The sequence below is a fragment of the Chryseolinea soli genome, from assembly GCF_003589925.1.
Taxonomy (GTDB): domain Bacteria; phylum Bacteroidota; class Bacteroidia; order Cytophagales; family Cyclobacteriaceae; genus Chryseolinea; species Chryseolinea soli.
The window spans coordinates 5,705,575-5,763,245 of record NZ_CP032382.1; the positions used below are offsets into that span (position 1 = coordinate 5,705,575).

Annotated in this window: 47 protein-coding genes (2 of these 47 only partly in view); 20 read left to right on the plus strand and 27 right to left on the minus strand. The window is 49.2% G+C overall.

Annotated elements, in window-relative coordinates:
* On the minus strand, positions 1 to 492 hold the 5' end (the start) of the coding sequence (locus D4L85_RS23990) for a M23 family metallopeptidase (RefSeq protein WP_160143959.1). Its footprint begins 639 nt before the window's first position; only the first 492 of its 1,131 coding nucleotides appear in the window; it begins with the start codon at positions 490 to 492; its stop codon lies beyond the left edge, outside the window.
* 259 nt (positions 493 to 751) lie between these two features.
* Here D4L85_RS23990 and D4L85_RS23995 point away from each other — a divergent pair, with 259 nt between their 5' ends.
* Both D4L85_RS23995 and D4L85_RS24000 read left to right on the plus strand, forming a co-directional pair.
* Positions 752 to 2,851: a T9SS type A sorting domain-containing protein gene (locus D4L85_RS23995; protein ID WP_119756698.1), complete on the plus strand. Its 2,100-nt coding sequence runs from the start codon at positions 752 to 754 to the stop codon at positions 2,849 to 2,851.
* A gap of 94 nt (positions 2,852 to 2,945) precedes the next feature.
* A complete protein-coding gene (locus D4L85_RS24000; RefSeq protein ID WP_119756699.1) occupies positions 2,946 to 5,009 on the plus strand; it encodes a YCF48-related protein in 2,064 nt (687 codons plus the stop codon).
* A 2-nt stretch (positions 5,010 to 5,011) separates the two neighbouring features.
* Here D4L85_RS24000 and D4L85_RS24005 read toward each other — a convergent pair whose 3' ends face one another.
* From D4L85_RS24005 to D4L85_RS24030, 6 genes are all read right to left on the minus strand, one after another.
* Positions 5,012 to 6,754: an alpha-L-fucosidase gene (locus tag D4L85_RS24005; protein ID WP_228450603.1), complete on the minus strand. Its 1,743-nt coding sequence runs from the start codon at positions 6,752 to 6,754 to the stop codon at positions 5,012 to 5,014.
* Positions 6,755 to 7,040: 286 nt separating this feature from the next.
* On the minus strand, positions 7,041 to 7,883 hold the full coding sequence (locus tag D4L85_RS24010; RefSeq protein ID WP_119754285.1) for an IS3 family transposase: 843 nt from the start codon (positions 7,881 to 7,883) through the stop codon (positions 7,041 to 7,043).
* Positions 7,884 to 7,891: 8 nt separating this feature from the next.
* Entirely contained in the window at positions 7,892 to 8,281 is a 390-nt protein-coding gene (locus D4L85_RS24015) for a hypothetical protein (RefSeq protein ID WP_119754284.1), read from the minus strand.
* A gap of 344 nt (positions 8,282 to 8,625) precedes the next feature.
* Positions 8,626 to 10,278 carry a carboxylesterase/lipase family protein gene (locus D4L85_RS24020; RefSeq protein ID WP_119756700.1) on the minus strand — a complete coding sequence of 551 codons (1,653 nt, stop codon included), beginning with the start codon at positions 10,276 to 10,278 and terminating at the stop codon, positions 8,626 to 8,628.
* Positions 10,279 to 10,308: 30 nt separating this feature from the next.
* Positions 10,309 to 11,949, minus strand: a complete 1,641-nt coding sequence (locus tag D4L85_RS24025) for a carboxylesterase/lipase family protein (RefSeq protein ID WP_119758917.1) — start codon at positions 11,947 to 11,949, stop codon at positions 10,309 to 10,311.
* Positions 11,950 to 12,224: 275 nt separating this feature from the next.
* Complete coding sequence (locus D4L85_RS24030) at positions 12,225 to 13,331, minus strand: DUF4421 family protein (RefSeq protein ID WP_160143961.1); 1,107 nt, start codon at positions 13,329 to 13,331, stop codon at positions 12,225 to 12,227.
* Between the two features lie 256 nt (positions 13,332 to 13,587).
* Between D4L85_RS24030 and D4L85_RS24035 the strand changes: the two genes are divergently transcribed.
* Together D4L85_RS24035 and D4L85_RS24040 are read left to right on the plus strand one after the other, a co-directional pair.
* The gene (locus D4L85_RS24035) at positions 13,588 to 13,920 is read left to right on the plus strand and encodes a DUF6958 family protein (RefSeq protein WP_160143962.1); all 333 of its coding nucleotides are present in this window, start codon (positions 13,588 to 13,590) and stop codon (positions 13,918 to 13,920) included.
* Between the two features lie 77 nt (positions 13,921 to 13,997).
* Complete coding sequence (locus D4L85_RS24040) at positions 13,998 to 15,023, plus strand: zinc-dependent alcohol dehydrogenase family protein (RefSeq protein WP_119756703.1); 1,026 nt, start codon at positions 13,998 to 14,000, stop codon at positions 15,021 to 15,023.
* 137 nt (positions 15,024 to 15,160) lie between these two features.
* Here D4L85_RS24040 and D4L85_RS24045 read toward each other — a convergent pair whose 3' ends face one another.
* From D4L85_RS24045 to D4L85_RS35075, 3 genes are all read right to left on the minus strand, one after another.
* Positions 15,161 to 16,792: a GH35 family beta-galactosidase gene (locus D4L85_RS24045; RefSeq protein WP_228450605.1), complete on the minus strand. Its 1,632-nt coding sequence runs from the start codon at positions 16,790 to 16,792 to the stop codon at positions 15,161 to 15,163.
* A 91-nt stretch (positions 16,793 to 16,883) separates the two neighbouring features.
* A complete protein-coding gene (locus tag D4L85_RS24050) occupies positions 16,884 to 17,312 on the minus strand; it encodes a hypothetical protein (RefSeq protein WP_119756704.1) in 429 nt (142 codons plus the stop codon).
* 225 nt (positions 17,313 to 17,537) lie between these two features.
* Positions 17,538 to 19,073: a fumarylacetoacetate hydrolase family protein gene (locus tag D4L85_RS35075; RefSeq protein WP_335621949.1), complete on the minus strand. Its 1,536-nt coding sequence runs from the start codon at positions 19,071 to 19,073 to the stop codon at positions 17,538 to 17,540.
* Positions 19,074 to 19,683: 610 nt separating this feature from the next.
* Between D4L85_RS35075 and D4L85_RS24060 the strand changes: the two genes are divergently transcribed.
* The 6 genes from D4L85_RS24060 to D4L85_RS24085 all read left to right on the plus strand — a co-directional run bounded on the left by D4L85_RS24060 (position 19,684) and on the right by D4L85_RS24085 (position 32,879).
* Entirely contained in the window at positions 19,684 to 20,442 is a 759-nt protein-coding gene (locus D4L85_RS24060; RefSeq protein WP_160143963.1) for a hypothetical protein, read from the plus strand.
* Between the two features lie 410 nt (positions 20,443 to 20,852).
* Positions 20,853 to 24,500, plus strand: coding sequence for an RHS repeat domain-containing protein (locus D4L85_RS24065; RefSeq protein WP_119756706.1), 3,648 nt, complete (start codon positions 20,853 to 20,855; stop codon positions 24,498 to 24,500).
* A gap of 47 nt (positions 24,501 to 24,547) precedes the next feature.
* Positions 24,548 to 31,063 (plus strand): DUF6443 domain-containing protein, encoded by a 6,516-nt coding sequence (locus tag D4L85_RS24070; protein ID WP_119756707.1) that lies wholly within the window; start codon positions 24,548 to 24,550, stop codon positions 31,061 to 31,063.
* A 61-nt stretch (positions 31,064 to 31,124) separates the two neighbouring features.
* Complete coding sequence (locus D4L85_RS24075; protein WP_160143964.1) at positions 31,125 to 31,589, plus strand: hypothetical protein; 465 nt, start codon at positions 31,125 to 31,127, stop codon at positions 31,587 to 31,589.
* A gap of 203 nt (positions 31,590 to 31,792) precedes the next feature.
* Entirely contained in the window at positions 31,793 to 32,329 is a 537-nt protein-coding gene (locus D4L85_RS24080; RefSeq protein WP_119756709.1) for a hypothetical protein, read from the plus strand.
* Positions 32,330 to 32,375: 46 nt separating this feature from the next.
* Positions 32,376 to 32,879, plus strand: coding sequence for a hypothetical protein (locus D4L85_RS24085; RefSeq protein WP_160143965.1), 504 nt, complete (start codon positions 32,376 to 32,378; stop codon positions 32,877 to 32,879).
* A 168-nt stretch (positions 32,880 to 33,047) separates the two neighbouring features.
* On the opposite strand, the gene D4L85_RS24090 is transcribed toward D4L85_RS24085, so the two are convergent.
* The 3 genes from D4L85_RS24090 to D4L85_RS24100 form a co-directional block, all read right to left on the minus strand.
* A complete protein-coding gene (locus D4L85_RS24090) occupies positions 33,048 to 33,554 on the minus strand; it encodes a hypothetical protein (protein WP_160143966.1) in 507 nt (168 codons plus the stop codon).
* A 144-nt stretch (positions 33,555 to 33,698) separates the two neighbouring features.
* Entirely contained in the window at positions 33,699 to 33,992 is a 294-nt protein-coding gene (locus D4L85_RS24095) for a chaperone modulator CbpM (protein ID WP_119756712.1), read from the minus strand.
* 6 nt (positions 33,993 to 33,998) lie between these two features.
* Positions 33,999 to 34,883 (minus strand): DnaJ C-terminal domain-containing protein, encoded by an 885-nt coding sequence (locus tag D4L85_RS24100; protein ID WP_119756713.1) that lies wholly within the window; start codon positions 34,881 to 34,883, stop codon positions 33,999 to 34,001.
* Between the two features lie 192 nt (positions 34,884 to 35,075).
* On the opposite strand from D4L85_RS24100, the gene D4L85_RS24105 reads away from it, so the two are divergent.
* A complete protein-coding gene (locus D4L85_RS24105) occupies positions 35,076 to 36,140 on the plus strand; it encodes a nucleoside hydrolase (RefSeq protein ID WP_119756714.1) in 1,065 nt (354 codons plus the stop codon).
* Between the two features lie 197 nt (positions 36,141 to 36,337).
* On the opposite strand, the gene D4L85_RS24110 is transcribed toward D4L85_RS24105, so the two are convergent.
* Positions 36,338 to 37,150 (minus strand): class I SAM-dependent methyltransferase, encoded by an 813-nt coding sequence (locus tag D4L85_RS24110; RefSeq protein ID WP_119756715.1) that lies wholly within the window; start codon positions 37,148 to 37,150, stop codon positions 36,338 to 36,340.
* 57 nt (positions 37,151 to 37,207) lie between these two features.
* Positions 37,208 to 38,695, minus strand: a complete 1,488-nt coding sequence (locus D4L85_RS24115) for a pyridoxal phosphate-dependent decarboxylase family protein (RefSeq protein ID WP_119756716.1) — start codon at positions 38,693 to 38,695, stop codon at positions 37,208 to 37,210.
* Positions 38,696 to 38,873: 178 nt separating this feature from the next.
* Here D4L85_RS24115 and D4L85_RS24120 point away from each other — a divergent pair, with 178 nt between their 5' ends.
* Complete coding sequence (locus D4L85_RS24120; RefSeq protein ID WP_119756717.1) at positions 38,874 to 39,767, plus strand: helix-turn-helix transcriptional regulator; 894 nt, start codon at positions 38,874 to 38,876, stop codon at positions 39,765 to 39,767.
* An 18-nt stretch (positions 39,768 to 39,785) separates the two neighbouring features.
* Here the strand turns inward: D4L85_RS24120 and D4L85_RS24125 are convergent, their stop codons facing one another.
* Complete coding sequence (locus D4L85_RS24125) at positions 39,786 to 40,178, minus strand: rhodanese-like domain-containing protein (protein ID WP_119756718.1); 393 nt, start codon at positions 40,176 to 40,178, stop codon at positions 39,786 to 39,788.
* Positions 40,179 to 40,334: 156 nt separating this feature from the next.
* Between D4L85_RS24125 and D4L85_RS24130 the strand changes: the two genes are divergently transcribed.
* Positions 40,335 to 40,808: a GNAT family N-acetyltransferase gene (locus D4L85_RS24130; protein ID WP_119756719.1), complete on the plus strand. Its 474-nt coding sequence runs from the start codon at positions 40,335 to 40,337 to the stop codon at positions 40,806 to 40,808.
* A 35-nt stretch (positions 40,809 to 40,843) separates the two neighbouring features.
* Positions 40,844 to 41,743 (plus strand): LysR family transcriptional regulator, encoded by a 900-nt coding sequence (locus D4L85_RS24135; protein WP_119756720.1) that lies wholly within the window; start codon positions 40,844 to 40,846, stop codon positions 41,741 to 41,743.
* A 58-nt stretch (positions 41,744 to 41,801) separates the two neighbouring features.
* Here D4L85_RS24135 and D4L85_RS24140 read toward each other — a convergent pair whose 3' ends face one another.
* The 6 genes from D4L85_RS24140 to D4L85_RS24165 all read right to left on the minus strand — a co-directional run bounded on the left by D4L85_RS24140 (position 41,802) and on the right by D4L85_RS24165 (position 45,140).
* On the minus strand, positions 41,802 to 42,653 hold the full coding sequence (locus D4L85_RS24140; RefSeq protein WP_119756721.1) for a DUF2911 domain-containing protein: 852 nt from the start codon (positions 42,651 to 42,653) through the stop codon (positions 41,802 to 41,804).
* Between the two features lie 137 nt (positions 42,654 to 42,790).
* Positions 42,791 to 43,171 carry a SnoaL-like domain-containing protein gene (locus D4L85_RS24145; protein WP_119756722.1) on the minus strand — a complete coding sequence of 127 codons (381 nt, stop codon included), beginning with the start codon at positions 43,169 to 43,171 and terminating at the stop codon, positions 42,791 to 42,793.
* A 12-nt stretch (positions 43,172 to 43,183) separates the two neighbouring features.
* Entirely contained in the window at positions 43,184 to 43,513 is a 330-nt protein-coding gene (locus D4L85_RS24150) for an ArsR/SmtB family transcription factor (RefSeq protein ID WP_119756723.1), read from the minus strand.
* Positions 43,494 to 43,943: an SRPBCC family protein gene (locus D4L85_RS24155; protein WP_119756724.1), complete on the minus strand. Its 450-nt coding sequence runs from the start codon at positions 43,941 to 43,943 to the stop codon at positions 43,494 to 43,496. The genes D4L85_RS24150 and D4L85_RS24155 overlap by 20 nt, the downstream gene beginning before the upstream one ends.
* Positions 43,944 to 44,079: 136 nt before the next feature.
* Positions 44,080 to 44,550, minus strand: a complete 471-nt coding sequence (locus tag D4L85_RS24160; protein ID WP_119756725.1) for an SRPBCC domain-containing protein — start codon at positions 44,548 to 44,550, stop codon at positions 44,080 to 44,082.
* Between the two features lie 98 nt (positions 44,551 to 44,648).
* A complete protein-coding gene (locus D4L85_RS24165; protein ID WP_119756726.1) occupies positions 44,649 to 45,140 on the minus strand; it encodes an SRPBCC family protein in 492 nt (163 codons plus the stop codon).
* 177 nt (positions 45,141 to 45,317) lie between these two features.
* Here D4L85_RS24165 and D4L85_RS24170 point away from each other — a divergent pair, with 177 nt between their 5' ends.
* Positions 45,318 to 46,298, plus strand: a complete 981-nt coding sequence (locus tag D4L85_RS24170) for a GlxA family transcriptional regulator (RefSeq protein WP_119756727.1) — start codon at positions 45,318 to 45,320, stop codon at positions 46,296 to 46,298.
* A 77-nt stretch (positions 46,299 to 46,375) separates the two neighbouring features.
* Here D4L85_RS24170 and D4L85_RS24175 read toward each other — a convergent pair whose 3' ends face one another.
* Positions 46,376 to 47,197: an alpha/beta fold hydrolase gene (locus tag D4L85_RS24175; RefSeq protein WP_119756728.1), complete on the minus strand. Its 822-nt coding sequence runs from the start codon at positions 47,195 to 47,197 to the stop codon at positions 46,376 to 46,378.
* A gap of 424 nt (positions 47,198 to 47,621) precedes the next feature.
* Here D4L85_RS24175 and D4L85_RS24180 point away from each other — a divergent pair, with 424 nt between their 5' ends.
* Positions 47,622 to 48,050, plus strand: a complete 429-nt coding sequence (locus D4L85_RS24180) for a DUF2147 domain-containing protein (protein ID WP_160143967.1) — start codon at positions 47,622 to 47,624, stop codon at positions 48,048 to 48,050.
* A gap of 56 nt (positions 48,051 to 48,106) precedes the next feature.
* Here D4L85_RS24180 and D4L85_RS24185 read toward each other — a convergent pair whose 3' ends face one another.
* The gene (locus D4L85_RS24185; RefSeq protein WP_228450607.1) at positions 48,107 to 48,493 is read right to left on the minus strand and encodes a hypothetical protein; all 387 of its coding nucleotides are present in this window, start codon (positions 48,491 to 48,493) and stop codon (positions 48,107 to 48,109) included.
* Positions 48,494 to 48,993: 500 nt separating this feature from the next.
* On the opposite strand from D4L85_RS24185, the gene D4L85_RS24190 reads away from it, so the two are divergent.
* The 3 genes from D4L85_RS24190 to D4L85_RS24200 all read left to right on the plus strand — a co-directional run bounded on the left by D4L85_RS24190 (position 48,994) and on the right by D4L85_RS24200 (position 51,018).
* Positions 48,994 to 49,539, plus strand: a complete 546-nt coding sequence (locus D4L85_RS24190; RefSeq protein ID WP_119756730.1) for a dioxygenase family protein — start codon at positions 48,994 to 48,996, stop codon at positions 49,537 to 49,539.
* A 28-nt stretch (positions 49,540 to 49,567) separates the two neighbouring features.
* On the plus strand, positions 49,568 to 50,107 hold the full coding sequence (locus D4L85_RS24195; protein ID WP_119756731.1) for a DUF2911 domain-containing protein: 540 nt from the start codon (positions 49,568 to 49,570) through the stop codon (positions 50,105 to 50,107).
* Positions 50,108 to 50,286: 179 nt separating this feature from the next.
* Positions 50,287 to 51,018, plus strand: a complete 732-nt coding sequence (locus D4L85_RS24200) for a DUF4386 domain-containing protein (RefSeq protein ID WP_119756732.1) — start codon at positions 50,287 to 50,289, stop codon at positions 51,016 to 51,018.
* A gap of 37 nt (positions 51,019 to 51,055) precedes the next feature.
* Here the strand turns inward: D4L85_RS24200 and D4L85_RS24205 are convergent, their stop codons facing one another.
* Positions 51,056 to 54,493: a T9SS type B sorting domain-containing protein gene (locus D4L85_RS24205; protein WP_160143968.1), complete on the minus strand. Its 3,438-nt coding sequence runs from the start codon at positions 54,491 to 54,493 to the stop codon at positions 51,056 to 51,058.
* A 249-nt stretch (positions 54,494 to 54,742) separates the two neighbouring features.
* Positions 54,743 to 55,966: a hypothetical protein gene (locus tag D4L85_RS24210; protein WP_119756734.1), complete on the minus strand. Its 1,224-nt coding sequence runs from the start codon at positions 55,964 to 55,966 to the stop codon at positions 54,743 to 54,745.
* A gap of 730 nt (positions 55,967 to 56,696) precedes the next feature.
* On the opposite strand from D4L85_RS24210, the gene D4L85_RS24220 reads away from it, so the two are divergent.
* A complete protein-coding gene (locus D4L85_RS24220) occupies positions 56,697 to 57,287 on the plus strand; it encodes an Ig-like domain-containing domain (protein WP_119756736.1) in 591 nt (196 codons plus the stop codon).
* A gap of 84 nt (positions 57,288 to 57,371) precedes the next feature.
* On the opposite strand, the gene D4L85_RS24225 is transcribed toward D4L85_RS24220, so the two are convergent.
* Positions 57,372 to 57,671, minus strand: the 3' portion of a protein-coding gene (locus tag D4L85_RS24225) for a sugar phosphate isomerase/epimerase family protein (protein ID WP_119756737.1). It continues 642 nt past the right edge of the window; 300 of the gene's 942 nt are visible here — the last part of the coding sequence; the start codon falls outside the window, past its right edge; the stop codon is at positions 57,372 to 57,374.

The following is a 57,671-nucleotide window of genomic DNA, read 5'->3' on the forward strand; positions in this document are numbered from 1 at the left end:
CCGCAACGGCATGCCTAGCACTACCGGTGAGGTTTTCGAGCGTTGAATTTTGCCACCCTGGAGCGTGTAGGTTCCTTTCGGTTGGCCGTCCACAGCCACAACGTCAAGTTGGTGGAGAAGGTGGACGCCGCCATCGGTCTGGGGCAGGACAATCTCCAGGTAAATAACACCGGAGGCGTCGGGGTTCAATACGCCTTTTTTCTCTTTGCCGTCTGCGTCTTCGTTGTGAAAACGGTGTTTCAAATCCTCTTCGTTAAAGGAAGCCACAACGGAGTGGTCACTGGAATTGATCACTTTCAAGGCCTTCAGGGCCAACGAATCACGAACCTGGCTCACGATCCGAAGTTCATAGTAGGCCACCCGTTTTCCGTCGATCACGGTGGGCTCGGGTGTCCAGAGCACGTTCAGATCGGCCACCGGATGTTGTTGGGCAAGCGTTTTGTATGCGCCGACGACACAGAAGGCCAGTAGCAAAGATTTAAGGAGTGTCATAAAGCGCAGCTTAGAGATCATGTCAGGAGACGCAATGGACGTTTGCGAAGATAAGCACAAATCCTATTCTCATTCCAACCTAATCCTCAAAAACCGTGTCTCTAAAATGTCGACCACCCCAACCCAGGGTTGGACGAAAGACTTCTTCCAAATGGTGACCGGCTGTGGATTTTTGAGCGATCGTGTCGTGACAGCCCGCCGACCCGAAAAAAGATTTTGGATTCTTCTTACATTTGATGACTCGAAACGTTTATAGGCTATGATTAAAAATATACTTCGATTGTCGAACAGCCATTACCGCGAGCGACGCCTGGCCTCAATGATTTTCATCTGCCTTTTAGCTTGTTCGGTATCGGGGGCGCTAGCCGGCGATGTCAACGCAAAATCAGGTGAGTTTCTGAAGAGAAAGAAAACTGCGGCCGCGAGCCTGGCACTAGATTGTGTATGGCAATTTGAAGGATATATATACGACATAGAATTCGTATCGAACGATGTCGGTTTTATTGCCGGGGACTTGGGTCAGTTGTACAAGACCACCGATGGAGGGGCGACATGGGTGCCCCTGCTGGCGTCGTCGACAGGCGCCTTTACTGATGTTGAGTTTCTAAATGACCAACTCGGCTTAGTATCCGGAGAACGTAGAGTGCTTAAGACAATCGACGGAGGCAAAACGTGGCACCCCATTTTGGAGGCGCCTCCTTTGACCTTCGTAACCTATAGCTCTGTTTACTTCATTGATGAAGACACCTACTATGTTATCGACGGCACGTTAAAAAGAACAACGGACGGGGGCAAAACCTGGGAAACGCTCATCGATCAGGGCACGATCAAAGTGAAAAGCGTTCAGTTTTTCGGGAACATCAGCTACGCCGCATGGTTTAACATCAATAGCAGTGAAACTTCGGGTATTTTTAAATCGACGGACAACTGGGCAACCTATACCAGCTTCGACATTGTGAATCGCCCTTTCAACCCGGTCTTTTCCGTAAAATTTACAGATGAAAACACGGGGTATGCCGGAAGTCAATACGATCTTATCAAAACAGAGGATGGCGGTGCGACATGGAATAAGATCCAGGAATCGGCGGGCACGAAGAGAATTTCTTTGGCCCCTAATGTCTTCTATTTATATTCAATGGATTGGCCGTTCTATATCCAAAGAATTGAAAATGCCGGAAGTACTGCGAAAAAACTAGATGTCCCGGATACCTATGACCCGCGGGGAGTAAGCGCATTGTATTTCTTTGACGATCAAAACGGCATTATGGCCATGACCATACGGAATCCATATCCGGACTTCGGCACCGTGCTCTACCGAACCTCCAATGGAGGAGCCGACTGGGACCTGATTTCTGTAGAGCCCGCCATCGGAGTGACGACCAATTCGTGTTTAGGATCCACCCAGGATTTCTTTGCTACAAATATTCACTTAGGTGAGTATGAATGGCAGGTCACCGGGGGAACCATCCAAGGATCAGCCACAGAAAATCATGTATCGGTCAAATGGGAGGATGCCGGCAACGCCGCCGTGCACGTGAAGGTCACCAATCCCAATTGCAGCGTGGATCTGGATCTTCCCGTTACGGTGAATACCGACGTGCCTCAAGTTACCGTAACTGGTTCCTCCGCGCTGTGCAACGGTGCAACAACAGACATTTCCATAAGCTCCGACCTCCCGGCCACCTTTCAGTGGGTGGCAACCCTGGCTTCGGGGGAAGTTGAGGGACAGCACGACGGCACGGGCAACACGATAAACCAAACCCTGGAAACAGTAACTTCCGGGACGGTCCGTTACGCCATCACCACGGCGCAATGCAACAGCGATAGCGTGGCTTTCAGTGTGGCCGTGCATCCTACACCGGTCGTCGAGATTTCCCAAGATGACGATGACCTGATCGCGACTTGCTCGAATTGCACCCCTGCGTTTATCCAGTGGTCGTTTGAAGGTGAACCTATTCCCGCGGCGGAGGGCGGCAACGCCCCAAGATTGCCGGCCAAAAGAAATGGAGTATACGCTGTCACGGTGAAAGATGATATCGAATGTGAAGGCTCCGCTCAGGGCTCATTCATCATTACGGCAGTAGCCGAAACGTTGTCGAGCGGGAAGATCTCGGTGTACCCGGTGCCCGCGAGTGCATCTTCCGTCAACATCCATGTCGAAAACAGCTACCGGGGTGTTGTCGAATATTCCATTCTGTCAACGGAGGGTGTGACGTTGAGAAAAGGCACGGCAACAAAAGATGCATCCGATTTTACGACCGATGTCAAAATCGATACGCTGCCCGAGGGCTTCTATATCCTGAAAATAACCATGGGCGAGCAACACGACGTCGCGCGCATCATTCGGTTGAAACAATAAAACCTTTTAGTTTTTTTTCATTCGAAGCACTATGCCGGCTCGAAAAAAGACCCTGGATTCTTTTTACTTTAATGACTCAAAATGTTTATAGGCAATGATTAAAAATGTACTCCGATTGTCGAACAGCCATTACCCCGTAGTTTTCATCTGTCTTTTAACTTGTTGGATATCGGGCGCGTTAGGCGGTGATCTTAGCGCAAAATCCGGCACGCTCCTGAAAGGAACGAAAAGTGCTTCCACTGGATTGGCAGTTGAATGTTTGTGGCAATTTGACGGGTTTATCAGCGACATAGAATTCATATCGAGCGATGTCGGTTTCCTTTCCGCGGGGCACCGATTGTACAAGACTACCGACGGGGGAGCAAGTTGGGTACCTATTCTGGCATCCGATACAGAGGGTTTTGGGGATATTGAATTTCTAAACGACCAACTCGGCTTGCTAGGGGCATCAAACAGCGTGCTGAAGACAACCGACGGTGGTAAAACATGGAATCTAATTTTGGGGGAACCGGCTTCCGTTTCCCTTCTTGATGAAAATATCTACTACGCTACAGACGGAAGATTAAGAAGAACAACCGATGGAGGGAAAACCTGGACCACGCTTATTGACGACCGTACCCAAAGAATATATTCGATACAGTCTGTCGGAAGTTCAAGTTTCGCATGGTGGTTTAGCAACAACACGAGCGACGCTTCGGGTTTATTCAAATCGACCGACAACTGGGCTACCTATACCAACACCCTTATTAAAGATGATCTGTTTCAAACCCCGGTTATTGGAAGTATGGCGTTTACCGATGAGAATACGGGGTATGCAGCTGGTAAGTTTGGCCTCCTGAAATCGGTAGACGGAGGTGCCACCTGGAAAAAGATAGAGGAGGCGCGGGGCACGACAAAGATTTGCCTGGCTTCTAATGTATTCTACCTGCATTCATGGGACTGGCCTAGCGACATCAAGAGAGTTGAAAGTGGGGGAAGTGTCGTGAAAAAATTGGCTATCCCGGATGCCAACTATCCAATGGGAGTGCAAGCCATGCATTTCTTTGACGATCAAAACGGCATTATGGCCATGGCCATACGGAATCCATATCCGGACTTCGGCACGGTGCTCTATCGAACCACCAATGGAGGAACCGACTGGACGCTTATTCCCGTCGCGCCCGCCATCGGCGTGTCTACCAACGCGTGTTTGGGATCGGTCCAGGATTTCTTTGCCACCGAGATTCGCGCGGGTGAATATGAATGGCAGGTTACCGGCGGCACGATACAAGGGGCAAGTACTGAAAATCATGTAAAGGTCAAATGGTTGGACGCCGCCAACGCTGCCATACACTTGAAAGTCACCAATCCAAATTGCACCGTAAATTTGGACCTTCCGGTCTCGGTGAATGCCGATACGCCACAAGTTACGGTGACCGGTTCCTCTGCGCTGTGCAATGGTGAAACAACGGCCATTTCCATAAGCTCAAGCCTTCCGGCCACATTTCAGTGGGTGGCAACGCTGGCTTCGGGGGAAGTCGAAGGACAACAAGACGGCATCGGCAACACGATAAACCAAACCCTGGAAACACCAAGTGCGGGAACGGTCCGGTACAGCATCACCACGGCACAATGCAATTCCGATAGCGTGCATTTCGATGTGGCCGTGCATCCCATGCCCCTCGTCGAGATCTCCCAGGATGACGATGACCTGATTGCCAATTGCTCGAATTGTACCCCCGCCTTTATCCAGTGGTCGTTTGAAGACGAACCCATTTCCGCGGCAGACGGCGGCAACGCCCCAAGACTGCCGGCCACAAGAAATGGAGTTTACTCCGTCACGGTGAAAGATGATATTGACTGTGAAGGCTCCGCCCAGGGATCATTTATCATTACGGCAATAGAGGAAACGTTGTCGAGCGGGAGGATTTCGGTGTACCCGATCCCCGTGACGGCATCTTCCTTCAAGATCCATGTCGAAAACAACTACCGGGGTGCGGTCGAATATTCCATTATGTCAACAGAAGGTATGGCGTTGATAAAAGGTGCGGCAACAAAAGATGCGGCCGATTTTACAACCGATGTCAAAATCGATACGTTGCCCGAGGGCTTCTATATCCTGAAAATAACCCTGGGCGAGCAACATGACGTCGCTCGCATCATCCGGTTAAAACAATAAACTTAGTCTTTTTTCATTCTCAGCACCAGGCCGTCCAGTCCAAGATCCTTATGTGGATTGGATTGGTCTGCCAGGGTGACCTCAACCTGCGTGATCGCTTTCGTGGTCAGCGTAAAATGCAGCAAAGGTGTGGTGATATGGGCAGCGGAATCTTGCGCTGCGAATCCCTTCAAGACAGCTTCTGTTGCTTCTCCGTTGACCGTGATCTTAACCGTTGCTTCCTGCCCGGTAGGCAGCCGTTGAAGCGCCAACGTATATTGTCCATCCGGAGCCTGGGAAATGAACCATTCCAGCTTGATACGTGTCGCCTTGGTTGAATTATAATCGTGCCCGCTGTAGCTGTGATAACTTACGGCATCGTCGGAGGTCAGTGCATACGATCCGTCGGCGGCGGCTGCCAAGGTCTTTGACGGCGTGTATTGCAAATCACCTTCGTACTCCAACGCGATAACATCGGCGAGCGCTTTTGATTTCAAACTACCCGCATCGATTTTCCATTCGCCATGCTCTTGACCGACGGGAAGACTTTTTGATTTGTCCGAGAGCCGGTAAGCTTTTGTTACCTTGGACTGCAGCCCTTTTAAAACCAACTTACCGTCTACGGGGCCATTCAATGGAAACAAATATTCCTTACCTGGTTTGCTGGTCAATACTCCCCACGTTTGTTCCGGCAGGAGCGAAGCGGTGGTGCCATAGACGGCCTCTCCATTCTGTTTAAACCACGAACCCATTGTTAAGAGCACCTCCCGTTCGAAGGGAACGATCCCACCGTCGCCCATGGGGCCGATGTTGAGCAAATAGTTGCCGCCGGCGCTCACGACCTTGATGAGGGATGTGAGTTTCTCCTTTGCTTTTTCTTTTGCATCGCCGCGCACTTGCCATGAGCGATAGCCCCAGGTTTCATCGAACATGGATGCCGGGGTCTGCCACAGTGTACCCATGCGAAAATCGGGTGAGGCATTGTCGCCCATCACGGCAAAATCGCCCTGGTCGTTCCAGAGGCGGCCGCTCAGCAGGCAATCGGGTTGATGTTTCCGGACCATGGCGGCCAGTTCCTGGCTTTGTTGAAGGGTCGGCTTGCCCATGTCGAACCAGATCTCCGAGAGGGGGCCGTATTGGGTCACGAGCTCCTCGACCTGGTTTAGGTTGAGCTGGTGGTGTTTGGGCGGAATGGAGTCGCTGTTGTGTTCGGAGATCGGCATGGCGCCGGGGAAATCCCAATCGATGAGCGAGAAATAAACGCCGAACTTCAAACCTTGTTTCCTACAGGCCTCGGCAAGCTCCTTGATCACATCGTGTTTGTAGGGTGTGGCGTCCACAATATTGAAATCCGAAAACTTGGTGTGAAACATGGCAAAGCCATCGTGGTGTTTAGAGGTGATCACAATCGATTTCATGCCGGCCTGTTTGGCAAGCGAAGCAACGGAATCCGGATTCCACTTCTCGGGATTGAAGGTCTTGGCCAGGGCATGGAATTCTTCCTTGGTGATCTTTCCGTGCGCGCGGATCTGTTCACTGTAGCCCTTCGTTACCCGCTCGTTTTTCCAGACGCCCCCCGGCAGGGAGAACAAACCAAAATGAATGAACATGGAAAACTTCTGATGTTGCCATTCGGCGACGGCTTGAGCAGAGGGCTTTGGCATGGGTTGCGCCGGGGTAGCCTCCGGAACAGGTTTTTCTTTTTGACAGGCTGTGAAGAACACCAGCGCGAGGGCCAGGTGGAGAAGGGAATTGATCTTTTTCATGCAAATGGGAATGATCCATTGGCAATATATAACGAAGCGGAGACAAATCATTGCAGGACCAATACGTTTCGGTAAGGTCACGAACTGGCGTCATAGCGACTGCCCGAATCGTCACTTCGAGGAGGGTACAGCGATGTTGCGCCATCAACGTGCGTGCTTACTGTCTCGTCCTAAAATAAGTTTACAGATTTAACATCATTACTATTGTCGTGTTTTGATGTTGGAATGTGGATAACTCCACAAGAATACCTTTCAAAGTAATGTACTTTTGAGAGTTATCCATATTTCAACATCTTGAATGGATAATTTCAGGAGTCTGGTAGCCACAGCTCATATGAGGGCGTTCTTCATTATATAGCCTAACTACCAAATCCATTGTCATCTTGGCCTGATTCAAATTGTGAACGGAGTATTCGTTAAGGTACTCTTCTTTTAATATACCATTCACACGCTCAGCCAAAGCATTTTCATAGGGGTCTCCATTCTCTGTCATACTAATTTGAATCAGGCTATCCCGAAGCAACTGCGTGTATTGGCGACAGCAGTATTGCAGACCCCTGTCAGAGTGATGGATTAGGCTGATGGGCTTCGTCTGGATTGTACGTAGAGCCATTTTTAATGCTTGGACAGTTCCAGTAGCTTCCAGTGTCTTGGCTACATGATAGCCAATAATTTTTCGCGAATAGGCATCCGTAATCAAACTGATATAAACGTATCCACTATTAATTTTCCAATAAGTTATATCACTTACCCAAAGTTGGTTTACGCGATCTGGAATGCATTGCTTAATTAAATTAGGGTATTTATGGAAGTGGTGCTGGGAGTTTGTCGTAAATACCTTTCTCTTTTTCCGGACAACCAATAAGTTGTTGATTTCTAGCAACTTAAAAAATGCATCACGGCCCATTTTGATTTGGTGCTCGTGCAAAAAAGACTGTATCATTCGATAAATTTTTCTTCCTCCCATGCGAGGATGTCGGTCCCTAATTTTATATACCTGGCTCAATACAACTTTGAGCGTAGTCTGCTGAGAGTTTTGATGTTTGAAATGTTGATAATAAGCCTGAGAAGTTATACCAAGTAATCGACATAGCCGGATCAGGGCGATGTGTTTGTAACGCAACTTCATTTGATGGATTACTTGGTATCGGACTTTTTTTGGATGTCAATTTTGAGATCCTTCTCCGCTATCTGAATCATCCGTCTGTAAGCTTCTTCTTTTAGTCGGCTATCCTCCAGCTGCTTTTCCAGTTCTTTAATCCTGGCTGTTAGCGCCTGATCTGAGTCTTTTTTGCCCTTCTTCTTACTACCCATAGGTCGCAAATTTAAGGGTTTCCTTGGAACACGTTTTTTCTCGAGACCAAGCTGACGCATCCACCTCAATAACCGACCCTGATTTCTACTGCCCTTATCTATGAACTGACGCCAAAATTCATCTTTGCATCCACCTCTTGAATGATACAATTCGATTAGCCGCTTCTTTTCTTCGTCGCTTAAACGGGTCCACTTTCTCTTTTTAGTTCTCATTGCAGGTTTACTGGTTTAGTGTAAACCTATTTCAGGACAAGACATACAGCTAGCGCACCTGTGGCGCAATGAATGCAGCGGACTCATACCCCAGGCTAAAGCCTGGGGTTAATAAAGTGCATCTTCAAACTTGTGTTAATATAATCTACCGTCGCCGGATAACCCCAGGCTTTAGCCTGGGGTTAAGCGCCAAAGCTCGAAACGTGCCACAGGAACAATTGGATCTGACTTCACACGATCTGGCACGAAACGCACGCACTGCCATCGCGCTTCACACAGAGGACACGTCCTCATCTCTTTAGTGAAGAGCCGGATGCAGCGGGTTTAGTAGAACGCCAGACACTTCAAGCCAACGCCTTCCGCGCTTCCCGGTCGGGATCGTTCTTCACCGCGCAAGTATCATCCAGGATCATCGTCTCGCCGTTGGCTGCCGTGTAGGCCGGCCAGCGCGGCAACGATCCGCCATTGGGATTTCCGGTACGCATAAAGTTTACCAGCGCATCCGACATTTTGGTGGAAAGTTTGCGTGGCCGTGCGCCGCCGCCGGTATGGGTGAGCATGACGTCGGTGTTGTAGAACCAAAAACAAATGTCCGAACAATGGAAAGCGCGCATACGGTTGTCGAACAACGGTGGCTGCCAGCCAAACCAGGCAACATACACGCCAGCCGATTGTTTGGATTTTGCATCGGCGAGGGCGATGGCATTCTGGCGGTTGCTGGCAATCATGGACCATATTTCAATCGGACGCTTGTCCGGAAAGGCTTTGGTGTAAGCATCCACAATGCTTCCGGTCTTATCGCCAAAACGGTCTTTGAGTTTATCCTTCACCCCGTTGATATCTATTTTTTCAAGCGTGGAGTCTGTTCTGCTTGGCGATTGCTCGTTGAAGGTGGAACAGATGAGCATGGGAACATCTGCTGCTGTGGGAGCGGGCTCAAGGTTGTAGGGATGTTGGGGAAGATAGGTGCCGTCTACCACGGGAGCAAAGCCGCCACCCCCGCCGAACATGGGCAGTTTCATGTCTTCTCTGTACTTCGTGAATGCGCGGGATGCAAACTCCAGGTACTGTTTCCAGGGCATTTGCTGGAGCTTATCCATATCGTTGTACGTGAGACCTGCTTCCTTCAGGATGTAGGACGCCAGCTTTTCGGCATTGGCCTTTTCCACGGCCTTTAAAGAAGATCCGCTCAACGCCACGGCCTTGTGAAACAATCCTTTTGCGGCCGGCATGGCCGTGAGCACACACACCTTTGCTCCGCCACCCGATTGTCCCATGATGGTCACATTGCCGGGGTCGCCACCAAAGTTGGCGATGTTGTCGCGCACCCACTCCAGGGCAGCCACACAATCCAGCATGCCGACGTTTCCGGATGCACCGAACTTCTCGCCCGCCGCACCAAAGTGGGCATATCCGAAAGGCCCCAGCCGGTGGTTGATGGAAACAAACACGATGTCGTTCTTTCGCGCAAGGTTTTCGCCGTGGTATCCGTCTTGTTCAATAGCGTTCCCGTTGGCGTAGCCACCGCCATGCAGCCAAACCATCACGGGACGTTTCTTTCCGTCGTTGATGACCGGCGTCCATACGTTCAGCTTCAGACAGTCTTCGCTGACGTCGTCGTAGTTCCAGTGATCTACAAAAGAGGCATAGACATTCGCATATCTTTTCTCCATATTCTGGGGGGCTGTGTTGCCCCACCACACCGCAGGCAGCACGTCGGTCCACGGTTTGGGTTTCTGTGGCGGCATGAACCGGTTTGCCCCGGAAGTATCGGCCCCATATGGTATTCCCAGGAATGTGTTGATGCCGCGCAACATGAACCCTTTGACTTTACCGTAGGCGGTGTTGGCTACGGCAATATTGTCTCCGATGAACAATACCTGGCCGTCTTTGTCGGTATCGTTCTTGCCGGAAGAAGCGATGGCCTGCGGGGCGAAGCCGAGTGCTGCTGCGCTTAACCCGGCGTTCTGAATAAATTTTCTGCGATTGGTCTTCATGGCTTGAGTGGGTTTAGAGAAAGCATGTCATCAAAATCGGGGAGGTGTTCCGGCGCTCACGGCCAGGATGTCTTTGTCGGGCTGGTTGCGAACCGCGGGCGCGTTATCAAACAGCATCGTCGCGCCAACGGCTTCGGTATACTTCGGCCATGTGGGCAGACCTTTGTGATTCGGGTCGCCGGTCCGCGCGAAGTTTATCCAAGCCTGGCTCATTTTGTCGGCGAGCGCATACGCTTCTTTGCCGCCACCGGTCATTTCCTCGCAGCGCGCAATGTTGTTCATCACAAAGGGGATCTCCATACAATGAAAAGCTTTATAGTCGCCATTGAACACGGGCGACTGCCACGTGAACAAATACATGAATACTGGGGCCGAACCGTTGGCCGATTTGGCATTGGCTTCGGCGACCATGCCGGGGCGGAAGAAACCGTCGATATCCACCAGGTCACTGGCGCGGGTGTCGTTTGGATACGTTTTCTTTACGGCGGCGAGATACGCTTCCGTTTTGTCTCCCCATTGTTTTTGTAAATGCGCTTTGGCTTGTTCGGGAGTTGCCTTTCTGAGGTCCGGGTTGCGGATCGATGTGATGAATTCATTTTTTGTGGAGCCGATGATCAAGGGAATGTTCGCGGAAAGGGCAAGGGCCTTGGGATCGCTCATATGGTAAGGCAGAAAATCGCTGTCGAGTGTTGGGCCCCAGCCGAAGCGTAATCCAGCGCCAACGGGTTTGCCTTCGGCGGCGAGTTGTTCGCGCACTTTTTGGAGCGCTTTGTTTCCGGCCGCCACCAGTTTGTCGTACGGAACTTTCGCGATCGAGTCAACACGCGAAGGAATGATGCCCAGCTCGTTCAACACGGCGGCGCCGATCCGCTTCGAGATCACATTGTCCTGGAAGTCGGCCCACACGCCGCTTTCGACGATCGCTTTGTGAAACAGTCCTTTCGCTTTTGGTGAACTCATGAGGGTGGTAACTTTTCCACCGCCACCCGATTGTCCAAAGATCGTGACGTTGTTGGGGTCGCCGCCAAAATTTGAAATATTCTCTTTCACCCACTCCAGGGCGGCCACCAGGTCGAGAAAGCTTGCGTTGGAGGATCCTTTGTATTTGTCTCCGTATTCAGAGAGGTCGAGGAAGCCCAGGATGTTCAGCCGGTGATTGACCGACACGAGGATGACATCGCCCTTCCGGCTGATGGATTCGCCGTCGTAGGAGGGAAGCTCCTGCGATGATCCCGCCGTGTAGCCGCCGCCGTGGATCCAGAACATGACGGGCCGTTTCTTTCCGTCGTTGATCCCTGGCGTCCAAACATTTAAACGGAGGCAGTCCTCGTTGGTATATCCCCAATCGTGATGAAAAAGGAATTCGCTTTCGTCGTTGACCTGCGTGGTGGGATTTAGCAGCGGAGACACGGGGCCATAGGTCATCGAGCTTCGAACACCTTCCCAGGGTGTGGGCTTTTGTGGAGCCTGAAATCTTTTGGCTTGCGCATAGGGAATTCCTTTATAAGCATAGATGCCGTTGTGAATATACCCGCGCACTTTCCCCGAGTTGGTTTGTGCCACGGCAATATCTTGTCCGTTCTGAATGGGAAGCGTTGTGCTTTTTTGTCCGCTGGCATGCAAAGCTGCGAGGACGCTCCAGAGTACGATGGCGGTAATGATTCTTTTCATAGGCTGCATTCAATGTGTTTCGTGTACACAATAATATCTAAAATCAGCTTATTTCTTTCGCGGGGCGATCTGGTTTTCCACAGGCGGCAAGACGCTTCCCCGGGAGAACGATGCCTGCGCGCTTTTGGCAATATGATCCGCTGCGTTGTCAAAAGAACGCCGGTCAATACATCAAATCCCCTTTCCATGCTATGTGTTCGGTAACTTGGAGCATCTGTCGAAGATTTTCAAAGATCCATCTAAGGTTTCATCCTGTTTATTTCAGTGCTGCAGGGCTACATACCCGGAGGCATGGTCTTCCGATAGAACTTTCGCATCGCGCGAGGCGCGGTAAACCGGTAGCCGAGATCAAAGCCAATGTAGCGATTAACGGTAGACAGTGTGATGAATTGAAGCGCGGCGCGGTTCCAGTCGTATTCGAAGCGAACACCACCATACATGCGCCGGGATTGATAACCGATACTGGCCCGGCCTTCCGGCCGGAAGACAAACGCTTGACGGGCGCTTACCTTTTGCTGTGGGTTCTCCAGGAATTTGTAGAGGTAGAGATTGACCGAAGGGAAAAATACGAATGAAACAAAAAAGCGTCGGCGAAGAACGAGATTGCCGCCCACGCCAGGTCCTGCTTCCACCCTCACGCTTCGCAGCGTGGCGATGTTGGCAAAGGCGGGATCATAGTAAGGCTGTTGGGTGCGCGTGATGAGCGCAGAGTCGCCCGACAACTGGTGGTAGAAGGCGCCGGCCTTGAGCAACAACCCGATCCGGCTCCGGACCTGGCGCTGGGAGAACGTGATGGGCGCGGCGTAGGAATACTGTTTCCAATTGAAATTATAAATTCCTTCGAACTGGAATTCCTTGCTCAACACGTCGGGCCGGAGACGATACGAACCGTCGGTGCCGCGGTTGATTGCGCCGATGTCGGTGAAGCCTTTGATGCGGATGTATTTGAATTGGAACGAGTATGCGCTCCCCAGGAATTTCAACGTGGCCGTGCGATAAGCGCTGGGCGTGTACGCGTCATTTTTTTGAAGGCCCGACTTGAGCAGGAAAGCAAAGCCTGCGGCCACGTAGCGATAGCTCGCCGAAAACCCCAGGATGTCGCCCATGCTCGTGCGGAAGTTCGACGACGCAGACGCCTCCGATGCACGCGGGCTTAGGTTGAGCCGCACGCCGGGAGAAAGCACATGCACACCCACCGACAACGCGTTGGGATAGGTTTTTATGTAGGCCGTGTCGAGCGGTGCGCGCTTGATGCGCAGGTGCGGGAAGAACTTCCGGTAGAATTTGTCGGGATGCAACAACACATTTTCCTGTGCGGCTGCGACGGTCGGGACCACAAGGAGCAGAGCAAACAATACCTGGCGGCCGCGGGAAGATTTCATAGGGGAGATGCGTGTACGGAAATAACATGAAAAGAGCGCCATTGTTAGACGGACGGAAGGAAAGTTGGACGGACGGTCAACCCTTCGCGACGCGATTTACAGGCAAAATGCATCTGTCGAAATTTTCCAACGATCCGTCTAATGTTCAATCCTGGCGTGTTCAGGGTAATTTTATCCTGTCGATATTGCCGGCGGAAAGCTTTTTCAATTTAAGCTTACCGGTTGAACAGTCATCAAAAGCATGGGGAGTTTGCTGATGGAAAAGAATAACGAGTTGATTGAAACCGAACATCCGCGTAAAAGCAAAGGTGTAAAAATCGAAAGAGAGGCCTATGCTGTTGCGGCAGATCTAATACTGAAGCAGATCAGGCAAGAAGAAGACGCCACCCTGGCAACGCTCATTGCCGAGGCCGAAAAAACGATCACGACCTATCCCAATGTGGCGTGGCTGGTGTTTCATGTGAAGCTTGACCTCGAAGCCAAAGGATTTATCCGGCTGATGCCTTCACGGCTAAAGAAAAATGTATTTGTATTACGGTTAACATCGAAGGCCCGGCAAAAAGGGAAATCTTTCGACTACTATCAATAACCCAACCTCCCAAAAATGTAATTCAGTTTTGCGCTTTTACCGTGCGCTTGCTATCTTCCTAAAATAGCACCGAAGGCATGAAAGCGTGGCTCCTTTCCAAGATCACAAACCTCGCCGGCGAAACGGCCCCGCTCCACTGGAGCGACGTGCCGGTGCCTCACCCTGCGGAGCGGGAGGTGGTCATCAAAGTTTCATGTTGTGGCGTTTGTCATACCGAGCTCGATGAAATAGAAGGCCGCACACCGCCGCCGGCCTTTCCGGTCATACCGGGCCACCAGGTCATTGGCGTGGTGCATGAAACCGGAGCGCGTGCCAACCGTTTTCGCAAAGGCGACCGGGTGGGCGTGGCCTGGATCTATTCGGCGTGTGGGCAGTGTGAATATTGTTTGGCGGGAACGGAAAATCTCTGTCCCGATTTCAGGGCCACCGGGAGAGATCATCATGGCGGCTACGCAGAATATTTAGCGATCGACGAAAAATTTGCTTATTCCATACCGGCTGTGTTCTCCGATGCAGAGGCTGCGCCGCTTTTGTGTGCCGGCGCGATCGGCTACCGCTCACTGAAACTTGCCGGGCTTTCCGATGGCGATACCCTCGGGCTTACGGGATTTGGCGCGTCGGGTCACCTGGTGCTAAAACTCGCGCGACACTTGTATCCGAAGAGTGCCATCGATGTCTTTGCCCGGAGCGCTGAAGAGCAGGAATTTGCGAGAGGGCTTGGTGCCCGTTGGGCGGGTGCTGCGGGCGACACGCCGCCATACCAGGCCAACGCCATCATCGACACCACGCCGGTTTGGGCGACGATCACGCAAGCCTTGTTGCAATTAAAGCCGGGAGGGCGGTTGGTCATCAATGCTATTCGCAAGGAGTCTGGGGATCAAGATGCATTGCTCGCACTCCGGTATCAGGATCATTTGTGGATGGAGAAAGAAATAAAATCGGTGGCGAACATCACGCGTGCCGATGTGGAGGAGTTCTTGGCGATTGCTGCGTCTATTCCGATAAGACCTGAAATAGAAATTTATCCGTTTGAAAAAGCAAACGAAGCGTTAACCGATTTGAAGCATAAGCATGTTCGGGGGGCGAAGGTGTTGGTGCTGTAGGTTTAGTGAGTGTAAATGCATTTCACCGCCTCACCATTGCTAAAGCGCCCGTCTTCGCTAAAGCTACGACGGGCAAGCAGGCAAAGTTGACGCAGAGGAAATACAGATGTTGTAAGGGAGTGCTTGAGGTGTACAGTTTATTTGTATTGGTATAGTTTTAACTTTTGGATTCCAAAATTGCCCACCTCGAATCGCAGGTGTCTGCCCTGGTGACTTTGGTCGCCGTTCATAACTCGTGCGGGTGTCCACCGCTCATGGTCGAACGTTCCTTCTTCGATGGTTAGAATGCCGGCTTCGCCTTGATCGGGGTGAGTAGATGAAAAACTAATGACGACGCCTGTTCCGGCAACGATGAATTCGCCGGGAGCCGTTTCGATCACCAGGCAGCCGGTTTGAGGCCATGCATCTTCTTTTGCTTTGGGCGACCATCCCAGTGTGTAGTCATGTTTGATGGTGAAAGTGTAAGCGCCAAAGACGAGGGTGTCGGCTGCGGAATTCTTGTCGAGCAATGCACCATCCATTGTATTCTTGCCGGCTTGAGCACTGATCAATGAAGTAAGCTGCGACAATACGCGATAGCTTTTTCCCAAGGGCTCGTCCTGGGGTGCAGTGGTTGACTCGATCGAGAAAGGGGAGAAGCCGAGGGCGTGATAATGGCCGATAGCATAAAACGCTTTTGCGGCCACGGAAGGCTCGAAGCGTATTTCAGGAATAAACAAAGGATTGTCTTCTCTTGTATAACGATCATTCCACAATTTAAAATCGGGATTGTAAAAATCCGGCGAGAGAAAGTCGATGGCGGGGGCGCCGGCTTTCCAAATGTCGATGATGTGTGGCAGAGGGCCACCGCTGGGGTAGTCGCCCGGGAGTGCATTCGGCCTGTTCAACGCGGCGTTGACAAACATGGGCAATGGGTAAATTTTCTTGCCGGCTTCCGTAACCTGATTCGTGAAAACGGCAAAATGCCAGGCGATAAACATTTCATCGGTGGCCAATCTTTTTCCAAAGAGCTGCTCCCAGGTTCCCTGCGTTTTAAGCCCTTCTTTTTCCCATGCACCCAGGACACTTTTAGACAAGGTGTTCTTGTGTTGCTTTAAATATCGAACGAGTTGCTGCGGCACGGGCTGTTGAAAAGCCTTTGTCGCTTCCGGATGATAGTCGCGGGCGCTGGGGAGCATACCGATTTCGTTCTCCACCTGGATCATGATCACGGTCTGATACGCTTCATCTTTTGCTTTGATATGTTTGAGCAACGCACTGAAAGCGTTTATATCCGCCTGAAGATTGTTGTTGCTGAAGGGTGTGAGTATTTCCTGGGGCTTGCCATTTTTGTCGCGGGCGCGTGGGAACGTCTGGTAATCTTTTTTCACCCACGCAGGCACATAACAGGACATGCTGTTTTTCCAACTTCCAAACCACAGCAAGATCAGTTTCAGGTCATGTTCCCGGGCGCTGTCGATGAGGCTGTCGAGTAGGGTGAAGGTGTAGTGGCCTTTCTCCGGTTCGATCAACTCCCAGTACACCGGCGTCAGCACCGTGTTGCAATTCATGTCTTTCAACTTTTTCCAGACGGGCCGCATATAACCCAAATCCGAGGCGCTCGAATTTCCGAGCTCACCTCCCAACACCAGGAAGGGTTTGTCTTCGACGATCAGTTGTGTGGCCTTGCCTTGCTTTCGGAGCGATGGTATCGAATTGAATTTCTTTTGCGCCACGGCCGGGCTGGCTGCCATGATAAACGCGAGGAAGATGAAGGGTTGAAGTCTCATAGGTTAAGGGATGCGGAATGGCCCGTTCTCAATAACGGTTTGACGCGCTATGGGTTAAGAGGCTAATGTAATAAATGTCCGCGGGAAAATGCTATCGGTTTCGCTCCATTCTCAACGCCAACGGCGAATCCTGGATATGGAAATAATAATAACCGTTTGTGCTCCTCACGTTGATGATCATCAGGTCGTCGTCGAGCGATCCCACAAAGACCATCCGTTCTTTGGCTTTGATGTGCCACATTTTGTTGTTCATGGATTCGAGCTCTTTGAACTCGGTTGGTGCGCTGGCGGGCAGACGAACCAGGAAGAGACCGTTGGGCTGAAAAATAAATTGGGAGCCAATGAGACCCCGTTTTGTTTTTTCAACCGTTGTCATTTCTTCCGGCGTTTGTTCGATCGGCTCCGTGAAAGCGACCTCCCGGCAGGTCCAGGTGCCGATGATTTGTTCGCGGTTAAACGTTTGCCCGCTCGCCAGCGAACGGCAAGCCAGGCACAACAGGAGGATCAGAATTCTTTTCATGCGGCGAGGGACCTTTGAGCGGCATAGGTGAGGATAACGAATGAATTTGTCAAAAATTATTCGATGAACTGCCGTGGCAGGAAAGGGTTGCTCAGCGTGCTCCGGAACGTGCACGTCAAATCGCCGCCAGGCATTGAGCATACGGACGTAACGCCGTGTTCAAATCAGTGCCTCTGTAATGCCCCTCCAAGATCGACCATGGTCGCATGTATAGGTAATCCCGGGTTAGGGATTACAATTATACCGAATGGCCGCTTCCAGGATTTGTTTTGCAATCTCGAGCTCCTTTTTTGTTCTCGGTGAATAGATCATGATGTAGCCCGGTGCAAGCTCGCGACCGGGGGCAAAGACCTGGCCGGCCAGTCCGTGTAGTTCACCCCATCCGCTTTCGATGACCACTTTGGCGTCGGAGGGACTTAGGATCATGTGCATGGATCCGTCGGACGGATGAACGTGGGCAATCTCGGCGTGGGTGATAGGCATCAGCGTGTGATTGCCCGTGAGACTATCTTTAACAAACAAGGCATCGTTATGTTTTTCGAAGAAGCTGCGCTTATAGGTCAGCCGCTCCGGTTGATGGATGGCAGCGCTTTCTATCCATTTGCGCTCCTCGTTTCTGGTCACGGTGTCATTGTGCTGATCGGTCTGCCGATGAGGGATGGCAAACGGCGCAATGGTCGGTCTCGGGCCTTTTCGCTTGGGGAGTCGTTTCAATGTGCTGACATCGCCGGCCTTTCCAATATGCCTTTCCAAATTTGCGACGTCGAATGGGTTCTTCATGTTTTTGCCAAGTCTTTTAACGGTTTGATATCCGTCAAATGTATGCGGAAGACCTCCTACGCCAAGCGCTACCCAGGCCTGATAATCTTTGTAGGCGTCGTCGCCCAAATAGTATTGAATGGGCGAAACCAAAGTTTGCTTTTGCGATCCGAGGTTCTCAATTCCCAACTCGACGACATCGCCCGGTTTGAGATACAATGGCGGCTTTTGACCCAAACCCACTCCGGACGGCGTCCCGGTAGCGATGACATCTCCCGGCAGCAAGGTCATAAACTTGCTCACTTCACTCAGTAACCGCTCGACGTTGAAGATCATGTCGGCGGTGTTGGCCTGTTGCATTTTCTTGCCATTAACCGATAGCCAAAGCGAAAGATGATTCGGATCACCGGACTGTGCCGGCGTAACCAGATAGGGCCCGAGAGGAGCAAACGTATCGGCGCTTTTCCCCTTGTCCCACTGACCACCGGGACGCTCAAGCTGCCACTCCCTTTCGCTATAATCGTTGATGATGGTGAAGCCCGCGATGTAGCGCATCGCACTGTCTGCCGGAACATAAGAAGCTCTCTTCCCCACAACAATGGCCAGCTCAACCTCATAGTCCATCTTCACCGAATTTCGCGGTATGATCACATTGTCGTATGGCCCCGTCATGGCCGTCGACGCCTTCATGAAAATGACCGGCTCGGCCGGAGCCGTTCCGCCGCCTTCGCGAACGTGTTCACGATAATTGAGACCAATCGCCACGATTTTAGAAGGACGCGCGACGCAAGAAGCGATCCGCGATCGGTCGGGCACTTTAGCGCACTGTGATCGATTGGCATTGAACCACTTTTCCAGGCGGGCTATCCCATTCGTAGCAAAAAAATTCTCCGTATAGTCTTCCCCAAATGCCGACACATCAAAATGAATCCCATCGGCCGTTACTATCCCCGGTTTCTCGCTACCGACATCTCCGAATCTGAAAAGCTTGATGGTTGCCATTTGCTGTGCCGTTAACGGGAGACACGACAAGGCTATCGCAAAAGCGAAAAGCAAACTCGTTTTATGATGAAGGGACATAGGGCGTGTTTTTTTACTAATGTCGCTGTTGGGAGCCTTAACAACTAGTACTCGCACCATCATTTTCTTGGCTTCACCCATACGCTCCTGGCACTGTAGATTGGTATGGGTTATTCAGACTGGGAGGCTTTGCATCGGGCCTAGGACGAGTACCGAGAGTTCTTAAGATCATCGAATACCCGGCAGATACCTGGGATATGTCCGGGACATCTCGGAGATGTGTCTGAGATGTCTTTTTGAATAGCCGGTTGCGACAATAAGCTAATCTTCACATGTAATGCATTAAAATGCCGGAAAGATCTCTTGTCATACGAGGATTATTGTTTTCCGGTGTGTTTCAATACATGCCAATGCCTCGCCAATTGTACCTATGATCGATTCGTTGTCCGTTGGATTTTGTACAAACGATCGGTCATCATACATCCTTATGTCAGGGAGGTTTTTCAGTGTTTTATAATCCCTTGCTTTGTCTTCCTTTGCCGCAGAGCTTATGGGGTGTCTGCCCTGAACATGGCGACTTAAAATGGATGGTATGGCAAGACAAAGTGGGATCATAAAACTGAAAGGGGGCGTCGGTGACCTTTCTTTCTACAAATCAGTCGATGGATTTGTAGTGCGACGGAAGGGTGGGCCGGACGGTTACCGGATAAAAAATGCGCCTCAATTTGCACGGACGCGTGAGAACAACTCCGAGTTCGCGAGGGCATCGCGCGCAGGGAAGTTGTTGCGGTCGGCGTTCCAGGCCTTGTTGAGAAACAGCGCCGACGGACGTATGACGAGCCGGCTTACGCAGTTGATGCTGAAGGCGATCAAGGACGATCGTGTTGGTGAGCGTGGGCAGCGCGGCCTCACGGATGAGACGACCATGCTCGTGAAAGGTTTTGAGTTCAATATAAACGCGCCGGTAGATCGAATATTCCGGATGCCATTCATTTCAGGTATTGACAGGGTTGCAGGAAAATTGACGGTGACCTTTCCGCAGTTTGTTCCGGCGGAGGCGCTTGTGCTACCGGGTGCTTCGCATTGCCGGCTCGTGGTGGGCGGGGCGGAGATCGATTTTTGCGAGATGCGGTTCGTGGCCGGTGTTTCAAAAAGCGTGGATGTGGATTTGGCGGCGCCGAAACAGGGCCCCTTTGTCCTGAATGTTGACGTCACAGCGGGAAGTTTGCTTCCGATGTTTTTAGTTTTTGGGGTGACGTTTTTGCAGGAGGTGAATGGCCAACTGTATCCTTTGCAGAACGGAGGCAGCAGTGGGCTGAGGGTGATAAACGTAGATGCTGTTGTAGGCTGAGGCGTGAAGGAAGTGTGTAGGCTTAGAGAGCAAGCCACTACTCAAAAATCCCACTCCAATAGTAAATATCAACCTGAGGATTTGATTCTTTTATCTCCTTAATGAATTACTTCAGCACTTTCTTTGGAATTGGATTTTTAGCCAGGTCCACCGGATTTGTTTTAGTGGTGTTTTGGAGACGCTGATAAAATATTTTTCAGACATGAAACAGACTTAAAGAAAATTTCATACGTTTGATATGCACGCACGTTAGCAGGAAGATTTTGTGTGAAAGATTAGCGCTGCATTGAATTTTGTTAGGTTTTATCGGAGTGAAGCTCAGTAGCTTTCACTGCCACTTTGTAAGTATAACTTCAAAAAAAGAACATAGGAGCCCTCTAGTCGTCGAACAACAGTTTACTATTTAACTTATGAAACACATTGCATATGGTGCGATAGCCATGCTATTGGCTATGGTGTGCCCGGCCTTTGCCCAATCCCAGCAGGAGATTGTAAATCGCTTAATACCGCATCCGTTCCCGCCGTCTCCCAACGTGGCGGCTCTGGGCAAGTTTGGCGACTACCGTGCAAGTAATTACAATGGGTTGCCCGATATATCGATTCCCCTTTATGAAATAAAAAACGGTTCGCTTTCCCTACCGATTACGTTGAGTTATCACGCATCCGGCATTAAGCCTACGGATGTTGCTAGTTGGGTGGGAACAGGGTGGGGAATTTCTGCAGGCGGCCAGATCTCAGCCAGTGTCCAGGGCAAAACTGATAGTGAACATTACACTACACACCCGCTCAATCCAAATCCCACAGTATGTCAGAATTTCTACTATCTGAACCGTGCAAATAAAGGTGTGATCGACACGGAAGCGGACATTTACATGTATTCTTATCCGGGCGGGCGAATGGGCAAGGTTATGTTTCTAAATACTGGCACTTGGGTAAGCGAAAGCGCCACTTCCCCCAACACACTGGAGCCCTACTTAGTACCTTATGCACCAATCTCCCTGAAAATGGTGAATGCCTATAAATTTGAAATCACCGACGAAAACGGTGTTCTCTATCGATACGGGATAGACGAAAATGGCAATAATGTCACCGAGGGCACAACCACCTATGTTGGTGGTCAGCAATTTCAAGCAACCACAGCCTTTCACATGACCGAGATGATCGCTCCGAATTCAAAAGACAAAATCTCGTTTGCTTATCAACCTGTTGGCACTTCTCATAGCCACGACATTTCATACACGTATGTGGTAACGGACCTTTGCAACTCTAAGGACGTGGCAGTGAATAGAATACCATGTCCGATTGATAACCCTATTCCACAATTGACGAACATCGATAGTGATGTCAATCAATTAGGGGTCTCTACCATCACCTTTAAGACTGGTATGGTGAAGTTTTATCTGGGAGAGACCCGTAAAGACGTAAGCAATGGCTTGAACACAGTGCAAAGCCCACTGAAATCCCTGGATCATATTGATGTCTTCAACTTAGTCGACGGAAGCTATGTATTACTAAAAACCATCCGGTTTGAATATAATTATTTTACAGACGCTGCTGGTGCCAAGGCTGCGTTGAAATTGGATGCGGTTTATATTCAGGACAGTGGTGGCAAGGTAATTCAACGGTACAAGTTTGGATATAAAACAACAACCTTCTCATGGACCGCGGGGGCCACGGCATCGTTGAACGCACGAGATTTGTGGGGATATTACAACGGCGCAACCCAGAATACAGACCTTGTCATGCCACGCCAGCTTATCGTACAGCGGGTTTTTAGCGGCGGGACGCCGGAAACTGTAAACATTGGCCATGCAGTCAACAGGACTTCAAACGAATTGCTCAAGCAGGAAGGCGTATTGAACCGAATCGATTTTCCGACGGGCGGTTATACGACTTTTGAATATGAGTCCAATAAATACGCAGAAGCGGGAACGCCTGTTTTAGCCGGTGGATTGCGGATAAAAAAGATCACAAGCTCTGACGGTGCTTCGGCATTCCCGATCGTCAAAACCTATCGTTATGGCATTGCTGAAGACGGCATTGGTTACGCCAACTTCAATCCGGTTCGATTCAATTACAATGCCGAACAACAATACTTGCAATGGGGCTATGCCCTTGAGCCTGGCATTCAATACAGGATTCAAACCTTTCAGTCGGGAACGGCATATGCGGCCGATCCATTTGATTCGTCACCGGTTGGATATGATTATGTAACGGAGTATACCGAAAATAATAGCGCGCAGCGGTTGGGGTACACACGCTATCACTATGAAAATGTCCAAAACTATGTAGACCAGGTTGTGATGATGTCATCGAAGTCGTACAACAACAGTGTTGGCTGGCAGCGTGGACAATTATCGGGTAAAGTTGTCGCTGACAGCCTGGGCAAAGTTGTGTCGTCAATGACAACCGACTATGCTCTTTTTCATACGACCACGGACCGATATGTTAGCTTGGCGGTTCACGATTACATACCGCCGCTGGATTTGATCAGCAGGGACCCTGCCCTCCAATTCGCTTATTGCTACAACGAGGTTGGAGAGGCAGTCAGCCCGGATAAGTTCAAATTTGCCAAGTTCACCCAGAGCAGTGGTGCCAAATTGCCGATCACGCAAACGGAATATGTGTACGATAAAAATGATGCAACGAAATTTGTCAAAACCATAACAAACCTCACTTACGACCCCAATAATCTGCAGGTGACCAAAAGCGTGGCCACACATAGCAACGGCTATGAGCAACGGGTGACCGAGAACATCTACCCATTCCAGATGGCTGCTGTCAACGAATCGGCAACCTCAGGCAATGCCAAAGGCGTGAGCATGATGAAACGCAAGCATATGATTAGTCAGCCCTTAGAGACGATCACCTACTTGCAGAAATCGGACAATAGCAACCAGCGGATCGTTTCGGCACAGGCAACCACCTTCCGTCAGAACGATTCGGATACCAGCTTTGTGGTGGCGGATAAAATTTATGTGTGGGAGTCGGAAGTGGACGTGCCCAGAACAAGCTACCAACCGGTTACGATAAATGCCGCCAAAAATGGCGTGACATTGGATCCGAATCAAAAACTTCGCGCCAGCTTTCTCAGCTATGACAATAACGGCAACGTTCAGTTTGTGCAGAAGGCCAACGATATGCCGGTCTCTTACCTGTATGGTTATAATAAATCGCTGCCCGTTGCTCAAGTGCTGAACGCTCAAAACACGTACTATACAACGGTGCAGTCCAATGTTCAAACCAGGACGAGCCTGGCGATAAGCCCGAATAGTAACAATTCGAACACCGTTACTCAAAGCTATGACATAAATGTGGCCTACGCCGGGACGGTCTACCTGAAGCTCAGCGTCAACGGCGCCGCCGTCGGCTATACAACCCGCATGAGTTATAACGGGATCACAGGCGACAACGACATCGTTCTTGCCAAGAACGGTTGCAGCCTTACCGTGGTGACCATGAACAATGTGGCCCCGGGTCATTACACGGTCACCGTGACCCTGACGGCATCGCCGGATGGCACCGGTGCTGGCGTTGCCCCTCCGAATGTAGGGGCTTGCGGCGTGATCGATTATCCTACTTATACGACGGTGACCACGCCACATGGTGTGGCCGAATTTGTTTACGAATCTTTTGAGGAGACAAGTGCCGCCAACATCGTGAACAACGTGGCTGTAGCTCACAGTGGCAACAAATACCTGAACACCGACTATACTGCCAACTGGACAAAGCCCAATGCGCGTGATTACTGGATCGACTATTGGTACCTGGACACAGACAGCAAGTGGAAGTATCTTCAAAAGACCTACACGGGAAGCTCTTCCTCCAGCATGTTCCTCACAGAAGGCAGCGCTATCGACGACGTGCGCATCTATCCAAAAGATGCCCAGATGACGACGTATACTTACATCCCCAACACGGGCACCACTTCGGTGATGGACCCTAACGGAAAAATGCTCTTCTATGAATATGATACGTTCGGCCGCCTCAAGCTAACGCGCGATACCAACCTCAACATCCTGAAGACCTACGACTACTATTACAAGATACAGCCGTGATCCCGTCGTACCTTAAATCTCCCCCTGAAGACCTATCCGTTAAGAATATGAGAAACAAGATCGTTTTCCTCTTCATATTGTTGCTCGCGGCGGCACACCAGCTTGTAGCCGGCCCTAACGCGACGTTGGGCTACAGTGGAGGGCTGTGCGCGGGCGCACAGGTAGATATTTTTATCAATGGTACGGGTACTGACTGCGGCGCGCCCCTCGTAACCCAGACCAGCAGTTGGTACTTTAGCCGCCCGCCCAGTTCGGTAACCTACGAAACCTTAACAGCCAACAACTATTACAAGGTGCATGCTACTTGGAACACTTCAGGTGCTGTCCAAGTCTACGTAAACTACTCGTGCGGTCCCGGACAAGGCAGCAGTGGCTCGTCCGACCGGCTTGACCTGAACATTATCAGTGCGGTAACGCCAAGTGTAACCCTGGCAACCAACAACCCCGCGATCTGTCAGAATGCGGGCACGATCGTCCGGCTCACGCCCACGCCCACCAATGGAGGCACGAACCCGACCTATGCCTGGTACGTGGACAATACGCTGGTGTACACTGGCATGGAAACCTATTATGACTACAACACGGTCAACCTGTCGCCGGGTAGCCATAATGCAAAAGTGGTCATGACCAGCAAGTTTGCCTGCCTCACCGTCAATCCGACACCTCCGTCCACCATAACCCCAGCGGACACCTTTTACGTGACACGCAGAAAGATCATGGGTGCCAACTTTTTTGCTAACGGGCAGATCTGTGCCAGCGACCCAAACCGTGTTCAAAATGCTTCCGTCAGTGTTTCAAGCGCTGTAGGCAACATTCAATATCGATGGCTGTATAACGGAAGCCCTGGGGCCTATACGACAAGCAACACCCATGCCTATACAGGCGTGACCGCCGGCAGCTACATCCAGGTGGAGGTGACCAGCGATGCGTGGTGTACGAACGCGCAGACGGGTGCGCCATTGTTGGCGCCATTGCCTAACCCATACTACATCAACGTGACCAACGGCACTACGCCCACCATTGACATCGTGATCCCCACGGGCAAAAAGAACTATTGTCCCGGGGAGACCATTACGCTAACCTCGTCACAACCCGCCAGTACATATACCTGGAAAAATGGCACAACAACGTTGGGGACGACGCAGTCGATCAACATCGTGGTGAGCAGTGATCCCAACGCTCCCGCTACACAATTTACGAGCGGTGACGTGATTTCGCTCGATGTGACGGGACTCACTTCGGGAGGCGCTTGCTTGTCCACTACCAGTGCCAGTAATACGACAACGCCTTTGGCCATTGTCGTCAATCCTTTGCCTAACGTTACCACTACGCCGGCCTCCGGGAACGTGCGCTTTTGTTCCAACTGCTGGCCACCCCTTTCTGTTCCCAGCGCCGCGAACACCACTTACCAATGGTTCAAGGATGGGGCGCCCTTGCAGTATGGCACAGGCAATACATACTCAGCCCACCTCGCCGGTGCATACACCGTTACCGCGACTGCACTTTGCACGAGTACGTCGCTGCCGGTGACCCTGATAAGAAACACATTTCCGGTGGCGGACGCCGGTGTTGACAAATCAGTCGCTTTGCCATTAGCCAGCTTGGTGGTGACCGGGACGGCTTCTGAGCCGGATACCGATGGAAACATTGCGAGTATGAGTTGGTCGCAGGTGTCGGGCCCGACTGTTACGATGAACAGTTCGGCTTCGGGGACGGGGACACGGAATGCAACGTCTACGCTTACGCTTACCAATTTGGTGGCTGGGAATTATGTGTTTCGGCTAAAGGCTACGGATAATCTGACGGATTATGCGATCGATGATGTGAATGTTTTTATCGCGCCGCCGAATAATTATAATTACGTGCGGACGGAGACTTTAACCACGCCGGTAACGGCGGCGGCAGCAGTAGTGCCCCTTTCCATAGGCAATCGCCTTGAATCTACGGAATATTATGATGGCTTGGGAAGGCCTATGCAAAGTGTTATCACTCAAGGATCCGCAAGTAAAGACATTGTAACGCCGAGAGTGTATGATCAATTTGGTCGTGAGGCTTTATTGTATCTTCCTTATAAATCTTCTTCGACTAACGGAGACTATCAGGTCAATCCAGTTGGGACTACAAATGCTAATTATACCTCATCCCCGCAGTATGTGTTCTATAATGCTTTGGGGGATAACATTGTCGATGATCAGCGTCCATTTAGCGAGATTAAATTCGATGGATCACTGGACCGACCGAGTAAGGAGTACAGGCCGGGAAAAGCATGGGCGCCGACGAGCAGTGGGGGAAACAATAAGTTCATCAAACGCGATCTATTTGTTAATGTTCATAGTGTCACGGGAAGTGCCACAGCCGAAAAAGTAATTTGTTGGAGAGTATCCCGAACGGGAGTCATTACTCGGGAAATTCCCAGTGCGGGCGTGATAGAAACCGGTGGATATTATAGTAGCAATCAACTGACCATAGCTAGCACACTTGACGAGCATGGGAATGCAGTTAGAGAATATTTCAATCGGAACGGCCAAAGGGTGCTAAGAAAGGTACAAGTCTATGGAAGTACCTCAGCAAATCTAAATGACGTGAAGCAGTGGACTTTTACCTACTTTTTATATGATGACTACAGCAATTTAAGGTATATTTTTCAGCCAATGCTGAGTATCGTGCTTCATCAAAATGACACAGTTCTGCCAGCACAGTCAGATATTCAAAAATGGGCATATTACTACATCTACGACGGACGCGGTAGGATGATCGAAAAATGGGTGCCAGGCGCAGAGCCAGTGTATTTGGCTTATGATCCTCGCGATAGGTTAGTAATGATCCAAGATGGAGTACAACGTGCCAAATCGCCGCGCGAATGGACAGTAATTAAATATGATGCGAATAACCGCCCTATTATCACTGCGCTCCTGCCCGATCCTTACGGATGGACAAGATCCTTTGTGCAGGATTATATTAATAACTATTACAATAATCTTGCTTCTGGAAAGGCGTGGTATGAAGAACGGGGAAATGATATGCACGGCTATACAAATAAGTCGTTTCCTGACCAATTGTTGTCGACGGAATGTCTAACGGTGACTTATTACGATGACTATGCTTTTAAAAATGCGATTCGTAAACCAAGTGACTATGCATATTTGTCAAGTGATATTGTCGGCCTTCCCTCAATTGCGCAACAGTTTGTCAAAGGGCTAGTAACAGGAACCAAGGTGAGGGTTTTGGACGGGGAAGTTTTTGGTGAGGTTCAGTGGCTGACTTCATATCAATATTACGACGATAAATACAGATTAGTACAGACTGTTTCGGATAATTACAAAGGCGGCAAAGATCGGATTTCATCACTATACGATTTTGCAAACCTACTCAAAACCAAAACAACACATCAATCCCGTGTCATTACCTGGACGAGCTCATTGAATACAAGTATGGAGGGCAACAAGGTAGTAAAAAGCGGAGGATTATCTGATAATTGGGACGCGAGTGCCACCTCAATTGAAACTCTTTCAGCAAATACTTCTGGCTTTCTGGAGATAACTGCTTCTGAGGAATGGACCTATCGGATGTTTGGGTTGGCTACTCAAAATCCCAACGGAAATCCGGCACTAGTAAACTACGGCCTGCTTCTTCAGGCTGGAGGTAATTTGGTGAAAGCTGAATCTGGTACGTATACTTCAATAGGTACGTATTGCTCTGGTGATACTTTGCGAATCGAGAGAAGTGGGGGGCAAATTATCTATAAATTGAATGGTGCGACGTTGGGCTCTCCAACATCGGGCTCCACTACGGCCCTAAACGCTGTTGCCTTATTCTATTCCCAGAATTCAAGCATTGCTTATGCAAAATCTTCCTTCGGTAGCTCTGCGATGGTTATTAATAGGGAGATAGAGTATGATCTTTTACAAAGGCCGACCAATCTTTGGCATCAAGTGAATAATAATACGAAGTATGTTATTAGTCATTTCAACTATAATGATCTGGGTCAAGTAACAGAAAAGCGGTTACATAGCACCAATGCTACAGCCACAGACGCTAAAGAGAGCATTGACTATCGCTACAATATTAGAGGATGGCTTATATCTATTAACGATCCGGTGTTAAACCCGCGGCTTTTTGCTGAGGTTTTGAAGACTTATGATCCGACGGTGAATGGCGGCACTGCTCAGTACAACGGAAATATAAGTGAAGTAATCTGGAGAAATGGGGGAAGCTTCAAACAATCCTATGGTTACTACTATGATACTTTAAACCAATTAAAGGACGCTCGGTACTTTAATTTAGATGTGGCCGGACAAAACGATCGTTATCGAGAGACGATAGGTGGTGTTAATGCAAAAGGCTACGACTTGAATGGAAATATTTTGAAACTCACTCGAAACGGCAAGAATGGCTCCAATTCATTCGGGTTAATGGACAACCTGGCATATTCCTATGTGGGGAATCAATTGGTGAAAGTTGATGATGCCATGGTATTGAATTCCCAAGAGCAAGGATTTAAAGAATTAGTAAAACAGGCTACGGAGTATTCTTACGATCAAAACGGAAGCATGAGTGCCGACGCGAACAAAGGCGTAAGTTCAATGGCCTACAATTACATGAACCTGCCAAGGAAGGTGATAAAAAGTTCAACGGATTACATAACCTACGTCTATGATGCTTCCGGGCGAAAATTGTTCCAGCAAATGTTCGGCACAACGGGTAGTCGGCGAACGGACTATGCCGGGCAATTTATATATCAGAACGATTCACTGAAATTTGCAACGCATGAAGAAGGAAGAGCTGTCTTGACAACATCAACACCTGAATATCAATACGAACTCAAGGATCACTTGGGTAACGTTAGACTAACCTTCACTACGCTCCAGTCGTCCGAAACGGTGACGGGAACATTGGAGACCGCTAACGCGACTGCGGATCAAAGCAATTTTCTAAGGTATGAGTCAGTGCGAAAGGTGCAATCCTCTTTATTCGATCATACTAATGGAACGGCTATCGGCTACGCGCAACGACTGAACGGGTCCGCTAACGAAAAGTACGGGTTGGCTCGATCGTTAAGCGTTATGCCTGGGGACGTGATCAACATGGAAGTATTCGCGAAATACATTGATACGAACTCGACGAACAGAACAGCGGCTTTAAATACGCTACTGGCTCAAATTGCCGCGGGAACGGCGCCTGCTGGTACAGTTGTAGATGGTGGCAGCTATGCTTCGAGTACATCATCGTTTCCCTTTGCGGGTCTTTTAAATACATCTGGAAGCACGGGCGGTCCGAAGGCCTACCTTAATTATCTCATTTTCGACAGAAACTATAATTTTAAGTCGGGAGGCTTTAAGAGGATATCGACAACTCCGAAAGAGACAGGCGGCGACGTGGCCCATGAGCGGCTATTCTTTGACAATATTTCCGTAAATGAAGCTGGATACGTTTACATCTATTTGAGCAACGAGGAGACATCTCCAGTTGAAGTATACTTTGACGATTTTAAGGTAACTCAAACGAAGTCGGCGATTGTTCAGCAGGATGATTATTATCCATTTGGTCTGGCATTTAACTCTTTCAGGAGAGAAAATTCCATGAAGCAAGACTACAAATTCAATGGTAAAGAATTACAAGATGAATTGGCGATAAACTGGCTTGACTACGGGGCGCGAATGAACATGCCAGAGGTTGGGCGTTGGACAGCAACTGATCCCTTGGCCGATTTTTTTCCATCCTTGAGCCCATACTCATTTGCATATAATAATCCCGTTAGATTCATCGATTTCTTTGGGTTATCCAGTGAGGATGTCAATGGTGGTGGTCCAAATTCTCTTAGCCCCACAGGCGGGTCTAGTCCAAGAAGCGGTTCAGATAGTGGTGGTGCCGATAGTGGTTCAAGCGGTGCAAGCAGTGGCTCAGGTAATAACTCGGGATCAGAAGTGCCCTCCGCTGGTTCGAGTCAAACCATAAATGGGTGTCTTTGTGCATCGAATGCGCCATCATTTGGCCCCAATCCAACCGTCGTTCAAATTCATCCAGAAATACCTCAAAGTGACAAATGGGCAACAACAAAGGCTGCCGTTCCCTTCGCAATCACACTTTCGGCAGCTGATGGTCCAATACCGATCGGTGAATTGGCTGGTGCGGCATTAATGTCCGGTGCAATAGCTTATGATCTCGTTAGGAATATGAATGAAGAAGCTTTTTATTACGCAACCTATATTAAGGTCAACCCCACCACTGGAAAGGTCTACGTCGGAAGAACTAGTGGGTATGGCACTCCTTCGTCAATAGTGGCCGACAGAGACAAAAATCATAAAGCATTGGATGACAAAGGCTTTGGAAAGGCAATACCGTCGACATGGCAAAAGGCATATGTTCCAGGGGGGTATAAAATGAGAGCTGGTGATCCTGCCTATTGGGCTATCAGAGGCAGCGAACAATTGCAAATTGAGTATTTTAGATCCAAGGGAATTTCCGGCAACGAATACAATGGCGTAGGTCCGAATAATGACAAACTGAACAAATACATGGAAACAGTAAAGAAATTTTTTGACTCAATGAAGTTCGAGCTGTGATTTTTTGATGTTATTTTTGAAAAGCAATAAAAAAGAAAAGCATTTTTTTAAAAAAAATTCTATGTCGAAGAAATCTTATGAAGAACAGGCAGAGGTTTTAAGCAGGGCGATAGACATCGCTGTTGAAGCATTTAAGAAATTTCGCCCGAAGGATTTTACTGATGTTCACCTTGCACATTTTGTTTCTGTTTATGAAGGATATAAAAATGATATCCTAAATCCAAACTACAAATTTAGAACACTAAGCGCACTGGCAGACGCAAAGAATGACATTTTGATCTATTTTCAGGAGGGTTCCGGTCCGGATGTGAATTTTTTTTGGAAGAGAATAGCCGAAGAAAAAATTGGGTACCAAAGAGTCAATAAAATGGCGAAAATACTGAAGCGAAAAAGAATTGCGAATCGAATGGAAATGGATTTTGTGACTGATTGCCTTGTGGCCTATCGGCAGGAAGGACTAATTAGTGATGAAGAAAGTATAATGTTAGATAAAATGATTTTTGATTTTCAGAAGAAGGGAAAATGAAATGCGAGAACTTACAATTTATAGAAGGCTGTCATCCGAACGGTGTGATTTTCTGGGTCGTTCACCTGCGTATCAATACAACTTAAGGATCACTTGAGTAACGTCAGGGTAGCTTTTACAACCCTAACGGAAACAGAGCTGCTACGGGTATGTTAGAAACCGCGAATGCCACAACTGAGCAAGCCAAATTTTTGCGACAATAGATGGACAAATTAATATTAGGATTTATCACAGGGATATTATTTGCTGCAGTCGTCAGGCTGCTTGTGATAAACATCAGGGAAAAAAGGGGTCTGCATGAGGCAAAATTTAGGCCAAAACGATTGTCGTCAAAAGCGCGATACGTACTGCGAAAAGTTGTGTTTGATTTCTCCATTAAGAAATTCAACAGGGATTTTGTTGTGAACATCAAAATTAAAGAATCGATTGTGATGCAACTGATCCACCGTGCTCATTTTCCCGAACTCAATATCGAGGAGAGCGATATCGCTTTCGGCATAGCAATTTATATCCCGTTAAAACCGTTAAGTATGGCGCAAAGACAGAAACTCGAGCGACTTCTAAACGAGGAAGTAGGTAAATTTGTAACAGTAGAACAACCCTTTGCATATTTCTTAGTTGATATCCGGATTGCCGCCAGGTTTGGCGGGTACCTACTTGCAAGAATATTAAAAGAGATATTTCGTTCTGAAGATGCGGATTTTGAGCTGGCGGATGAAGGCAGTCTACCTTACCGTTAACTACGAAGGACTAAGGTGGATGTGCCAACATGAAAACTTTGTTGGCATGGCTTTGGTTCTTACCCTTGGAAAGAAGTTGAAATCTATGTCGAAGAAATCTTATGAAGAACAGGCTGAGGTTTTAAGCAAGGCGATAGACATCGCTATTGAATCGGTTAAGAAGTTTCGCCCGAAGGATCTGAGAGATAGTGATATCGCGCAATTTATTTCTGTTTATGAGAGTAGTAAGGCAGATATTTTGGATCCAAACTTCAAATTTAAAACGCTCAGAGCGCTCGAAGATACAAAGAATGGGATTTTGATCTATTTTCAAGAGGGTTCAGGTCCGGATGTAAATTTCTTTTGGGACAGAATACGCGAAGAAAAAATTGAGTATAAAAGAGTCAATAAAATGGCGAAAATACTGAAGCGAAAAAGGATTGCAAATCGAATGGAGTTAGATTTTGTCATTGATTGCATTGTGCCCTATCAGCAAGAGGGATTAATTAATGAGGGAGAAAGTAAAATGTTAAAAAAAATGATTGGTGATTTTGAAAAGAAGGGAAAATGAAATGCGATTATGGAGCCACCTAATGTATTTTTGTGAGTTTGAGACAAGTTGTTCCGAAATAGAACTAACGCGAATCTTTTTAATAAGCTTGCACGTTGGCACGTAATTGATAATTATGAATAAAAAGAGGTTAACGGCTATGAAAATCTCTGCCATTCTGATTTTGGCTCAGGCTAATTGAATAGGTTCGGTTGAAGAATTGTCAAAAATGACAGTCTCCAGTACAATATTGTATGCCTTTAACCTTGCAATGAGTTTGTCTTTATCCGCATCTTCATCAAGACAGATCTTTTCTCCTTCAACAGTCTTTAAAAAAGCTTTGTAGTACTTATGGTGAATGTCTATTGACCGCGTAAGTTGTCTAAAGGTCTGAACATCATTTACCCGGTTTATAAAGATCTTTTCCAATCCTGAGAATTTATATTTGTCAAGGTAGACATTCCCAAAAATCCAAAACCCCTCCCGGATTTCTTGCCTGTCCATGTCCACGACAACGATCTTCCTACCTACCCAGATGACCACTGCAATAAGGTTCGAAATTATATAGACTTGTAGACCAACGTCAAAAAAAGTAAGCGAAACCACCTTGTAAAGGGTTGCTAGAAATATCAGTAAACCGATGATCTTGACCCAAATTGGGGAAAGATCCTTTTTAAGAGTAACGACTTTTTTCATGCTTGCATTTGTAATGACGAATGTACGAAGCGGGACACAATTGACGAAGATATGATCTTTGGCGTGATCATAATGTTTCATGCCATTGTGGAAATGGAATTACTTCGTGACTGTTTTTTCTTAAATAAGGAGAAAGACAACGGTTCAATCCTCATACCGTTCAAGACGATTTTTCAGCAGCGTGATTTGCACCTGCTGCTCTTCGATGCGCTGTAACAGATGAATGATGGTATCGATCCCTTCTACATTAATGTCCAAATCGGCATGCAGCCGAACGATCTTTTCCAGTCTCTCGAGCTGTACGCTCGGAATAAACAGCGTTTCTTCTAGGGTCACCGTTTCAATCATTCCATGCTCCTGCAGCGTGCGGATGAAAGACAGCTCAATGCTATGATGAACACAAAAATCCAGGGCAGATATCATTTCCGTAGTTTGCATTGTGACTTATTTAAGTTGTGATAGTTCTGAAAAAAGTTCGCGTTGCTTATCGGTGAGGTTCGTAGGGAGCTTCACGTCGAAGGTGACATAGAGGTCGCCGGTTTGTCCTTCTTTTTTATAGACTGGAAAACCTTTTCCTTTCAGTCTCACCTTGGTGCCAGGCTGGGTCTCGGGATTCACTTTTAATTTCACTTTGCCACTCAATGTGTCAATGGTCGTTTCGCCTCCCAGCACCGCTGTATAAAGATCGATGGTGGCGGTGGTGAACAGGTCATCACCTGAACGCTTGAAGGTGGGATGGGAGGCGATCTGGAAGGTAATGTAAAGATCGCCGGCCGGGCCGCCGTTGGCTCCCGGGGCGCCATAACCTTTCAACTTAATGACCTGACCATTTTCGATGCCGGCGGGAATGGTGATGCGGATGTTTTTGCCGTTTACGGTAAGGGTTTGTTGGTGGGTGACCATGGCGTCTTCCAGGGTTTGGTGAAGTTCGGCGTGGAGATCCTGACCGCGGAATCGGGCTTGTTGTCGCTGCCGCGAGGCGTCGCCAAACATCGATTCGAAGAAACTGGAGAAGTCGCCGCTTTCGTCGGAGAAGTCGTAGCCGGTGGTGGTTTGGTGTTCCTGACGCGGTGGGCTTTGGCGTTGTTGTTCGAAGTGTTCGGCGTGTTGCCAGTCTTTGCCGTATTGGTCGTACTTCTTTCGCTTCTCGGGGTCGCTGAGCACTTCGTTGGCCTCGTTGATCGCCTGAAATTTCTTGTGGGCCTCTTTGTCGTTCGGGTTCAGGTCGGGGTGGAGCTTGCGGGCCAGTTTGCGATAGGCCTTTTTGATGTCGTCGGCCGAAGCGTTTTTATCGATCCCCAGGACTTTGTAGTAGTCAATAAATTCCATAGGTGAGCAGTTAGGCTATACCTAAAAATAACGCATTCCGCTATGCGAATGTTAATGGAAGACGGAATTATTGGTGGAGCATGAGTTTCAGAAAGATTTGTACGGCCCGCCTGGAAGTTGTCGATGTACTTTGTTTTAAATGAACCCAGGTTATCCTATTTTTAACAGCTTCATAAAAAAATAGCCACATAAATGATCTTCAATAAAAGGAATTGCTTGTATGCGCTAACGCTGCTGTGTTTTTTAACGAGTGTTGCGGGTTTTGGTCAGGCAACCAATGCCGGAAAAAAGTCATCGCCCTTGTTTCCGGACGACCTCATAAAGCCACGCATGCGCGTCATCATTGACAACGATTTTAGTGGCGATCCGGATGGCTTGTTTCAATTGGTGCACCACCTCTTGTCGCCTTCCGTGGAGATCCGGGCCATCATCGGTTCGCATCTGAAGGCCGGCGATCCTTTCGATCCATCGAATGTAACGGCGGCCAATGCAAAAAAGAAAATCGAAGAGGTGTTGGCGCTGATGAACCTGGGCAAATCGTACCCGGTGTACCAGGGGTCGAATACCGCCTTGGCAAACGACAGCGTTCCCCAACCGTCAGACGCGGCCAATGCGATCGTTCAAGAAGCGATGCGCAACGACACGAAACTACCCTTGTATATCGTGTGCGGCGCCGGGCTCACAGACCTGGCCAGCGCCTTGCTGATGAAACCCGAAATCGCCAGCCGGTTAACCTTGATCTGGATCGGCGGACCGGAATATGTGGAACTGGCGTCGCCACCCCCGGGGTATACGAGCCTGGAGTATAATTTGGGCATCGATATCAAGGCGGGCCAGGTGGTGTTTAATAAATCGCGAATAGCCGTCTGGCAAATTCCGAGAAGCAGCTATCGTCAGGTGTTGATCCCGTATTCGTCGCTCGTGCTCAAAGTGAAGGGACAAGGAAAAATCGGAGGGTATCTGGCGGGTAATCTGGAGCGTATTATGAAACTTGCGATACAGTATAATTTTAACATCGGCGAAACCTATGTCATCGGCGACAGCCCTTTGGTGCTGTTGACGGCCCTTCAGTCGTCGTTTGAAGCAGATCCTTCTTCAAGCCGCTATGTGCTTCGGCCGGCACCGCTGATCAATAGCCAGGGATTGTATGAAGTGAATACGACGGGAAGAAATATCCGGGTCTATACGGAACTGGATTGTCATTTGCTGTTGGAAGATTTCTTTTCGAAGCTATCCTTGTTTAGTCAAAGCAAGTGAGCCTGCGTCTGCTTTTTTAAGTGGGCATGTAAACCCCAGGCTTTAGCCTGGGGTTATTCAAAGCATGAAGATTTTTTGGACAAGGTTGAGGAAGCTGGGCCACAGACATTGCATGAAAACATGCACGTTCACGGCGCAGCATCGCAGTACCCGTTTGAAGCGAGGGTTCAGGGGCCAGTCGCTCGACGCTGTCCCTTTCAAAGCTGAACCGTTACTTTCAAGAACGTTGCCGGTATAGACGTGCTGCTTTCTTTGCCGCTCTTGTTCTGATGGCTGAACAGCGTCTCCAACTCGTGTTGCAGCTCGGCGGCTTTGCCGTTCTTTTCGGCGGCGTCGAAAGCATTCATGGTCGGTCCATAGTAGATCTTGAATTTGCTCACAAATTGGGCAGGGGCAAAGGGCGCGATAAATTGATAAGTTTCCTTCGCAAAGGAGATCTTTTCCTTCGGCACACCGGCGCTGCCAAAACGTTCGATCACATTACTTTCCACGCCCCACAACATCGGACTCACAAACCCTTCCGGGGGCGGGGGCGTGTAGGCCGAGCTGATCTTCAAGATCTGTGCTACCAGCGTTGGGTCTCCGGGAATCCAGTTGCCCATCACAATTCGTCCGCCAGGGCGTGTCACGCGCACCATTTCCTTGGCCACATCAAATGGCTTGGGCGCGAACATGGCGCCAAAGATGCTCACGGTGAGATCGAAGGTGTGGTCGCTCAGTTCATGCAGGTTGGTGGCGTCGCCTTCCTGGAAGGTGCAATGGGTGAGCCCTTCGGCTTTAGCCCGGGCGTTGCCGGCCTTCACCAGGTTCTCTGCGATGTCGACACCCAGAACATTGGCGCCCAGCCGCGCCGCAGGTATGGCCGTGGTGCCATCCCCACAACCGAGATCAAGAACTTTTAAACCTTTGGTGATACCCAGTTTGGCGACCAGGTCTGTGCCACTTTCCCGCATGCTCTCCGCGATGCGGGTGAAGTCGCCTTTTTCCCATAATCGTTTGTTTGGATTCATCTTTTTTTAGTTAAGCTATGTTTTATTTTGTGTTTTGTTGTCACGCATGGATATAAGTCAAAGGACGTTTACCGATTCCATCTGAATTTTTCGCCCTTCTTTCACGATGATGTTGATGATCTCTTCGATGTCTTTTTCTGATGTTCTGAAATTAACGATACACCCCCGGAGACAATATTTCCCCTTGATCACGGCATTGGATAGGAAGACATCTCCTTTTCGCTGCAGGCTGTTCAGCAAGTCTTCGTTGAGCGTATTCAAATAAGCTTCCTTTCGCTCCGCGTCGCCAGGCATATCGGTGGGAACGTATCGCAAGGTGGTGATGCTGAGATTTTGGGTGATGGCTTCCAGTTCGGGATGGCGTGTGGCAAGCTGGAAAAATAGCTGCGACAATTCGATGTCCTTGCCGATCATCTGGATGTAGCCCTCCCGTCCGATGTGCTGCAGGGCGGCCCACACTTTCAGCGCCCTGAAACCCCGGGAGTTTTGAAAGCCGTATTCGTAATAGTTGTGTTGAGATTCGGAGCTGTTAAAATTATAGTACACCGGGTGCGTGCTGTAGGTATTGATCAGGGTCTGGGGATCTTTCACCAAAGTACAACCGGCTTCCAAGGGACTGTATAACCACTTATGAGGATCGAGCGCAATGGAATCGGCGTCTTCAATTCCTGCGAATACATTTTTGAGTTTGGGGATAACCGCCGCCGGCACGCCATAGGCACCATCGATATGAAACCACAAGTTGTAGGTCTTGCAAAGCGCGCCAATGGATTTGAGGTCGTCGATAACACCTGTACTCACGTCGCCCGCGTTGCCGATCACCATGATCGGAGCGGAGCCGTTTTGGAGATCCCGGGTGATCGTCTGCTCCAGCATGTCGATCCGCATTTTGCCGGCGTCGTCCTGTTCAATCCAGCGGATGCCGTTGGCGCCGACGCCAAAGAAGAAAGCGGCCTTTTCAATCCAGGCGTGTGTGGCCTTTGAGCAGTAGACCGCCAGCGGCGCGTGGTTCGTGGAGATTCCTTCTTCCTTTATACTTTTCGGTGCCTTGGCTGTTCGCGCGGCCAGAAAGGCCGTGAAGTTGGCCATGTTCCCGCCGCTCACCAGGATGCCTCCATACGCCGGGGAAACGCCAATGAATTCAGCCAGCCACCGGATGGTTTGCTTCTCGATCTCCGTGGCCATCGGACTCAGGATATTGGCGCCGACATTCGGGTTAACCGCCGCACACAAAAGATCGGCCAACGCACCAATGGGAGCGGGCGACGAGGTGATGTATCCCAGGAACTTGGGGTGCCCATTAAAGAGCGAGTGATTGAACAACAAGCTCACCGCCCGCTTCATGATGACATCGGCCGCAACACCCGTTTCGGGTAACGACGCGGTCCCCAGAATGGCCTGGAGTTGGTTGGCCGTTTCGCCGGTCGTGACAGGGCCTTCTCCGAAACGGTCCATGAGATCAGAGATGGTGTCGACCAGGTAATGGCCCACCTTTCTAAACTCAGCTTTGCTCAGGGCGGCAGGGGAAGTCCGATCGGGTGACATGGTATTGTTTTGTGATCCATCAAAACTAGTCACTTCCCCCGGGGCGGGCTTTACTTAATGGCTCAAAGATATGCCTGAGCGGTTCATTTGATCGGATTTTATAAGTACTTTCAAGGTGTGTTTGGCCCGGTCGTTCAAAACCATTTTGACGATTTACCGTAATTCACCTGCAGACAACATGGTAAATTTTTACGAAAGAGTTCTTCAACACCCGAACTATTATCGCCAATTCAATTGCAGCGATTCGCTCATCACGGTTTTCAATTGCCCGCTGGAAGCACGCCTCATGAAAACGCGGTTTGCCGATCTTTGGAGTCAGTACAACTACCTGTTTTATGTGATCGATGGCAGAAAGATCTGGCACACGGCGCATAAGTCGTACGACATCGGCAAGGAGACGTGTGTGTTTGTGAGAAAGGGCGCCTGGATCTTTGAGAATTTTCTCGACAACGGTTTTTGTGTTGTCCTGTTTTTTATTCCGGATGAATTCATTTGCAACACGCTAAAAACAAGATCAACACCGCTGAACAATGAGATCGGAAAATTTGAACCGGTGATGATCCTGGATAAAAGCGATGCATTGTCGGCATTTTTTCTATCGATCTCCTCTTATTTCAGCGACAGCCACGAGCCCGACCGTTCTTTGCTGGAGCTGAAGTTTAAAGAACTGATCCTGACCATTGCAGAAAGTCCTCATAACCCCGAATTGTTATCCTATTTTGCTTCGTTGCTCCACGAACCACAACACGTGTCGTTGCAACGGGTCATGGATGAAAACTATTGCTTCAATCTGAAGATGGAACAGTATGCTGAGTTAAGCAACCGGAGCCTCTCGACATTTAAAAGGGATTTTGAAAAAATATACAAAACCGCGCCGGGCAAATGGTTGCTCGAGCAAAGATTAAATCACGCCCTGCGTCTTTTGCGCGATGGTCATCGAACCATCAGCGAAGCGACCTTCGAGAGCGGTTTTGAAAGCGTTTCCCACTTTAGCCGTTCATTCAAGAAACGATTTGGCGTTACACCATCCTCATTCAGGCAAGAAAAATCACTGAACGCTATCCCGGAATAGACATGCTGCTCCGCCTGGTCAGCAGGCACATTCGATCTTCAGACCTTTTGCCGCTTTGGTCCCTTCCGTTTCATAGCCATCGAACTTCCACCATTCGATCCCGCCCATCAATTCCTTTACTTTGAAGCCAAGCCTTGCCATGTTCAGCGCTCCCTTGGTGGATGCGTTGCATCCAATGCCGTCGCAGTACGTTACATACAACACCGCTTTGTCGAGGTGTTTTGTGGTTTGTTCGTTCATTTCACGATGGGGAATATTCAGTGCGCCGGGAATGTGCTCGGCTTCGTATCCAAAGGGCTTGCGGGCATCCAGGGCTATGATTTTTTCACCATTGTTTAGCGCTGCGAACAGGTCGGAGGGATCCATTTCATAGGCCAGCTTGTCTTCGTAATGTTTAATTTGTGCGTTCATAATTTGATGCATTTTATTTTACAAGATTATGAAAACGGTGACTTCCGGAAAAACAAAAAGATTTCATGCAGGGTATGTATAAAATTCATAGACAAAAATTTAGACGGAGCCGTGGCGGGATGATACCTTTGAGTTTATGGAAACCATTTCTTCTCTATGGAATATAACATCCGGCCCTGTGAACAGGGCGACTTGCCGGTTCTGGTAAGCTTATGCGGAAGCCATGCAGCCCACGAACGGGCATCCTATTCACCGGATGGAAAACAGGAGGCACTCCACAGGGCGATCTTCGCCGGATCGCCTTCTTTGTATTGTTACGTGGTGGAATCCCAGGCATCCGTCGTCGGCTACTTCACTTTCACGTTTGATTTTTCGACTTGGGATGCCCGGCGGTTTTTATATCTCGATTGTTTGTATCTGAATGCCGAATACAGGAACTTGGGAATAGGAAAGAAAGTATTTGACCTCCTGGTGGACATTGCTACACAAAACCAATGCGTAAACATTCAATGGCAGACACCCCTCTTTAACGAGCGGGCTATCAAATTTTACAACCGGGTGGGAGCGAGGGCAAAGGAAAAGATGCGATTCTCTCTTGAGCCAACAGCCGCAAATAAAGCTTATAAATAGCGCTTTTTCAGCTAAACCATTTTTAGATTTTCCCTATGGAGATCCGTCATTTAAAGTTAATCAAAGCCATTGCTGAAGAGGGAAGTTTGACCAAAGCCATAGACAAACTTCATCTCACCCAATCCGCGCTCAGCTATCAGCTGAAGGAAGCGGAACAACACATCGGCACCAAACTATTTTCCCGCGTCAATAAAAAGATGGTGCTCACAAAGGCCGGCGAGAAATTGTTCGAGACGGCAAAGGAGATTTTGGACAAACTTGCTGAGACGGAGCAACAAATAAAGAAAAGCGTCTTCGGCGAATTTGGCGAGATCAAGATCAGTACGGAATGCTTCTCCAGCTACCACTGGCTTCCATCGGTCATGAAGCAGTTTCAACTCTTATATCCCAATGTCGATTTAAAGATCGTTGCCGAGGCCACACACTATCCCCTGCAAAAATTGCTGAACGGGATTTTGGATGTGGCCATCACCAGCGATCCGGTGAAGAATGACAAGCTAAAATACATTGAGCTGTTCCAGGACGAGATGGTCGTCATCGTTCCCAGCCACCACGCCTGGGTGGAGAAAAAATTTGTCCTTCCAAAAGACTTTGTCAACGAGCACCTTCTCATCCACTCCCTGCCGCTGGAAACGGTCACGGTGCATCAATTCTTCCTGGCGCCGGCCAAAGTAACTCCCAAAAAGATCACGCCCATTCCGCTAACCGAGGCATCCATTGAAATGGTGAAGGCAGATATGGGAATTATGGTCATGGCGAAGTGGGCAGCACAGCCCTACCTCCGGCATAACGCGTTGAGAGCTGTGAAGATTGGGAAGGCAGGATTAAAACGAAAACACTATGTGGCGATGATGGCCCATAAGACATACCCGCCATATTTCACGCAGTTCGTTGAATTCCTGCAACACGAAATCAACTTGCAATTCGATGTTTAGCGCGAGTGTTCCACTTGTGCTGTGCATAGATGCAGTCTTCAGACTGCCAAAGCCGAAACTAGTTCACCCCCGCCTCGTGCAAAACCTCCTTATTCAACCGAATATACTCCGCATTATTCTCCTCCGAAGCCAACTTCAACCCCGCATTCGCCGACGCAACCGCTGACTTCTTATCTCCCGTCTTCAACTGCAACCTCGCCAACCAGTATTTCACATTATAAGCCTGCGGTTGTGCCTTGTCCGCCTCCTGCATCCACTGAAGTGCCTGGTCAAGATTCCGGTTATGATTGTAACACCAGATAGCCGACATATAATAAGGCTTCCGTTCACCCTTCATCGCTTCCTGAATATTAGCCATGATGCGATTGTCAACGTCGGTTGTTAAATGAAGATTGATGCCCGTGTTTTCCCAGAGGATTTGAAGCAAGCAATCTTCCTCATGCACATCGGCAAATTGAATGGTTAACGTTTCAACCTTGGCGGTCAACTTAGCTGGCTTCACTTTCACGCGAAGCACATCTTGTTTTTCATCGTAGGAGTAAGCTCCCCACTGGTCGATATTTTTATTGAAAATAACGGTCCATTCATTGGCATCGGGAATGCTGAAAAGTGAATAGGCACCGGGCTGCAACGTGTGGCCTTCCACCTGGATGGTGTCCGTCAATTGGATCACGGTGGCGTTGTTAGCGCCGGTCCGCCAAACGATCCCATACGGCTCCACGCCGCTAAAGATCTTTCTGCCTTTGGTATTGGGTCTATAATACTTCACCGAGATCGTCCCCAGTCCAAAATCCTGTTCGATCCGCTGCCCCGAACTGGCAGCCGGTATTTTCATTCGGATCTCCTGTGCGTCCGCCGTATGGATGGTGATGCTTGCAAAAGCAAAGAGGCAAAATAAAGATGTTTTCATATTGGATGGTTGAGGGTTTCGGAAGGCGACCAGCACGTTTGTCTGGCGTTACAAACAAGGCAAGTAAATTTAACGGGCGCAGCGATAATTTCGCGACGACCGTGTCGCGGATGAGGAGACACGATCGTCACGGCTTACTAGTAGATGAATTGCTCCAGGACGATCTGGCCATCTTTTACTTTATAGACCATGAGTTCGTTGATGACAACTCGTCCATGACCTTCCACCGTCATATCCATTTCCCGGCCCACAGCAAAATGATCGCCACCCACAATGGGATGGGTGGTATACATCCGGTGAACGGCCTGCACCTTCGCCACAAAAGCTTCACCCTTTTTGCGAACGGGACCTTTGCCTTCTGCATCCTGGAGATACGCTGAGTTTGGAGGCTCTATGCTTCTCACATTGTCGGCAAAAAGCTCATCCTGGATCTCGAACCAACGTTCTTCTTGGGCTAATGTGTCAAAACGGTCTGCCACTTGCTGTGTGGTCAGCGCTTCTTTTGTTTTCGCTGTCATAAAGTTTTGGATTTATTTTTTGTTGAGTGATTTGTTATGTAGCAGGGTCTCTAACTTTTTTAGTTTCGATACCCAGAATTTGTCAAAGTAGTCGATCCATTCCTGCAGGTGGTGGAAGCCGTCTGGCTTCAAGGTGCAATGCCGCTCCCGGCCAATGTCCTGGATCGAAATGAACCCCGCGGCGTGCAATATTTTGATATGTTTTGAAACAGCGGGGCGGCTCATGTCAAAATGTTCCCCCAGGCTGTTGATGGTAAGGCTGTCCTTGGAGAGCAGCCTTAACATCTTCCGCCTGCTCGGGTCGGCGATGGCCTGGAAGGCATCAAATCTGGGCTGTACCATATTTGGCGTTGAGACGGTCTGCGATCTTTTGTACATTTTTCGACCAACCCTCGGTCATGCCCTCATACAGTTTCAGGTTTTCGATTTCCGAAAAGCCGCTGTGCTCCAGCAACAGGTCCGTACCTTTTTCGTTGGGTTGCAATTTCCATACGACCAACGTGTCCAGCGTGATCTTGCCGCCACCGGGTCCGGCCTTCCAGGAATAGGAGAGCTTTTTGAGAGGAACGATCTCCAGCACGGTGCAATACATAATGCCGTCGATATCGAGACTGGGGATCGGGTTGGTCTTGAATTGAAAGTCGTGCCCGACGATGGGCTGAAAATCATTTTTCATCAGCCACTGCGCCATCAGTTCGGCGTTGGTCAGATAGTCCCACACCATTTCAGGCGGGTGGGGAAGGAAGAATTTGTGATGGATGCTCTTGGTCATAATATGTAACTTTTAAGTTACTCAAACGTACAGGTAACTTTTAAGTTACCCAAATGATGGAGAAAAAAAGTGACAAATATTTATTTGTCGCTTCTGTTGATTTGGTTTACTGCCTGCCTGCGGCTCGGCCATGGCGTTAGTTTTGCGCTGCCGCCGTTTTCTCTTCCTTAGGAGTAGGATGGCCCTTGCCGGTGTTGATCAGGCTCGCCAAACTTTGTTGTACGTACTGACTCCAGGCATTGGAGCAGGCATCAAAGCATTCACCTTCCGGAGCCAGGCCCAGGTGTGTGAAGCGGATTTGAGTCGTCTTATCCTTTTCGAAGATCTCGAAACTGATCTTCGTGCCGGTCCATTCGTCTTTCTCTTCAATAAAATTGAGATGGCTGTACGTAACGAGCCATACTACTTTTTTGTCGGGAATGACTTCCACTAGTTTTTGTGTGGAGACGTGTACCTCGCCAAACCGAACGGTAAATTCGTCGTTCAGCTTTTGTGACCGGCCTTCCAGATTTTCGGTCCACCATTTGGTAACGTTGTTAATGCCTTTGAAGGCTTCTTGTGCGGTCGCATGGACCGTTATGGTTGTCGTGTAGTCTTGCGTTTTCATTTTAGGGTTTGTTTATAAATAGGACTGAATTGTAAAAAGCCTGCCCCGGATCTTAGGCCATTTCTCCGGGGCAAGCGGATCAAAGATGTTGCGACAGCTTAGGCCGACCGCAATTTCTCTTCGTGTTGGGTTCTGGCCGGTTTGCTCTTGCCGTTCGGCATACCCTTGCCGGTGGCGATGAGGCCGGGCAAACTTTTCTGTATATAATGGGTCCAGCCATCGGAGCACGCATCAAAACACTCGTGTTCCGGGGTCAATCCCAAGTGTGTGAAGCGGATCGCTGTTTTGTTGTCCTTTTTGGAGATATCAAAACTGATTTTCGTGCCCGTCCATTCGGTGGTGTCTTTTGTGAAATTGAAGTAGTTGTTCAGCACCAGCCAAACGACTTTCTGGTCGGGAATAACTTCCACGAGCTTGATCCGGCAACGGTGAATCTCTTCGTAGCGATAGTCGAACTCGTCGTTGAGTTTGCTCGTGCCGCCTTCAATGTCTTCCGACCACCATCCGCGAACGTTGTTGATGGCGTTGAAAACTTCCTTTGGAGTCTGGTCTACCAATACCGTAGTGGTGAAATCTGTTGTTGCTGTCATTTTCTATGGGTTTTGCTGTTTGAAATATTTAAAAGGATCTTTCCTTCGTGACTGATTTTTTCATAAGAACAAGACAAAACTACCGTCTGAATTTGGTATCATTGGAGTGTGAAATAGACATTGTGTCGGGTTGATTTGGACAAAATAATCACCCATCTTTGGTTAAAGCTTTTCGCCATGAAACAAGTAACGATAGTCGTCCCCAAAGGAGATGTGAACCTGAGCAGCATCACCGGCTCCTATGAAATTCTGACCCGTGCCAACGAACATTGGCGGGCGATGGGCAACAAATCGATGATCGAAGTCCGCATCGCCGGTTTTGTAAAGGAGTTGAAAATGGATCTCGGTTTCTTTTCGGTCAATCCCGTGAACATCCGGGAAGTAAAAAAGAACGACCTGGTGATCATCCCGTCTCTTGCTTATGACGAACATGTGATGGAGGACAACAAGGAACTGATCACCTGGATCAAAGAACAATACAAAGGCGGTTCCGAAGTGGCGAGCATTTGCACCGGCGTATTTTTGTTGGCCGCTACCGGCTTGCTGGAAGGAAAAACCTGCTCCACGCATTGGCACGTGGAAGCTCCCTTCAAACAACTGTTCCCCAACATCAACCTTCACATCGAAAAACTGATCACTGCCGAGAAAGGAATATACACCAACGGTGGGGGATACTCCTTCCTGAATCTGATGCTTTTCTTAGTGGAAGAATATTTCGATCGCCAGACCGCGATCTATTGCTCGAAGATCTTTCAGATCGATATTGAAAGAAACTCACAGTCGCCCTTTCATATTTTTCAAACGCAGAAAAACCATGGCGACGAATTGGTTTGCAAAGCACAAACCTATATTGAAGAAAACCTCAGTGAGAAAATTTCTTTTGAAGACCTGGCTTCCCGGCTGGCGATCAGCCGGCGTAACTTTGACCGGCGCTTTATCAAAGCCACCGGCAACACCCCGGTGGAATATCTGCAACGTGTGAAGGTGGAAGTGGCAAAGAGTACGTTGGAGAAAGGAAGAAAAAGTATTTATGAAGTCATGAACGATGTCGGCTATTCCGACGACAAAGCGTTCCGGGAAGTTTTTAAAAGGATCACGGGCATGTCGCCTTTGGATTACCGGGCGAAGTATAATAAGGAGCCGGTATTGGCTTCGTGAGTGTCTGAAAAAAAAGCTGTCATCACTTCTGAAGACAGCTTTTTTATTGTTGAATATTTAAAGGAGCTCCCTGTTTGTCAGGATTTAATAAACGCCAAGAGGTCGGCATTTATCTTGGCGGCCTCAGTTGTCGGCATGCCATGCGGAAAGCCGGGGTAGGATATGAGCTTTCCATTCTTTAAGAGTTTAACAGCTCTTGCCCCCGTGAGTGCAAACGGCACGATCTGGTCATCCTCGCCGTGCATTACCAGTACGGGCACTTGCACGCTTTTGAGGTCCTCCGTAAAATCGGTTTCTGAAAAAGCTTTGATGCAATCGTAATGTGCTTTGATCCCGCCCATCATGCCCTGACGCCACCAATTGTCGCGGATGCCTTGCGATATTTTTGCGCCTTCGCGATTATAACCATAGAAGGGAATGGTGAAATCCTGAAAGTATTGAGGCCGTTGTGTCGCGGTGCCGGTACGTATCTCGTCGAATATCGACAGCGGAATGCCGTCGGGATTATTTTTCGTTTGAACCATGAGGGGAGTGACTGCACTGATCAACACCGCTTTCGCGACACGTCCTTGTCCATGTTTTGCAACATAGCGGATCACCTCGCCGCCACCGGTGGAGTGACCAACGTGTACGGCATTTTTCAAATCGAGCGCTTTCGTAAGCTCAGCAACATCCGCCGCGTAAGTATCCATGTTGTGCCCCTCGGCGGTTTGTGAGGATCTTCCGTGTCCTCTGCGATCGTGCGCGATCACTCTAAACCCGAGGTTCAGGAAGAACATCATTTGTGCATCCCAGTCATCGCCGGATAAAGGCCAACCGTGGTGAAAGAAAATGGGTTGGCCTGTTCCCCAATCTTTGTAATAAATTTCTGTGCCGTCTTTTACTGTGATCTTGCTCATTTTAATAGGGTTTTTGTGTTGTTTGTTAATAAGGTCATCGTGCCTAACGAATCCTTAAGTTAACACGAATGTTTGATGCCAGGAACATGCGATTTGCGTATTCTAAGATCGAGCGTGTTCTTTTCTTTGTTCGAACGTTTGCGAAGGATATTATTTTTTTGAGCGTCGAAAGCTTGGTGGGACATTCTATATTCCTGCAGGGAACGCAGCCTTGGCCATATGTCATATATATATCCCTACTTCGTCGTGCGCTGCCTGAAATATGCGTATCTTACATTTCCTGCGAAAGCTTCTGAATTTTTTTTGCCATTCTTTTGAAAATCCCCGGTCGGATAAGCGGTTAATTAAAAGAGGTTGCTGACAAGCACGGCAACTCTTATTCGCCCACGGAATGAACTATACGGGAATCATAAAATCAATGACCATGGGAATAGCGTTATTCTTGTCTTTAGGGACGACGGGAATTAATGTGATGTCACCGGCCGAGCGATTGATTGGGGTGTGGGAATCCGAAGAGAAAAATCTTTTGATAAAAATATCCAAAGAAGGAGCTCATTTCGTGGGGACGATGACCTATTACCAATGTGCTACTGAAACGATCATGCGCTCCAGAGTCGACATCGAGAATCCCGATCCCAGGCTGGTGAGCCGGAAGCTACTCGGATTGAAGTTGGTTGAAAAGCTCTCGTATCAGGGAAATGACGTATGGGGAGGGGGCAAGATCTACGATCCCAATTCAGGCAAAACGTACGATGCCAGAGTTCAGCTGACAAACTCAAATACCCTGGTGGTCAGAGGCTACTGGAGATTCAGATGGCTTGGCAGGAGCATGGTATTTAATAGAAGAGAATAGCCCGAACTAGCAAAGTAGTTTCGAATTGACATTTACAGCGGAGAAGACCACACAACTCATTTGACATTTGACTTTGCGCATCCCAATCCTTTCCAAAATTCTGGCGGATATTTTAATGGAACCTCTTTTGTTCCTTCACCGCCAAAGGAAGAAAATTCAGTATTTAAATTTAATTCATAGACAGAGTCAAGTCTCGTATACTCAATAGAATTGAATAGGGATGAATCCATTGCCGATAGGAATTTCAAGTCAGACAAAGCGTTTGGATAACTTCCATTTCTGAGCTTATGCAATTCTATGTATGCAATGGCTTTTTTGAGCTCCTGATCGGCCAGCATTTTTTGAGCAACCATCATCCCCTCATTTATTTCTTCTTTTACGCGGTCAGGGATGCAAGACGATAGCAATACCGTGAGTATCAACGGCAACATTAATTTTTTCATGGTTCGATGGTTATTTTAAATCGCGCCTGTCCCTGTGGAGATCATCACACGAATAGCATTTTTGGAGTATTCGATTGACCAACATCGGGCTGAAACCAAAGTGGTTCCGTGGCGTTCCAAATCACGCGGATAAAAATCAATATTTTTCTCAAGATTCACTAGTGAATGCCGGAAGCTCCGGGATTTGGGGTACTTCGTTGGGAACGGTTTTTTCTTGCTTTGGGTGGCATGGTTTGCCATCTGTAAGTTGAGCAAAGGGATCTATAATTTAGTAATTTTCGATACAGAAAGTTCACATGCCTTGAATCGACATTTGATGGATTTCGTTGTCTATTAATAATTCAAATTCGTTAGCCACCTTAGATGAGCAAACGGCTGTAGTAGGAATCAGTCGAAAATTTGAACGTGACGGGGTGCTCTCAGAAATTGCGCCAATCCAAGACAGGCCTCAATACTGTCGGACAGAAAGAAAGTTCTAGCAAGTATTAAACGGGTAGATCATGAAACGAAAATCATTTGTGGCTTCCTTGACGTTGCTTCCGGTCTTCAAGCTCTTCGGAACGCCAGGAGCCCTGGTTTCGCGGGACTGCAGAACACAACGCGATGCGGAAGGTCCTTACTACAAAGCGGGTGCTCCTTTAAAAACTACTATTGAAACGGAAGGAGAGGCGTTAACGATCACCGGAACGATTTTTCAATCGTCGGACTGTGCCACACCGGTCGCAAATGCCACGATCGATATTTGGCATTGCGATTCGCGCGGGAACTACGACAACAGCGGATTCAAATGCCGTGGCCTGGTGAAGTCGGATCGCCAGGGCAAATATTCCTTTAAAACAATTTTTCCACCTTCCTATGGATCGAGGCCGAGGCACATACACTTTAAAGTCCGGGCCGATGGCTTTAAGGAATTGACGTCGCAAATATATTTCAAAGGCGATCCCAATTTGCAAAACGATTTTGCAAAAAATGCGGAGTCTTCGCGCGTCCTGGCGATAAAGAAAACGGAAGGCGAACAACATGGCCAGTTCGATATATACATATGAATACAACCCTAACTAAATTTTATACACTATGAAAACACAAAAAAAAATGACGCTGTTTCTTGCCTTTATGTGTACGTTTCTTTTTACGTCCGTGGTCTTTGCCCAAGGCGATAAAGCCAACCGGCCCAGTCCGCCGGCAAAAGCCACCGGAAAAATCGGCACGGCGAACATCACCATCGATTACAGCAGCCCATCCGTGAAGGGAAGAAAAATTTGGGGCGAATTAGTGCCCTATGGAAAAGCCTGGAGGGCAGGCGCCAACGAGGCCACCATCTTTGAGACAAGCAGCCCCATAAAAGTGGAAGGCAAGGATCTGCCCGCAGGCAAATACAGTTTATTTGCCATCCCCGGTGAAAAGGAGTGGACCATCATTTTCAATTCCGAGACGGGCCAATGGGGTGTTAAGAAGGGAGGAGATGCTAATCTCGACAGGGCAAAAGACGTGCTTGCCGTGAACGTAAAGCCAAAGAAATCGGCAGCCCCGAATGAAAAGCTTGCCTATGTCGTAGACAAGAATGGGTTTTCATTGAAATGGGAGAATGTGGAAGTTCCGGTTGCTGTGAAGTAGCGCGGCAACATCCATAGCACATAAAACGCCCAGATGCGACGTCACCCAATACGGGAACGGCGCGTCTGGGCGTTTTATGTGATGTGGGTGAGGCGAAGGATGATGAAGAAGTGACGAATACACCAAATAGTTGAGGGGTTACTGGCTGCAGAGTTTTTGACGGCTAACTTTGCGTTAAAATGAACGCAGTGATCAAGGAAAACGGATTCTCACCACAAGCCTATGCCCGAACGGGTGGCGTGTTGTATTTGATTATCATCGTAGCGGGCTTGTTTGGAGAGTTCTTCGTCAGGGGCAAGCTCTTTGTGCCGGGAGATGCTGCCGCCACGGCCCACCAAATTGCTGCTTCTCCTTTGCTGTGGCGCATTGGTATTTGTGTCGACCTCGTCATGCAGGTGTGCGATATTCCCTTAATGCTGATCTTTTATGTTTTGCTCCGGCCGGTCAACCGGAATCTTGCTTTGCTAAACTTGCTGTTCAACTTGATACAGACCGCTGTTTTGGTGGCCAACAAATTAAATCTGTTGATGGCGCTATTTGTGTTGGCCGATGCACCTTACTTGAAATCCATCGATCCCGATCAACTCCACGCGCTATCCTACATTTTTATCAAACTACATGACCATGGCTTTGGCATCGGGCTCATCTTCTTTGGGTTTGTATGTTTGGTGGAAGGCTATCTGATCTTCCGGTCGGGCTATTTTCCAAAGGCGCTAGGGGTGCTGATGCAGGTGGCGGGTGTGTGCTATATCGTGAATACGTTCACATTGCTTCTTGCCCCCCAAGTGGCCAGTCAATTGTTCCCTTTCATTCTGATGCCTTGCTTTATAGCCGAATTGTTGCTGGGCCTCTGGCTGCTGGTGAAAGGCGTCAATTTAGCGAAGTGGCAGGAGCGGGTACGACGAAGCTAACAAGGGAAGCGAATGGATGCGAAAGCCCCTCGCGTGTCTACCGCATGACATGCACCCATCCCTTTATATGCTTTTGTTCACTGTCGCAGCCGAGGTAAGTGATGTTCCAATAATATACACCGGTGCTCACGTCGGGGGCGGTCCAGCGAAAGGCCGGATCGTCGGTGTGATACACGGGAGTCCCCAGGCGGTTGTAAATCCGCAGATTGAACTGCGATAGATCTTCACCGCGCACTTCGAAGTAATCATTATAGTGGTCGTCGTTCGGTGTGAAGATGTTGGGCACATACACGCTGTCACGCATATTTTGCAAGGTTATTGGCGGCGATTCGAGCACGCATCCATTCTGCGACACGCTTGCCGAAAACGTTCCCCCTGTTTTTATGGTGATCGACCCACCAGACTCTGGCAACGTCGCGTGTGTCGACAGGTCGGTCCAGGTCACCGTGGCGTCGTTGTCGAACGGCGTCAGGGAAATCGTCACAGGGACACCGTTGCAAATAGAGGGATGGCTTGCCGTGAGTGCCGGGGGCGTGAACTTGTTGACGACGACCGGCGCCGTCTCAACGGTACACCCATCGCGCGAAACGGTAGCGACATATGAACCGGATGCATCCACCACCAGGGCCGACGCCGATCCCTGTGCGGGCGTGTTTGTCGACACGTTCATCCAGGTCGCCGTGGCGCCGGGGTCAACGGGGGTGATCGAGAGGGTGACCGGGCTTGTTATGCACAGTGTTGGACCGGGCGTAAGCGATGCGGGCAAGAGCTTGTTGACGGTTACCGTCACCGTTGTGTCGGTTTGGCAGCCGGCGATTGTAGTGTAGTGATACCGTAGCGAGATCTTTTCGTTTGTAAAATTTTTCGGGTCGAATGTGCCGTCGGCCGTCACACCGGGACCGGACCATATACCACCTTCGGGGGCGGCGTCGAGCTTCAGCGTGCGGTCGTCGCAGGACACGGGCAGTTCGGGAATGTCGAACTGAAGCGGAGCCCGGGTGTAGGTCTCTACGCTGCCCGACCAAAATCCCCGTTCTGTATCTGCATAGGTTGCACCGATGTACAGCTTGTGATTGGTCACGTACAGGCTGCAACCAAATCCATCCAACCAATCGGGACTGATGGACGCGATTTGTTCGTCTTCCTGTTTTGTGGATAGCCAGTCGCTGCCGTTGCGGACAAAGCGGTACACTTTTCCGGGTTTCAGTGTGTTGTCGTGATTGGTGACATAATTTGGATACTCGGCTTTATCGATCGCGAAAGGACTCCCGGCGTAAATTTGATCGTCATCGATGGCTACGCTGTAGCCGAAGTTCCCATGAGACGTGGCATCGCTGGGCTCTAACTGTGCACTTTCGTTGACGGTACCGTTCCAGCCGCTGGCCGGCCTCTTGAAAATATACGCCGCACCGCGATAGAACAACTGGTCGTTCAACAGGGCCGTTCCAGGATATCCCGGTGCTCCCACCACAATGCGGTCGCCTTCCATGGCAACGCTGTAGCCGAACATGTCGCCATACCCTTTGTTGGTTGGCAGCAAGCGCGCGTCTTCCGTTGCGCTTTTCCATTCGCCATGCTTTTCAAATACAAACACATGCATTTTGTGACCCACCTCGCGTTCGGTGTCACCGGTGCCCACTACGATCGTGTTTTCACTCATCACGATCGCACGACCAAAGAAGTCGTGCTTGATGTCTATGGAAGGTCGTAAGGTAGCGAGGTAGACATATTTGCCGGCATCGTTCTCCTTGTAGAGGTATACACGTCCGTCGCTTTCGTACGTGGTCAAATCATACGCACATACGGCAATGTATTTATTGAAGTAGGCCACCGTTTGTCCAAAGGAGCCGTTCATCGAAAGGGTGGGGGCGACGAGTTGGGAATGATATTTCCACCCGGAGGCGGTACGCTTGTAAATATAGGCTTTGCCCATGCGGTCAAACACGTTGATCCCGTTGTTGCCCACCGAATCGACAAAGGGCGCACCGACAACAAGTACGTTGTCACCTGCCGCAATACTCTGACCGAAACCGGATCGGTTGTGACTTTTGGGCTCAAAGAGCCTCACCGCTGGTGAGGTCGGCTTGCCCTTGGTGTGCACGTATACGGCACCCGAATTTAGTCCCATTTCGTCATCGCCCGGGGCGCCGACAAAGAGCTCGTTGTTGAGTGACGTGATGCTGCTTCCATAAAGATCGCCCGCGGCGTTGAGCGTGGTTTTGGTGATGATCTGATGGGGCGGCGTGTTGGTGGCCCAACCACCCGGAGGCCGGTAGTAATCGATTATGGCTTCCCGGGTGGCAGGCGTAGGAATGCCACCAGCGGCCGGCCCGCCCACAACCAGGTGGTTATTGGTCAGGCTCATCCAAAGGCCAAAAAATTCGGTGCTGGAAGCCGGCTTTGACAGTTCCATCGACAGGGTAACCGATGACCACGAGCTGCCATTCTTCTTGTAGGCGTGCACTTGTTGGTAGCCGCCAAAGAAGAATTCGTCGTCGGTTACGATCAGGCTCTCACTCGTGCCATAGGGGGTCTTCACGGCAGCATTGGTTTTGGCGTTGGCCCAACCCGACACAGGTTTTTTAAATTCATAAAAGTGGAGGAGACTCTTAAAAATACCCGTGCCGTTATCTCCCGTTACCCAGCCACCGGTGTATACGTTTCCGTTGTGAATGGCTATTTGGCGCCCGTAAGTCATGCCCCCCACATCGTCAGCGGGTCGCAATGTGGCCACGGGTGAAGTAGAGAACGTGGCGCCGTTTTTTTCATACAAGATCACCGTGCCGACGGTGCCGTCTGCATTTTGGAACATCGCCGATCCGGCGGCGATCAAGCCGTCGCCGGCCGTCAATACCGGGAAGGGCAATGCCATGCCGTTTTCGTCCACCGGGAAGGGAAGGAATTGGGTGAGTGTGAAGACTCCACCCGTTTTTGTAAATACGGCAACCCCCTGGTTGCTGGACTGTGAAGCCAGGGCAATGAGGTTATTTTCGCTCAGCACGGGAGCGTCGAGGTACGGCGTGCCCAAGAGCTGGTACGATTCTGTGCCCGACACCCATTCCGAACCGGGTACCTTTTCGAACACATACAATTTGTTGGCAAGATTGCCCGCGTCGTCGTACGATTGTGCCGAAGCCACGATCGATGTGGCGTCGATGGTTACGTTCATGCCAAACCGTAAATAGATCTGGGGATCGGAGGGAGTCAGTTGCGCGATCTCCTTCCATTGTTGGGAGGCATCGAGCCGGTACACGTGCAAGAGACCGGCTTCTACTTCCAACGAATCGTGGAGCATCTCGCTCGCCACCATATAGTCTCCATACGTGTCGATCTTTAAACCGAAGTAGTCATATTTCGCGAGGTCGCCCACGGGCAAATAGACCTCCGTCGGCGCCGGACATTGTGCCCACGCAACATTGAAAAAACCGCAAAGCATCAAGAAAAGACCTGCGAAGGGAACGGCAACCCGGATCATCAAACTAATTTTTAACGATTTTAGCATCAATAACTTACAGAGGGAACGGATCGTAGGGATGCCGGTTTTTTTCGATGTAAAGATAGCTTTTTTTGCGGATACATTGGCGCGGGTCATTTTCGATTTCCGGATCCAGAGCTCCGGTGTTTACCCTGTGACTAGTTTTGGATAGTGCTCTTAAACAAGAAAGCCTGGTTGTTCACCAGGCTTTCAATTGCTTCTTGTTGTGTTTTCTGTAGAAAGTCGCGCTTACGGATGGATGGGTTGCCAAGCTTGATAGAGAGACAGGATCGGGTACTCCGTTGACTCGGCATCTCCAGGATTATAATGTCCGGCAAAAATCGTTGACTCCAGCAAGGCATCATCGGTTGTCTGAACATACGTCGTTGCAGAAAGGTCGATATGCGTGCAAAAGTCTTCGGCTTTTGAAAAGGGGATGTTATGAAAGACGTTGACATTGTTGCCGCAGGTTGACGCTGTCCAAACGCCGCCCAAATCGTGGTAACATTCCAGGAAAGACACGTCCGAAATGGGCACGCTCGACGGGGACGATGCGCTTTTGTCCACATAGAGATATCCTACACGATAGCCCTCAGGAATATCAACACGGGCATAAAGCTTGCAACGATTGTCCTGGTTGGGGAAATATGCTTTCATACCATCTACTTCCCGGACGATAAAGCCGTCCAATGATTCCGGTATAAATTCAAAGGCAAGACTGCTTAGTCCCGATAGTTCGTCCGCCAGGAAATGCTGCTCATGTGGAAGGTAGTCGGTCTTGGTGGCCTTAAAGGTGTAATGTCCATATTTGGCCGGGACCTGTATGGTGCCGGCAGCTGATAAGTTGACGGTCTTTGTCCACTTGACCGTACCCAGCGCTTGGTCCTTTGCAACGATCTCCAAGGTATAATCCACAGCGCTGTGCTGATCATTATCGGCAATGGTTGCCGTCGTGGTAAACGTATACTCTTTGACCACCACGAAGCCAAACGTTGCATAGCCAAAATCTTCCGCGGTATGATCCTCTATATCCAATACCTCCGGGGTAACGTTCGTAACGTTGTCTACGGCGACATCGAAAGATAAGGGCAGAGGATGCTCGACCAAGGCTGACATGGCAGTGCCTGCGATCGGGGCCGCATAAATCGTATTGCCATCGGAGTCCAGGATCAGGAATTGTTCCAAACTGTATTGCCCAACACTGAATTGCTGTGGTGACGTAACAAAGCTTCCGTTGAATGCGGTCAGCTCTATTTTAGCGCTGATCGTTGAGCCGTCTGGCTTTTTCAGCGTGTAACTTGCGAAGGCCGGGGTGACCGCATCTTTTACTTTTCCTCCCGGTGTGACAAGCTCTTGTTTCTTAAAAGAAAAAATAATCTTTCCCGGCTGTAAGGTATCCGCGTCGCCGGGATGGCAACCATAAAAAATCAGCAGTATAACCGCCACTGCAAGCATTGAAAGTTTTTGTTTCATAGTATTTTGACATTGGTTAAAAAAATGCCCGTGTGGGCAATGCAATTCTAGCAACAGCTGGGATCAGATGTAATGACGGAAAACCATGATATGCGTGTGCCGGTAGGGTGAAGGATATTGACGGGTTATAACCTGGAATGGGGAATAATGAACCAGGCCGTTGTGGGGAATTTTAACGGAGTGGCTGGTGGGCTGACTTTTGTTGGTGGACAAAAGGGGGGATCTCCCGTGGATGATGGGAAGCAACTTTTTATGGAAGCAAACAATGTCTGACTCAACGGGGTGGCTGGCGGCTGGGTTTGTTGGTGAAGAACACCAACAAAGGCGGTGGCCGGTGACTAAATTTTGTGGGTTATCGATACACTTCTTCGATAGCGGTGTCAAGCTCCTTGAGCAGGACATCAGCAGAGGCTGGGCTGGGTTTTACGGGAGGCTCGTTGCGAAGTGGCAGGAGCGGGTACAACCAAGCTTAATACAGAATCAACACATTCTGAACCATGAAGCCGAACCTCTGAAAATCGGGTATTTTTTTCCATTCGGAGGGGTAATAAGACCTCATCGGAACCTCTCCTTGATTTGTAAACTCAACCCGGCAGCCATTTTTCGAAGCCCTTTGTTTTGGCATCATTCTTATCAGGCGTTCAGTATGAACTGACGAATAACGGAGATTCCATCCGGTTCGTCGAGGCATCCATTAGGCCCGCCAACAGTATTTCTTCATGCCCTTTAAATGCGTCGCCTATTCGGTAAAAAAAAATCAATCGATAAACTATTGACCAATTTAAAAATGAGATTATTAAAAAGCCTTTCAATCATGGTGACGTTGGGAATCGTAGCTATGGTAAGCTGTAGTAAGGATGATGAGGATAATAATGATGCCATCTCCGGAGCAGGTCCAACCGTAACATCCACAAGTCCGGCAAGTGATGCTACCGGTGTTGCCCGCAACACAAACGTTGTTTTTACTTTTAGTGAAAAAATGGATTCCTCAACGATCAACAACTCAACCTTTATATTGCAGATCGGGACACAACTAGTCCCCGGAAAAGTGGTCTACTCGGGAGTAACCGCAACGTTTACACCGAACGAGTGGCTCTTGGCGGGTAAACCCTATACGGCAACGATTACCACCGGGGTAAAAGACATGAATGGACATCACCTGGCACCCCGCAAGGTGTGGGTGTTTGTAACGGCCGATAGCACATCTACACTTGGAGTTATTGATCTTGGAGCTTCGGGCAGTTACGTGATTTTGGCCAAATCGGCCACGGCCGTAGTCGATGCCCGTGCGATTGCAGGACAAAGGCTCACGGTAAATTAACTGAGCGCTTCTTTTTGTTTTGCAATGCTGCGGGTCGCTGGCGGCTAACGTTCTTGGTGAAGCGCTTCAACAAAGACGGAGAGCTTATTGGTAGACCTCATGAATGGCGGCATCAAGCTCCCTGATCATTTCAGACACCAACGCGAAAGGATCATACGGTTTGCCGCGGACCGCCAATGTTTCAACGGGTAGATAGCCTCGGTAGCCACCGTCTTTAATGATCCTGACCAAACGCTTATAGTCTGTCGGGATCTCGTTGCCCAGGCCGAAGACACTCTCCTTCACTTGCCAGTTGATGGCATAGGGAACAACGGCAGCGATGTCTTTGTAGGGATCGGCGGTTTTAAAACTCCCGGTGTCAACGATAAGGCCTGCCCATTTGGA

Coding starts and splice junctions, on each gene's coding strand:
- D4L85_RS23995 (WP_119756698.1), top strand. CDS start 752: ATGATTAAAAATATACTTCGATTGTCGAACAGCCATTACCGCGAGCGA.
- D4L85_RS24000 (WP_119756699.1), top strand. CDS start 2,946: ATGATTAAAAATGTACTCCGATTGTCGAACAGCCATTACCCCGTAGTT.
- D4L85_RS24005 (WP_228450603.1), bottom strand. CDS start 6,754: ATGAAAAAGATCAATTCCCTTCTCCACCTGGCCCTCGCGCTGGTGTTC.
- D4L85_RS24010 (WP_119754285.1), bottom strand. CDS start 7,883: ATGAAGTTGCGTTACAAACACATCGCCCTGATCCGGCTATGTCGATTA.
- D4L85_RS24015 (WP_119754284.1), bottom strand. CDS start 8,281: ATGAGAACTAAAAAGAGAAAGTGGACCCGTTTAAGCGACGAAGAAAAG.
- D4L85_RS24020 (WP_119756700.1), bottom strand. CDS start 10,278: ATGAAGACCAATCGCAGAAAATTTATTCAGAACGCCGGGTTAAGCGCA.
- D4L85_RS24025 (WP_119758917.1), bottom strand. CDS start 11,949: ATGAAAAGAATCATTACCGCCATCGTACTCTGGAGCGTCCTCGCAGCT.
- D4L85_RS24030 (WP_160143961.1), bottom strand. CDS start 13,331: ATGAAATCTTCCCGCGGCCGCCAGGTATTGTTTGCTCTGCTCCTTGTG.
- D4L85_RS24035 (WP_160143962.1), top strand. CDS start 13,588: ATGGAAAAGAATAACGAGTTGATTGAAACCGAACATCCGCGTAAAAGC.
- D4L85_RS24040 (WP_119756703.1), top strand. CDS start 13,998: ATGAAAGCGTGGCTCCTTTCCAAGATCACAAACCTCGCCGGCGAAACG.
- D4L85_RS24045 (WP_228450605.1), bottom strand. CDS start 16,792: ATGAGACTTCAACCCTTCATCTTCCTCGCGTTTATCATGGCAGCCAGC.
- D4L85_RS24050 (WP_119756704.1), bottom strand. CDS start 17,312: ATGAAAAGAATTCTGATCCTCCTGTTGTGCCTGGCTTGCCGTTCGCTG.
- D4L85_RS35075 (WP_335621949.1), bottom strand. CDS start 19,073: ATGGCAACCATCAAGCTTTTCAGATTCGGAGATGTCGGTAGCGAGAAA.
- D4L85_RS24060 (WP_160143963.1), top strand. CDS start 19,684: ATGGCAAGACAAAGTGGGATCATAAAACTGAAAGGGGGCGTCGGTGAC.
- D4L85_RS24065 (WP_119756706.1), top strand. CDS start 20,853: ATGAAACACATTGCATATGGTGCGATAGCCATGCTATTGGCTATGGTG.
- D4L85_RS24070 (WP_119756707.1), top strand. CDS start 24,548: ATGAGAAACAAGATCGTTTTCCTCTTCATATTGTTGCTCGCGGCGGCA.
- D4L85_RS24075 (WP_160143964.1), top strand. CDS start 31,125: ATGTCGAAGAAATCTTATGAAGAACAGGCAGAGGTTTTAAGCAGGGCG.
- D4L85_RS24080 (WP_119756709.1), top strand. CDS start 31,793: ATGGACAAATTAATATTAGGATTTATCACAGGGATATTATTTGCTGCA.
- D4L85_RS24085 (WP_160143965.1), top strand. CDS start 32,376: ATGGCTTTGGTTCTTACCCTTGGAAAGAAGTTGAAATCTATGTCGAAG.
- D4L85_RS24090 (WP_160143966.1), bottom strand. CDS start 33,554: ATGAAAAAAGTCGTTACTCTTAAAAAGGATCTTTCCCCAATTTGGGTC.
- D4L85_RS24095 (WP_119756712.1), bottom strand. CDS start 33,992: ATGCAAACTACGGAAATGATATCTGCCCTGGATTTTTGTGTTCATCAT.
- D4L85_RS24100 (WP_119756713.1), bottom strand. CDS start 34,883: ATGGAATTTATTGACTACTACAAAGTCCTGGGGATCGATAAAAACGCT.
- D4L85_RS24105 (WP_119756714.1), top strand. CDS start 35,076: ATGATCTTCAATAAAAGGAATTGCTTGTATGCGCTAACGCTGCTGTGT.
- D4L85_RS24110 (WP_119756715.1), bottom strand. CDS start 37,150: ATGAATCCAAACAAACGATTATGGGAAAAAGGCGACTTCACCCGCATC.
- D4L85_RS24115 (WP_119756716.1), bottom strand. CDS start 38,695: ATGTCACCCGATCGGACTTCCCCTGCCGCCCTGAGCAAAGCTGAGTTT.
- D4L85_RS24120 (WP_119756717.1), top strand. CDS start 38,874: ATGGTAAATTTTTACGAAAGAGTTCTTCAACACCCGAACTATTATCGC.
- D4L85_RS24125 (WP_119756718.1), bottom strand. CDS start 40,178: ATGAACGCACAAATTAAACATTACGAAGACAAGCTGGCCTATGAAATG.
- D4L85_RS24130 (WP_119756719.1), top strand. CDS start 40,335: ATGGAATATAACATCCGGCCCTGTGAACAGGGCGACTTGCCGGTTCTG.
- D4L85_RS24135 (WP_119756720.1), top strand. CDS start 40,844: ATGGAGATCCGTCATTTAAAGTTAATCAAAGCCATTGCTGAAGAGGGA.
- D4L85_RS24140 (WP_119756721.1), bottom strand. CDS start 42,653: ATGAAAACATCTTTATTTTGCCTCTTTGCTTTTGCAAGCATCACCATC.
- D4L85_RS24145 (WP_119756722.1), bottom strand. CDS start 43,171: ATGACAGCGAAAACAAAAGAAGCGCTGACCACACAGCAAGTGGCAGAC.
- D4L85_RS24150 (WP_119756723.1), bottom strand. CDS start 43,513: ATGGTACAGCCCAGATTTGATGCCTTCCAGGCCATCGCCGACCCGAGC.
- D4L85_RS24155 (WP_119756724.1), bottom strand. CDS start 43,943: ATGACCAAGAGCATCCATCACAAATTCTTCCTTCCCCACCCGCCTGAA.
- D4L85_RS24160 (WP_119756725.1), bottom strand. CDS start 44,550: ATGAAAACGCAAGACTACACGACAACCATAACGGTCCATGCGACCGCA.
- D4L85_RS24165 (WP_119756726.1), bottom strand. CDS start 45,140: ATGACAGCAACAACAGATTTCACCACTACGGTATTGGTAGACCAGACT.
- D4L85_RS24170 (WP_119756727.1), top strand. CDS start 45,318: ATGAAACAAGTAACGATAGTCGTCCCCAAAGGAGATGTGAACCTGAGC.
- D4L85_RS24175 (WP_119756728.1), bottom strand. CDS start 47,197: ATGAGCAAGATCACAGTAAAAGACGGCACAGAAATTTATTACAAAGAT.
- D4L85_RS24180 (WP_160143967.1), top strand. CDS start 47,622: ATGGGAATAGCGTTATTCTTGTCTTTAGGGACGACGGGAATTAATGTG.
- D4L85_RS24185 (WP_228450607.1), bottom strand. CDS start 48,493: ATGAAAAAATTAATGTTGCCGTTGATACTCACGGTATTGCTATCGTCT.
- D4L85_RS24190 (WP_119756730.1), top strand. CDS start 48,994: ATGAAACGAAAATCATTTGTGGCTTCCTTGACGTTGCTTCCGGTCTTC.
- D4L85_RS24195 (WP_119756731.1), top strand. CDS start 49,568: ATGAAAACACAAAAAAAAATGACGCTGTTTCTTGCCTTTATGTGTACG.
- D4L85_RS24200 (WP_119756732.1), top strand. CDS start 50,287: ATGAACGCAGTGATCAAGGAAAACGGATTCTCACCACAAGCCTATGCC.
- D4L85_RS24205 (WP_160143968.1), bottom strand. CDS start 54,493: ATGATCCGGGTTGCCGTTCCCTTCGCAGGTCTTTTCTTGATGCTTTGC.
- D4L85_RS24210 (WP_119756734.1), bottom strand. CDS start 55,966: ATGAAACAAAAACTTTCAATGCTTGCAGTGGCGGTTATACTGCTGATT.
- D4L85_RS24220 (WP_119756736.1), top strand. CDS start 56,697: ATGCGTCGCCTATTCGGTAAAAAAAAATCAATCGATAAACTATTGACC.